Here is a 50,546-nt window from a genome sequence, read left to right as displayed (position 1 = left end):
CTTCGGTGACACCTTAGTCATTATCAGTGAAACTCCTTCTAGATCAGAGCCTCACACACAAAAACCCTGACACCCTCGATTTACTCCAAGCTGCTGGCCTTGCCAGGTCAACGTTTTACTATCACCAAGCCCGCCTTGATGCTCCTGATAAGCACGCTGGGCTCAAACGTGAGATCAAGACCGTGTTTGACCAATCCCACGCACGCTATGGTCACCGTCGCGTCAGGCTAGCTTTGAAACGTCAAGGCATTTGCGTATCTAGAAAACTGGTAGCCAAACTAATGAAACAAGAACACCTAGTGTGCCAGGCGCGTAAGAAAAAGCGTTACAACTCTTACAGATCCAACCAATCCAACGCGGCTGGCAACGTTCTTAATCGTGATTTCACAGCTACCAAGCCGAACCAGAAATGGGTCTCAGACGTCACTGAGTTCAGAGTAGGAAACCAAAAACTGTACCTGTCACCAATCATTGACCTGTACGACCACAGCGTCATCTCCTACTCGATTAGCGCCTCACCAAACCTAGAACTCACCAACTCTAGCCTGCGCAAAGCCTTACACCAGGCGCAGCCAGGACCGGGCATGATCATGCATACGGATCAAGGATTCCAATACCAACACCACAGTTGGAAAGCCCTACTAGCCAACTACAACGCTACTCAATCCATGTCCAGAAAAGGTAACTGCCATGACAACGCCATAGCAGAAAACTTCTTCGCCCACCTCAAAGCAGAACTGTTCTACCAACAAGCATTCACCAACACCGAAGACCTAGCCAATCAAATACAGGACTACATCCACTGGTACAACAACCAACGCATCCAACAACGACTCGAGGGCATGACCCCGAACGAATATCGGAATCATGCCCTCGTAGCCTAAGAACCCCTACTATTAAACTGTCTAACTTTCAGGGGACAGTTCATCTGTAGGGAGGCCACACCTATTTGAACGCGAAGTCAGTTCTTTGCCATGATCTGGTTGATGATCGTTGGATCGCCCCAAACGCCGGGAGAGTCATAGGGACGATCGGGGAAGGCGCCGTACTCGAGTGTCAAAGAAAGATTGTTTTCCTTGATGTATGCCTCAACGCGGTCAGCCAATGACATCGGTTGACCCGAGCAGGCGTTAATGATGCCCGTGTGCTCGGTCTGCGTCACGATCGCGGCAATCTGTTGCGCTAGACCATCAACGGAAATGAAATCGTACAGATTCTTTCCCATGGTGAAGGGGAAAGATGTCTTGCCTTCTTCATCAGCCTGAAGAAGCTTGCCGAAAATGGAATTACCGAATTTGTCATCGCCGACGATGTAGTAGCCACGGATCCATTGCATCAACGAGCCAGTTTGAGAAGCGCGAATAGCGGTGAGATCACGCAGAGCATTCTTTGCTACTCCATAGAGGGATGCGGGGTGGCAGGGGGTGTCAGCATTAATAGCGCCTTCCCAATATCCGACCTCATGCATTGAGCCCATAACTGCAATCTGAGGCAACCCGCCTTCAAGAAGATGTGAGATGAAGTGGTAGTGGGAAGCCAAATCGTCCACATGCGCCTGAGAATTGTGCTTGAAACCGTCCCTCCAGGCCATGTGAAGCACAACATCGGGCTTGCCTAGCTGCTCGTAGATGTCAGCGTCGCCTGAAAAAATATTGACGTTCAGACGTTTGGCGCGTTCATTGATTCCGTCAAACTTCAAATCCACGACAGAAACATTGACGTCATGCTTCAGTAGAGCGTCGACGACATGGCGACCAATATAGCCACCGGCACCAGTAACGAGAACAGTCTTTCGCATAGTTGTGATGGTATCAGTTGGTTTTGCCATTACCTCGTATAAAACGAGCTAAATCAGACACCGTAAGCTGAAAAACATAGGTGAGGGTTCGTGCACTATCTTGGCGTTCCCTGTAGGTTCTGCCGAGATAATAATCGAGCAACTAAGATGGAGTCATCTGAAAGGTAGAAGCCAGATCCGTTGGCTCCCTTCCTCCGAAGAATCTGAGAGATTGAGCTATGCATACCCTCGACATTATGTTGCCGTTTTGGGGAGAACCGTCGTACCTCTTTGAAACAGTAGAGGCCGTTCGTCACCAAAGCGTGGATGGATGGAAGTTGACGGTTGTTGACGACTGCTACCCAGATCCGCAGGTGGGCGAGTACTTCTCGCGCCTTGATGACGAGCGCGTGACTTATATTCGCAACGAAAACAATCTGGGCATCACCCAGAACTATGAGCGCTGCGTTGAACTTGCTTCGGCGGAGCTCGTTATGTTGCTCGGATGCGATGATGTTCCAGAACGCGACTTCGTCGAACGAATCTTGAAGCTTCACTCTGAATTTCCCTCTGCCTCCATTATCCAGCCGGGAGTTCGAATCATTGATGAGAACAGCTCTGCGGTCACTCCTGTTGTCGACCGGGTTAAGTCCCTACTGCGACCTGATGCGCAGCGTCCTCGTCTGTTGTCCGGTGAGGCTCTTGCCGTATCGCTGTTGCGAGCCGATTGGTTGTATTGGCCTTCTCTCGTCTTCAAGCGTGAGGTTTTTGAAACAACGCAGTTCCGTCCGGGTTTCCCGATTATTCAGGATCTTGCGCTTGTCATGGATGTCATCGTAGCTGGAGGCTCTCTGCTCTTCGATCCCTATGTGTGTTTTGCATACCGTCGTCACGCTGAATCTGCATCATCGACTGCACTTTTTGACGGACGTCGTTTCCAAGGAGAACGCGATTACTTTGCGATTGCCGAGAAGCTTGTATTGAAGAATGGCTGGAGGCGCGCTGCACGTGCTGCGCGTATTCATTCAACGTCGAGAGCACATGCTCTGACTTTGCTTCCCCAAGCCTTGAAACAGAAGGATAACGCGGCAGTCTCGCAACTTCTGAAGCATGTGATTTCGTAGCCTGTCAGAGCAAACTGAAAAGGCTGGTGGGTGCTTCTGAGAAGCACCCACCAGCCTTTTTCAGTGAATGGCTATCACTTCGTTGGAAGGCAATGAGGGAAGTGAGTTCTTAGTAGCGAAAAGCCTTGTTTGCTGAGGCTTACTAACGAGCAGCTAAGGAGAGCTCTCCCCAGGGGGATTTTCCACGAACCCAACGCATCGTTGCGCGTTCGACACCCAACCAGCTCGCCGTCGCCAAGATGCCAGTGATGAGCGTGGAAACCATTAAAAGGAACCAGAACCCCATCGTGTGAACGCCGAACAGGATGAGAAGCTGAAGGACGGGGAAGTGGAAAATATACACGCCGTACGAGATGTCATGAACCTGAATGAGTTTCGGAGAGGGGAGAACAGCTCCCAGCCAGAGGATCAAGTAAGCCATAAATGGTGATGCTGCCTGCTTACCGAAACCGTCCGAACCGTAGATACACACAAGCGCAAGGATGAGGGAAACAAAAGCGTACTCCCATCTCATTGGCAACCTATCGCGTAGCTGGAAGATAATCGCGCCCCCAAGGAAGTAGGGGAGCATAAAGATGAGTAGCTGAAAATCACCACTATTGCCAACGTATGGAAGAAACCAACCGATTTTTGCGTGAATTGCAACCGACACGAGGAATAGCAGGATCGTTGGCCACACGTGGTTCTTTGTGAACGTCCATGACAGGAAGACACCGATGATGATGTAACACCAGAACTCGTAGTACAAACTCCAAAGGGAACCATTCCAAGCCGACGGATAAGGCACTGATGCAAGAGTGCCCGAGACATCGTAGTGATTAATTAAAAGGAAGATATTCGAGTAAATGTAGTGGAGTGGCGTAGTCGGAGTTCCGAAGAACCCGTCGAACGAGTGCCTTTCAACGTAATAGGCAATTGGTGCGAAGATGAAAGCAACCGCGACTAGGGACAGCAAGAATCCGGGATAGATGCGAGTAATGCGATTCATCAAATACTGTGCGCCATTACTTCGGGTTCGTGCACCCGTGATAAGAAAACCGGAAATACCGAAGAAACCAACGACTGCCCAACTACCCAGGTGCTGTCCCTGCCAGACAACACCATCTCCAACACCTGCCAGAATCTGGGCGTGAGAAAACACGACCAGAAACGCAAGGGCTAATCGCAAGAGGTTGAGGGCGTTATCGCGAGAGCTAAGATCTCGAGTATATGGTTGCGGCAGATGCATGGTCACTCAGTGTAATGGACGCATATCTGGCTCCCCTTTGATCGACTCTTGTTTCTCGTGTGCAACCTATGACAGTGGTGAGTAGCGTGGATGTGCATGTGAATTCTTGTGGCGTAACGAGTCTGGGATCATTGTTGAAGCACGATGTGTTTCTCGGCTGAAATACTCTCCTGTGCGATAATCGGGTAACGATCAAATTGGAATGATGCTCGAGTTTAAGGACAACGTATGGCAACGCCTGATGCATTTTCAGATCCGGAGCAGCTTGCGAAGATTCAGGCAGTTCTCCTGAAGATTTTGAAGGATTTTGATCACGCCTGCCGCGAGCTTGGAGTCGAGTACACGGTTTACGGTGGAACATCTATTGGGGCTGTGCGCCACCACGGGTTCATCCCGTGGGACGATGATGTTGACGTGCTTATGACTCGTGCCGATTACGAGCGTTTCCTTGCCGAGGCGCCGAAGATTATGTCGAAAGACTATCGTTTCGACAATACGCGTACGGTGCCAGAATATCCTTTCATGTTTACCAAACTTGGGCTGGATGGAACTGTTTTCATTCCTGAGTTTGGCAAGGACTCGAAGTACCGGATGCGCTTAGCAATCGATCTACTCCCTCTCGATAATGTTCCGGGCGATGATCCTGCAGCGGTTAAAGCAATGAGTCGCAGAACATGGGTGTGGGGACGTCTGCTCTACGTACAGGGAACCCCGACTCCCTACTTGATCGACACACACGGCTTCAAGCGTTTTGCGATCCACAGCGCAACCTCGCTCGCTCATTGGGCTATGCGTTTATTCCGTGTAACCCCACAAATGTTGCAGAACAAGTGGGATAAGGCTGCTCGTCGTTTCGAATCGGTTGATACAGGGATCTACGCTGACTTTTCGATGCGTGATCCGTGGAACTGGACAGTGACTCGCGAGGAGCTTTTCCCAGCTCGGGATGTTCCATTTGAAGACATTACGGTCAAACTCCAGCGCGAGTACGACGCGGTTCTGACACGTTCGTACGGCGACTACATGCAGATGCCACCGGAAGAGAAGCGCCGTAACCATAAGCCGGTAGAAATCGATTTCGGTCCCTACGAGAGCCTCGCCTGAGAGAAGGACTAGTCCATGTCGGACACCAGTGCCAGTAGTTCTCTCAAACGTGACTACTTTTGGAATACTGCATATTCTCTGATGCAGTCTGTGGCGACGGTAGTCATGTTGATCGTTGTCACTCGTGTTCTCGGTATTGAGATTGCCGGCTTATATTCGTTAGCAATTGCGGTCGGTCAACAATTCCAGACGCTGGGAATGTTTGAAGTACGCACGTACCATGTGACAGATGCGTCGGGGAAGTTCACTTTCGGCACCTATCATGCAGCGAGGATCTTGACCGTCGTTGCAATGATTATTGGCATTGCAGGATACGCGGTTGTGAGTGGCGATGGGCTTTGTGCTGTGATGCTCATGATCCTGGTTGCCTCGATCCGCGTCTTTGATGCGGTTGAAGATGTCTATTACTGCGAGCTTCAGCGTAGTGGCCATCTTGATATTGCTGGCAGAGCAGGGTTCTGGCGTACTTTTGTCACCACAGCTGTATTTAGCGCTGGGCTTGTCGTTACGCAGAACCTGTGGATAACAGTAATTGCAACTTTGGTTGCGTCGCTCGTAGCGATGATCGTTCTGTTTATTCCTCAGAGCGTGCGTCTTTTTGCTTTCAAACCGCTATGGACAAAACGCGAGATTCGCGCTCTTCTCATTGATTGTCTACCGCTTGCTCTTGCATCGTTTATTTCCATGTATCTTGCGAATGCTCCACGTTTCGGCATTGACCGTTACTTGGGCCTGACAGAACAGGGTATTTTCGCAATTCTTTACATGCCTGCGGTAGCGATCAATTTGCTGGCATTGGTTGTTTTTAGACCGCTCCTGACACAGATGGCTCATCATTGGGTTCGGCACAACTGGTCAGGATTTGTTGGGATCGTGCGTCGCGGGCTTACCGCTACAGCGGGCGCATTTGTCGCGGTTGCGATTGTGACCTACTTTATTGGTGTTCCAATTCTCAATCTTGTTTTCGGTAAAGATATTGCTCCATATCGAACGGAGCTGATCGTTCTTGTCTTTGGCGGAGCTATGAACTCTGCCAGTGTGATTCTGTATTACGCGATTACGACGATGCGCCAGCAGAAGCTGGTCTTTGTAGGGTACGCCGTGTCAGCGTTGACGATTGCAGCTCTTGTTCCCATTCTGATCCCGCGTTATCAGATTATGGGTGCTTCGATTGCCTATGGAATAGCGATGACCGTGCTATCCATGATCTTCGGATTCGTACTGGTGGCGAACAGGGATAAGAAAGCCGTCGAACAGTAGTCGTATGTGAGAGCCGAAAGACTTCAATTCCAACTGGGACACTTCTGTCCACTTTTTAGCTGAAAGACCGCTTCATCAGGGCAACGATGTGGAACCCGTAGTTTTTGCCGGTCGCCCACCCGCGGTGTTGGGGGTTTTCTTGAATGCCGAGGTATTCAACGATGGGCGCGCTTCCCTTTACAACGTAATCGAACCGTTGATCTACCAGGGGGTAGGTAAGACTCGATACAGTTGCATGTGGGTCAGCGTATACGCGTAGGTGCTGGACTTGTGCCCGCAGACCGGTGCGCACATCGGGGAAGCCGTTGCCTTGTGCTCCGTTACCTGTCGCGGCAAGTCCTGCGAAGTTGAACTGTTGGATCTTGACATCGCCACCGAATGAGAGCCATGCGGTTTCTAGCATGGACTGGGCAAAGACAACTTCCGGGTTGATGCCTTCGGCTGTTGCCTCGTCGTAGAGGATCGAGAAGAAGTCTAAAGCGGTGGGAGCGCCCCCAATGCTGAGTGCACCCGAGGGATAGGAGTGACCCGATTGGGCGTATGCGTTCAGCATTGCTTGGATCGTTGTGGCACGGTTTTTCTGAGGTGCTCCCATGATCGGCGTAGGCGTAAACCACGTTCCGTCGGAGGCAAAGTAGTAGGTGGCCGAATTAATGTCCTGCTGGCCTGTGACCATTGCTCCTGATGGGGCGAGGTAGTACCAGGTGCCGTTGTTTTCCAGCCAACCGGTTTTCATGGCGCCTGATGTTTTAAAGTAATACCAGGTTCCGTTCACTGATCGCCAACCGGTTGCCATTGCTCCGGAAGAGTCGAGGTAGTACCACGTGCCGCCGTTATCGACCCAGCCGGTTTTCATTTCGCCGCTCTGGGTGAGGTAGTACCAGGTGTTGTTGACGAGGTTCCAGCCGGTGGCCATTGCTCCGGAAGAGTCGAGGTAGTACCACGTGTTTCCATTGTGGAGCCACCCAGTGTGCATGGCGCCACTGGTGGTGAAGTAATACCATTTGCCGCCGATGGACTGCCAGCCAGTAACCATCGCGTTCGAGGAATTGAAGTAATACCACGAAGAATTGATGTGCTTCCATCCAAGGACGGCTCGACCTTCTGAGTCAGCCCAATACCAAGAACTGCGATCTTGGAACCAGCCCTGCAGAATGTGTCCCGAACGGGTGAACACCCAGCTATTGTCCTGGAGCGACCATCCGTCTTGGGAAGCTGGAGTTGGCTCAGCGCTGGAAGAAATTGCCACTGAAGGTAGCAGTGTCAGCGCGAAGCACAGTGATGCAACAGAGCGAATGCGATGAGATCCCATAAGGCGAGTCTAATGATCTGAGTACCTTTTTGGAATCTCAGCTGTGGTTTCGAGCTAGATTCCCGGTGAGGGAAAGCAGAGCCTAACGTACAACAGACCTGTCTTCGCTTGTGTGTTCACTCGCTGGTACCGGAGAAACAGAAGAAGTCTTCTTTAAGTCACCCCACGGTGATTTTCCACGTGCCCACCGCATCGCAGCACGTTCGACTCCAAACCAGCTGAGAGTAGCCAGCGCCATCGTGATAAGTGCAGCGACAATCAAGAATGGAACGAATCCGAGTTTGTCTAGGTGAAGAGTGATGAGGAACTGAATGATGGGGAAGTGGAATACGTAGATCCCGTACGAAATATCATGTGTTTTCACCCAATGCGGTGATGGCATGATCGTACCTAGGTAGAGAACGAAGTATGCCATGAGCGGAGAGGCGAGTTGCTTACCGAAGTCTGGCAGGGCGTAGATGATACCAACTGAAGCGATAGCAGCGATCAGCGCGTAGCGGCCACGCATTGGAAGCGTGTCCTTCAGCTGGAAAATCAGCGCACCACCCAAGAAATAGGGAAGCATGAAAATGAGCAGTCCCAAATCGTAGTTGCTATCGATGTAGGGATTAAGGCGTTCAATACCAGCGTGGGCCAACACTGAAAATGCGAATAGAACGGCAGTTGGCCAGACATGCTTGCGCATAAATGCCCAGGACATGAATACGCCGATGATGATGTAGCACCAGAATTCATAGGAGAGCGACCATAGCGACCCATTCCAGGCAGTCAGTGGGTGGTCTGCCAGGGTTGTACCGATGTGGTAGTAGCTGACCTTCAGCAGGATATTGCTATAGACGTAGTCAAGTGGGGTAGGGGAAGTGCCAAAATATCCGTCAATAGTGCCCTTTTCAATCACGTGGGTAATAGGAGCGAGCACGAAAGCGACGAATGTGAGTGCTACGAGGAATGCAGGATAAATGCGGGCGACGCGGTTAATCAGATATTTTCCCGCATCGCTTCGGACTCGGGCTCCGGTAATGAGGTAACCCGAAATACCAAAGAATCCAACAACGGCCCAGCTTCCTAGGTGTTGTCCTAGAACAACGACACCATCACCTGTAGCGGTGAGAATCTGCGCGTGGGAGAAGACAACGAGTAGAGCGAAGAACAGACGTAGAAAATTCAGCGAGTTATCTCGAGAACTGAGGTCTTTTTGGACGAAGGTCTTTCGTAGCTTATCAAGCATGGATTCCTCAAGAGCTAAAGACAAGACTGAGTCAGTTGTCGAGGGTGATGAGCTTGACGCGATCCGATAGACCACAGTAGTCAATCTGTTCGCGCGTAGTTTTGTAGCCCTCAGTGGACGTAATAACAGTCGCTTCTTTATCCCAAGCGCGTAGGAGCGGGCAGAGCATTCCGTAGTAGTCGCCGTGCCATTCGCGGTATGCGTGAATACGCACATCGTAACTTGTAGGCGCTGAGAATTGAATAAGGTACCGATTTCGATCGCCATCGAATGCGAGGTTGGACGCGTGACGAATGAACACGACAGGAGCGCCCTGGTTTTCGTCAAAAACTTCAACCAATTGGTCGTACAGTTTCTTTTCCTCAGGGGTCGGCATTTTGTGGTCTTTATCGGTGGGCATTGTTGCGTAGCGAGGCAGCATGGGGAAGAGAGTCCCACCGCGACCGAAATGTTCAAATGGGAGAAGAGAGCCTACGCCCATGATGACTACCGACAGGGCAAAGAAGGCGGCTTGAACACAACGCCCTCGCCACCATGCGTAGGAGCGTCGGTCAGATGCTGACCGAGGGGTAAACGCTTGGCGGAGCGCTTCAATCGTCATGATGGTTGCAAATGTGATCGTTGAGATCCACATCATCTTCAGGGGATAGTAGCCCCAGCGAGAATCGCCAGATTCTCGCAGTAAGAGGAGGAAGAAGATCGCGAGCCAACTGCCAACTGCAAAGGCGCTAAGTCCCATTGCCTCGGGCGAGCGATGCCGGGGAAGGGCAGCGGCGAAAACGAAGAGCATTAGAAGCAAAAGAATGCTGGCAATTGTAAGGTGGTCGCTTATCTCACCAGCAAAATAGCCGGGACCAGCAGAGAGGTAATCACCGTCGACGCGGAGTGCTGGGAGTGACCAAGCGAAGAAGAATACTGCAACGCAGAGCCAAGTCAGTGCGATCCAAATCAACTCTCGTGACGTTGGGCGATGTGCGGGAAGATTATGAAGACAACGTACAAGTGCCATTAATAGCAACAGGCCGGGCATCAGGGAAGCCGGAGACCACGTAGCAAGTGTGGCGACCAGTAGCACAGGAAGCCAGATGAGTGCTTGGGCAGGACGGAGGGTCCGATAGGTAATCCACGAAAGGATCAAGATCAAATAGATAACTGGGATGTTGAGGTAGCCATCAAATTCAACCGCGCCAAAAACATTACGAGTGAAGGGGACCCACCCGGTAACAAACACGGCAGCTGTGCGTAGGGGCCATGGAGCGTTTGGTAACAACGCCCACGTCAGCCAGCCGGTAAAGATACTGGCGAGACAACATACAACGAGACCCGCAACGATGTTGCCATACAACATCGTCAGAAGTGGGCTGAAGGAAGTTCCTGGCCCATAGAAAATTGAGGTGATAACCGCAGTAAGGAAGACAGGTTTGACCTCATCGCCGGAACCTAGTCCGCCGTTCTGGTGGATTGTCAGCGCTTCGATGGTATTCATCACCATATCGTTACGCGTGAACTGAACCGGAACGCCACCGTCATAGTACGAGAGCAAATAGACGACTGAAGCGATACCGACAAGAGAGGGAAGAAGAATTGCGAGTGCAGTGAAGAAAGACCGAGGCGTCAGTGTCTGGTAGTTCCGATAGATGACGACGCCAAAAAGGGCAAGCGCAACGATGACGGCTGTCCAGAATACCAAGGCGATGCCGGTCTTGACGACCATTCCGAACAGAGCAACTGCGATCAGAGAAAACAGAAAAAGTGCCGTGGCGCGCACGGAGTCTCTTAGGAACTGCAAATTCATGTTGTGAGCCTACCTGACTGATCTCAAGATCTTCTTAGCGAAAAGATTGGTGCTCGTCACGTTGCCAGCGAGGTCTTAGCTCTCCGAGATAACACGTTGAGTGGCTTTAGTGATCTGATTGTTTTCCAGCTTGCTGGGATTTAAGGAGGCCGAGCTCGTAGTTGAGGATTGCGATTTCTTCAGTGAGCTTTCGTCGCTCTTCGCTGGCATGAGACAGATCAACGCTCATTCGAAGTGTAAGAAGCATGAAAACAACTGCTCCAGTCACTAGAGCAAGGTTGAGAGGAACCTGCACACCCAAGAGATGAGCAACAAAGCTCAGTGCCTTCGGGAACAAGGAAACGATCAACACCCCGATTGCAATGACGAACCACCACGTCGCGTAGCGTTCCTTCATCCCAGCATTGCGCATCTTGATGAAGATTGCGTAAAAGATAACGAGCGCGAAAAGGATAGCGAGACAGTACGTTGATGTCATTTCTGATCTCCAGTTTCTCTCACTCGTCAGCCAACAGAGGGGCGTGTCAACGCAACGGACAACGCAATGAATGCACGAATCAGGAATCGAGCAGCTTTAAGAGGATTATGTGAGGGTTCTCCTCCAGCGCGGGGACGCATTTCTACGGGAACCTGCCGAATCGTTAAACCGTGACGTTTTGCGATGACAAGTGCTTCGATTGTGTCACCCAGGTACTCAGCCGGATAGTTCCGTGCAAACAAAGCGATAGCTTTTCGGTTGCTGAGTTTGAAGCCCGACGTTGTGTCAGTCAATTTCGTTTCGCATACTCTCGAAAGGATTGTGGAGAGAACTTTCATTGCCCAATGACGGGGGCCTCGAACGGTGTAGTCGCCTTTTCCTGCGAAGCGCGCGCCGATCACAACATCGGCGGCCGTTTCTTTCGCGGATGCCAAGAGATTCGAGATCTCCTTGGGGTCGTGTTGACCGTCTGCATCAAGCTGAACAGCATAGTCGTAGTTGTTGCGGTGAGCATAGGAATAACCTGTCCTCATCGCTCCTCCGACACCGAGGTTGATAGGCAGATCAAGAACTATCGCTCCGTGTTCTTTGGCAATTGCTGCTGTGCGATCGCCGGAGCCGTCAGAGACAACAGCTATATCAGCCATCGAGCCGACTTCGCTACGAAGCTCTTCAAGCACAGGTCCGATGACTGCTTCTTCGTTCCAAGCTGGAACGATGACCAAGATTCGTGATTTTGCTTCAGCCATTATCTGTTACTTTCTGTTCATCGGTGTCGAGTACATAGTGGATGTATCGACCTAGACAATACTGTTTGCAATCAGAGCAAACGCGAGTGCAAACACGGCGAATACTGCCACTAGAACCGAAGAAGTCTTGGACTTTACTGTCACGGGTAGACCTATCGCAAGAGCCGGTAGAAGAGCGGCACCATATCGCGGAGCAAGGTCAAACCCAACACCCATTGTGAGGTTCAGGTAGATGTAGAACGCGGGGGCTACGAAGATTGAGGCCAACAATAGGGCAAGCGCGAATGATTGGTGAAGTACTTCAGTGTTAACAGCGAAGAGAGCTGCTCCAACGAGACCTGAAACTAGAAGCAAGGAAGATAACGTTGTGAATGCATAAGGGAGCCCGACTGTGCCGAGTAAGCCTCCATTGAGTGATACGGGGCCCATATAAAGGTAGGTAAGGAAATTATCTAGTTGCTCGACCGCAAAAGTCGGTGAGAAGGGAACATGCGCATCGATTGAATAATCTTTGGCGATGTGGATTGCAGTGAGGTTCCTGTAATGCTGGTAAGCAAATTGAGCGACAAGGCCCAAAAGTAGCGCCAAGAATGCAAGAAGAATTGGTCGCTTGAGTGAAGAGCGTTCCTCTTTAATGCGTATGAAATAGATGAGGATAAACAGCAGTGCTGCCCCGGTTGCAAAGAGCATCTGGAACTTAATCAGACCAAAGAAAACCGAGGCAACGATGAGGGGAATCGAAGTCCATTCTTTGCGGACCATTTTGAGCGCAGACAAGAAGATGAATGAACCTGCGAGCAAGCTGAACGAGTCAGGGGTGATATAGAAGTTCGCCCACCTGATTGCGGGACTTGCAAGCATAAGGGCGGTCACTGATGCTGTGATAAGGCGTGAACCGCCGAGGTATCGCGCAAGGCGCCATGTCGCAGTTAATCCCAGCCCGAGCCATAGAGTACCGGTGAACTTGGCTAACAAATACATCTGCTTGCCGGGGGCGAGGAAGAGAAGGATCTTCGTCAAGAAAGCAGTGATAAAGAAATAGAGAGGTGAGTGAACTGAAGCGGTTGAATAGCCTTTAAAGGGATAATCTTCAGAGGGCGCATTGGTGTCACCACAGGCGGGGCCTTGCGGGCCGTAAATCTCGATGCCTACGCATGTAATGAGCGAACGCGCGTATTCGTCCGTTTCAGAGTATTGACGAGTAACTTCGCCGTGCATTGCTTTATCAACAGCGTCGATATATACGTACTCGTCTTGTGGGGAGATCGCACTATGCTCCGAAATATAGCGATAACCGACGAGCGCTGAGAGCGCCGTGAAGATAAGAGCCAAAAGAACAGTTCGTACCCAGAGCGGAGCCTCAGAAGCATTCCGATACAGTTTCGTGTTCATGATGGTGCGAGTGCCTTCACTTGGTTTGGTGTCCAGGGCGGTCATAACGCGTGAGTTGCTCTCAGCTGAGAGTCTGAGTAAGAACCTGCATCGAGTTTTGTGGTGTGAAGCCTGTCTGTTCAAGCTTCGTCAAATCAAGCGTCGAGTTGAGAGGACGGGGAGCAATCTGTTCTTTTCCTGCGTAATACTCAACGGTTGTTACGGGGGTAACGTCGTTTGGCGAACGACCGACTAATTCGAAAACTCTTTTCGCGATGTCACACCACGAGACAACGGGACCTTCGCCAGAAAGATTGTATGTTCCGTATTCGGCGTTAGTGGACAGAAGGTGAATGATGCCACCTGCTAGGTCGGTAGTAAAAGTAAGACGCCCTTTTTGGTCGTTGACAACGGTGGGATTAACACCTTCATCAGCAAGACCCTTCATCGTCTTAATGAAGTTCTTTCCATCGCCAACAACCCAGCTGGTCCGAACCAAGTAGTGCTGGTCAGTGGTGACAATTGCTGCATCGCCACCAGCTTTCGACTGACCATACACGCCGAGAGGGCTTGGATTCTCGGTCTCCGTGTAAAACTCCGCCGAACCATCGAAGATGTATTCGGAAGAAATATGCACCACCGTCAAGTGGTGTTTGCTTGCGATTCGAGAGAGATTCGCAGGCCCATGGGCATTAGCCCGCCAAGCAAGCGGGCGCCCTTCAGGTGTTTCTGCTCCGTCGACGTTTGTCCAAGCTGCTGCATTGATAATGATGTCGTATTGCGACCAGTCGACCGCGTCCATGGCGACATCGTCAGCAATATCAAATTCTGGAAGATCGACACCCGTCACGCTGTAGCCAGCTTCGGGGAGTTGCTTGAGAAGTTCGCGTCCAAGCTGACCATTTGCTCCGGTTACCAAAACACGTCGCGTATCCGGAGAAGGGAAAGGAATAACATCTGCGAGTTTGGGATGAGCTTTGTCCTTATCGGACAGAATCGCGTCCTCCAACGGAATTGGCCAATCAATTGCGACAGTTTCATCGTCGAGGTTCAAGAAGGTGTATTTTGCGTCGGCAGACCAGTGGTCATTCACCAGATAGGTGTATGCAGTATTTGGTTCTAAAGTCTGGTATGAATTGCCCACGCCACGAGGAACGAAGACTGCAACCGAGGGGTCAATTTCAGTCGTGTAAACCGTTCCGAACGAAGGACCTTCGCGCAGATCTACCCACGCGCCGAAGACTCGGCCGGTTGCGACCGAAACAAACTTGTCCCACGGCTCAGCGTGAATACCGCGTGTTACGCCAACTTCATCGTTGAAAGAAATGTTGTTCTGCACGGGGCCAAAGTCGGGTAACCCAAGAGCGAGCATCTTCTCTCGTTGCCAGTTTTCTTTAAACCAGCCACGGTTGTCTCCATGCACGGTGAGATCAATGCGCAGGAAGCCAGGAATAGGGGTTTCCTCAATGCCAAGAGCTTTTCTGGTCGCTGTCGTCATCGTGAATCGTGCTCCTACATCCATGGCTGGCGCTGAGTGGAAACTAGTACTGGAACGAGTTTAGGTGATAGGGGGCCGTTTATCGGTGAAGCAGACGGTGATATTCCTCAGTTGCACTCTGGTACATGTGTGAGTGTGATGCGCAACATTAGAAAAAGTCTTGGCATAATGTGCGTCAAGGTGCACAAGTAAGTCGACCAGTGCGCGCACTCAACCTGCGGAGGAACGATGAAGGGCATTATCCTTGCCGGCGGATCAGGAACCCGACTGAATCCAATTACATTGGGAACGTCAAAACAACTTGTCCCGGTGTATGACAAACCGATGATCTACTATCCCTTGTCAACGCTGATGCTTGCAGGTATCCAAGACGTCCTTGTTATTACGACACCACATGATGCCGAAGCTTTCCACCGCCTGCTGGGCGACGGCTCACAGCTTGGTGTCAATATCTCGTATGCCGTTCAAGAAGTGCCGAACGGACTTGCCCAGGCATTTGTCCTTGGGGCTGATCATGTTGGAACTGACTCCGCGGCTCTCGTTCTTGGCGACAACATCTTCTACGGTCCCGGTATGGGCACGAAGCTTCGCCGTCATGTGGATCCTGATGGCGGTGCAGTGTTCGCCTACCATGTGGCAGATCCAACCGCGTACGGTGTCGTTGAATTCGATGATAACTACACCGCAATTTCTATTGAAGAAAAGCCTGCTCATCCGAAGTCGAACTATGCGGTTCCCGGTCTGTACTTCTACGACAATAACGTCGTAGAGATCGCGAAGAATCTCAAGCCTTCCGCACGCGGTGAATACGAAATCACGGATGTGAACAAGGTTTACCTTGAAGCAGGAAAGCTTCAAGTTGAGGTTCTCCCTCGAGGTACTGCTTGGCTCGATACTGGAACATTTGATTCCCTTGCTGATGCAACGAACTTTGTTCGTACAGTGGAAGCACGCCAGGGGATGAAGGTTGGAGCTCCTGAAGAAGTGGCTTGGCGTATGGGCTTCATTGATGATGAAGGACTGCGTCAGCGCGCTGAACCGCTGGTGAAGTCCGGTTACGGGCAGTACCTGCTGGACCTGTTGAAGTGATCTGATCTGTCAGTTTCCCGTCAACGTCGTGTGATGGGGAACTGGCAGACCTGTGTATGTACTGCCCTGTATCAAGGCCTCGGACATATACACTGACGCGTATGAATGGAATGAAGAAGCTCGCGAACTATTCAAAGCTGGGCGCCTCGTATTACAAACGTAACGGCGCACGACTGACAGTAGGGCGCCTCTTCCTCGGAGTGGGCACTCACTTATCCTCTCCCAAAAATGCGGGTGGGCTCAGAGGACGAAGAAATGCTTCGTTGGTGAAGTTCGAGGATGCAGCGGTTGCTGACTGGACAGTAGATCCGCAGTGGAAACAAGAGCCTCGATCGGTCGGAGACGGCCCATTTACGACTGCCTGGATTATGTCTCCCCCCGGAGAGCATTCAGGTGGACACCAGAATATATTCCGTTTCCTTTCTTTCTTGGAACAAGCCGGACATACGGTCAAGATCTTTCTCTATTCCTCTAACCCCCTGCCGATCAACATCAAAGGCATCCAAAAGATACTTCGTGACTCGGTTGCTTATCCTCAGTTGAATGCTTCAATCGAGGTGTATTCGCCATCGGCTGGAGTCGGCGAAGAAGTCGACGCGATCTTCTCCACCGGTTGGGAGACGGCATACCCCTCGTACCTCGACCGTTCGAATGCGCGCAGATACTACTTTGTGCAGGACTTCGAGCCGTCGTTCTACTCTGTTGGCTCCGAATCCGTGCTTGCCGAAAATACGTATCGCTTCGGCTTTGAAGCTTTTACTGCTGGACGCTGGCTTGCAAAGAAGCTTTCCACTGACTACGGAATGAAAACGCATCCCTTCGATTTTGCGGCGGATTTTTCGCTGTATAAGCGAACGAATGAACAGCGCCGATCAGATGTGTTCTTCTATGCGCGACCAGTGACGGCTCGTCGAGGGTTTGAGCTGGGTGTCATGACTCTTGCTGAAGTGAAACGGCTACGTCCTCAGACAACGATTCACATGGCAGGATGGCGTCTCGGTGGTTGGGATGTGCCATTCGACTTTATCGATCATGGTGCGATGAGTATCAGTGATTTGAGTCCTCTCTACAACAAATGTGCGGCCGCTCTGGTCATGTCACTGACGAACATGTCGTTGCTCCCACTTGAATTGCTTTCGTGTGGAACGATCCCGGTCGTCAATGACGCAGAGAATAACCGTCTGGTTTCAGATAATCCACATATCGCATACACGCCACTGTCGCCAAAGGCGTTGGCGCACAAGATCGTTGAAATTCTCGATGATTCTCAGCAGATTGAAAAATCTTGCGAGGCAGCCTCGTCCGTTTCGGATTTTTCGTGGGACGATGCGGGGGCTCAATTTGTCACCGCCTTCGAGGAGGCAATGCGTGGCTGACATTCTCGTCATTGGCGGAAACGGTTTTCTTGGATCCCACCTCGTGGATGCTCTCGTAGTACGGGAGCATTGTGTCACCGTATTCGACATGTTTTCGGGGACTAGCCATTGGGCCTCGGAAGGCGTTGATATCGTTGACGGAAACTTTCTGAACATAGCTGATCTTCGTCGCGCCGTTCATGGCAAGCAGATTGTCGTTCACATGCTGTCGACGACGGATCCTGCAACAGCAGAAAATGACCCGATCGTGGATATTCGCACGAACATTCTTGGCTCGGTTGAGTTGTTCCAGATCTGTGCTGACGAGGGAGTCGAGCATGTCTACTTTGCTTCTTCAGGTGGCACGATCTACGGAGATCGCGATCAAGAAAAGTTCTCTGAAGACGACTTGACGCTACCAGTTTCTCCCTACGGCATTGGAAAACTTGCCATCGAGAACTATATGCGTTTCTTTGAACGGAAATACGGTTTGCGTTCAACGAGTTTCCGTATTTCGAACCCGTATGGGACTCGTCAAAACCCGCATAAGCGCCAGGGAATTATTCCGATTTTCTTGAGGAATATTCTGAACAATATGCCTCTGACAGTGATGGGAGACGGAACGATGTTCCGTGACTACATCTATGTCAAAGATTTCGCGAATATCGTCGCTACGATGATTTCGACGGGGCCAAGCCAGCCGGTATACAACGTTGGTTCGGGACGTGGTACTACGGTGAACGAACTTGTCGACGCGATGGTCAACGTGACGGGTAGGCATCCTGTTATCGAATACCGTGACGTTCCCAGCACCTATGTCCACGGTAGCGTTCTTGACACGACACGCATCCAAAACGAGTTCGGACCGTTCGAAATGACTGAACTTGAGGTCGGTATTCAACGTACGTGGCAGGAGATTTGTGAACATGGCTTCTGAAAAAGAATATGAATTCGACGCAACAGTCGTCATTCTGACCTATAACGGTGAGCAACACCTTGAGGAAATTCTTAATGCGGTTCATGCTCAGCGCTATGGTGGCACGTTTGAAACGCTCGTCATTGATTCGGGATCCACAGACTCGACGCTCGACATCATCGCGAAGAATCCGTGGGTCAGGCTTCATCAGATCCCGAATAGCGAGTTTGGTCATGGAAAAACACGCAACCTTGGTGCCCACTTGGCTAAGGGGCGCTATGTTGTCTACCTGACTCACGATGCGACTCCAGCATCTGATCGCTGGCTCCATGAGATTACCGCTCCCTTTGATATTAGCGAGCGCATTGTTGCAGTCATGGGTTCTCAAGCGCCTCGTGCAGATGCGTTCCCATTGCTGCGCTACGACGTGAAAAACACCTTTGCCAGTTTTGGGCCGATGCACGGTACAACCTTGTTCTACGACGATGATTTCATTCAGGACGAGGGCGTGCGTAATGCGGTGACCTTCTATTCCGACGTGAATTCGGCAGCTCGTCGTTCAGTGCTCACAGGCGAGATCCCTTACCGTGATGTTTCGTATGCCGAGGATCAGTTGCTTGGCCGAGATGTCATTGATGCTGGCTATATCAAGGCGTATGCTCCGCGAGCTGTCGTTTGGCACTCTAACGAGATGACGATCTTAGAATACGATGATCGCATGTTCGAAGAAACGCAGGGCCTTCGCGAAGTCGGGATTGATGTAGCCCTTCCGTCGATTCCTACAGTCATAAAGCTTGTTGTTGGTGGAGTTCTTCGGGATGCGGTTCGTTTAGTTCGTGATCGCGAGGTTACGACCAAACGAAAGCTTCACGGGTTGCTTGTGAACCCGGCCTATCATGTCCAGCGCTGGCGAGGCGTACGTCGAGGAGTGCGTTCAGCCTTGAAGCGCTATGGCGAATGAGGGGGAGACTGAAGTGACTACAAGAGCGAACTCAGAGTTTCATAGCCCCTCTGAATCAGGAGCCGAATTATCAGGGATGACACCAGAAACACTCGACAAGATCGTTGCTGATCGGGAAGCACGCCTGGTTCAAGAACCTCTTAAAGAGCTCGGGGACAAGACGGGAATTATCAAAGGTACGCGGACGGCTGTCCGAGATCTGTGGCGACGTCGAGAACTGTTCGGCTACCTTGTCAGACGAGAGCTTAAAGCAAAATACAAGGACTCATCTTTCGGTTTTGCCTGGTCGCTAGTGAAGCCACTGGCACAATTGCTGATCTACTTCATCGTTATTGGCCATTTTCTTGGAGCAGCGCGAGGTATCCCGCAGTTTGCTATCTTCGTCTTCTCCGGATTGACAGCATGGACGCTATTCGCTGACATCATTAATGGAGGAACCGGATCAATTGTCGCAAATTCCGGGCTTGTAAAGAAGGTTTACCTTCCACGTGAGGTATTCCCACTATCTGTTGCAGGAAATGCCCTTGTTAACTTCTTAACTCAGTTCATCATCCTCCTGATTGCTGTCGTATGTACTTTTCAATTCCCGCATCTGCATTTACTCGTATTCTTTCCGCTAGCCCTTCTTCTCCTTATCGTTTACGGCTTGGCTGGAGGCTTATTTCTCTCAGCAATAAATGTTTACTTGCGTGATGTTCAACATCTGATTGAAGTGATTACATTTCTAGGATTCTGGGCTTCCCCTATTGTCTATTCCTATTCCTTCGTAGCAAACGCGGTTTCCGGATGGATTCTTGAACTGTACCTGACTAATCCAATTACCCTAGCAATTCTTGGGTTCCAAAGGACAATGTGGGCGGCAGGAGTCGATGCTCCCTATCCCACTCATATGATTCTCCGCATGACAATTGCTTTGATTGTCGGAATTCTTCTTCTTTTCGGAGCGCACCGCGTGTTTGTGCGTCTCGAAGGTAACTTCGCACAGGAGCTGTGATAATGGCTAAGACTTATCCAGATGTTATCCGTGTAGATAATGTGTCAAAATCTTTTAAGATCCATCGAGATATGTCGATAAAGGATCGAGTCGTCCATTCTTCAAAAGCTCATATCGAAGAGTTTAATGCGTTGGAAGACGTTTCTTTGTCGATCCCAATGAATCAAACAGTCGGTCTGATGGGACACAACGGTTCTGGTAAATCTACACTGCTTAAAATCATGGGCTCGATCATTCGTCCGACGACAGGAACGGTGACTACACGTGGGCGCATGGCGGCTTTACTTGAGCTTGGAGCTGGCTTCCATCAGGATTTAACTGGTAGAGAGAACGTCTTTCTCAATGCATCAGTTCTTGGCATGACTCGCGTGGAGACTGAACGACAGTTCGATGAGATCGTTGCCTTTTCTGGAATCGAACGCTTCATCGACACTCAGGTGAAGTTCTATTCCTCCGGAATGTATGTGCGCCTAGCCTTTGCAGTTGCGGTTCACTCGGATCCGGACATTCTTCTTGTTGATGAAGTCCTTGCGGTTGGTGATGAGCCATTCCAACGAAAGTGCATGGATAAGATTTCCGAATTTCAACGTGAAGGACGAACGATTCTTCTTGTCTCGCACTCAGCAGATCAAGTGAATGCGGTCTGTGACCGCGGTGTTGTTCTCGATCATGGACACGTTGTTTTTGACGGTAATACGCAAGAAGCAGTTCATGTTCTTCGTGAAGCATTTGAGCTTGCCGATAGGGAACAGAAGGAAAGCGATCCTTCAAATTACTTGTTTGGCAAAGTCCGTCTCGATGATGTTTATATTGAGGACGCACACGGCAATCGTGTTCATCGCCTGAATACTGGAGATGATATGAAAGTCCAGATGGTTTTCACCACTGAAGAGAAAATGGATGACTGGCTGGTTGGTATTACATTCGAAACCAATCTTGGTCAGCACTTGTTTACATTTGATACCAATGCCTCAAAATCGGTAATGCCTTCAGTTACAGGTCAGAATCGAGTCACATTCTCGATTCCTAATCTTCCTCTTGGGGATGGAATGTATCGCCTTCATGCGGGGATTGCAGATGGACTTGGGAGGACCATCAATCATCGCCACAACGCGTGGGACTTGATCGTTGCTGGGCCTTATGCAGGTACGGGGCCGATTGCGATGATGCCAACAATTACTTTCAATGATTGATTCTCCGCGCATCAGTGTCGCCCTGTGTACGTATAACGGCGAACGATTTATCGCTCAGCAGATTGAGTCGATTCTGGCTCAATCCATGCCGGTGGATGAAATTGTTCTGGGCGATGACGCTTCTAGTGACAACACAGTTCAGATTGTTGAAGAGCTTGTTGCTGGAACAAACATCGACCTCATGGTCCGGCGTCATAATCCCGGCCTTGGCGTCAGGAGTAACTTTGCTGATGCAATCAGCGCGACGACCGGTGACGTCATTATTTTGTGCGATCAGGATGATGTCTGGCATCAGAACAAAGTTGAGAAACTCGTTGAAGCTCTTGACGACAAAGAGCTCGTTCATTCCGATGCCCGCCTTGTCGACGCTGAGGGGAATCCAAAGGGATCGGCGCTTCTTGAAGAGCTCAACGTCAGCGCGTGGGAGAAACGGAACCTCGTCGATGGCGATGCGCTCGCGGTACTACTCAAGCGGAACCTTGTTACGGGCGCAACGGCTGCGGTGAAGGGGGAATTCGCGCGCAGTATTATGCCGGTTCCTGACGGCTGGATCCACGACGAGTGGCTTGCGTTCATTGCCGCTTTCGATTGTCAGCTGGTTCTTCTTCCAGAAGCCCTGACGGACTATCGCCAGCATGAGAACAACCAAATTGGCGCGAAAAAAGAACCGTTATCTGTTCAGATCAAACGCAAGATTTCAGCAGACTCTGATGATGATGCGCGACGCTTGACGCGAGCCCTCAGCGCATCCCACTTCGTCAATACAACACAGCGGGGCACAGCCGAACAACGACACCGCCTTGAAGAAGCTGTGAAGCATCAGCAAGCTCGTTCACTCATGCCCAAAGGACATTTTTCTCGGATCCCATCGCTTATGGGGGAGGCGTCTAAAGGCAACTACTCGAAGTATTCGCGGGGTATCTGGGCGTTCGGTCGTGATCTGCTACGGAGCTTTGATTCCTGAGACGTACATCTTGCTGATGGGGATCAGGGGAGTGCCTGTTTCTCCCCGCGGGGCCGGGGCTTCTTTTACTCGCAGGCACGGCATCAAGAAATGTGCCTCCCTCGGCTTGTCTTTCTGGTTGATGGTGCGTCTGAGGCTCATTCACTGTCCTCGTACGGCATAATTGCCTATAACTGTTCATTCGTTAGGAGTTCATCGTGCGAATCGTCGTTACTGGTGGTGCTGGTTTCATCGGAGCCAACTTCGTCCATACTCTTCTTGAAGACCATCCGGATGTGGATGTTGTTGTTCTTGATGCGTTCACCTACGCAGGCAACCGTGGCTCGTTGACCGACGTGTCCGAGGACATGGCGAAGCGACTGAGTGTCATTGAAGGCGACATTGCGGATGCTGATCTTGTCGATTCACTCGTTGCGAAGGCTGATGCTGTCGTGCACTTTGCTGCCGAGTCGCACAATGACAACTCTCTGAACGATCCGTCGCCGTTCATTCAGACGAACCTGGTTGGTACGTTCACCCTGCTTGAAGCAGTCCGACGCCACAAGGTCCGTTTCCACCACATTTCAACCGACGAGGTCTACGGCGATCTGGAACTGGACGATCCCGCTAAGTTCACGCCGACCACCCCCTACAACCCCTCGTCGCCCTACTCGGCATCGAAGGCCGGCTCGGACCTTCTGGTTCGCGCGTGGGTGCGTTCGTTCGGTGTGGAAGCAACGATTTCAAACTGCTCGAACAACTACGGTCCCTACCAGCACATCGAGAAGTTCATTCCTCGCATGATCACGAACCGTCTGCGCGGTGTCCGTCCGCGCCTGTACGGCGATGGTCTGAACGTCCGCGACTGGATCCATGTTCGTGACCACAACACGGCGGTCTGGGACATTCTGATGAAGGGTCGTATCGGCGAAACATACCTGATTGGCGCTGACGGTGAAACGAACAACCACGATGTTGTCACGATCCTGAACGAACTAATGGGCTACCCGGCAGATGATTTCGATCATGTCGCCGATCGCCCTGGCCACGACCTGCGTTACGCGATCGATAACACGAAGCTGCGCGAAGAACTTGGGTGGGAGCCTCACTTCACGGACTTCCGCTCGGGTCTTGCTGACACGATCAAGTGGTACACCGATAACGAAGCATGGTGGGCGCCGCTGAAGGAAGCCGTCGAAGCGAAGTACGCGGCTGAAGGTCACTGATTCGTGGATAGCCAAGCACGTGGCGCGTTGGGTGAAAACCCGCGCGTCACGGTCTTAATGGCGACCTACAACGGTCGGACATGGATTGACGAGCAAATCGATTCAATCCTCGATCAGAGGGGCGTCGACGTAACGTTGCTCGTTTCTGATGACGGGTCAACAGATGGCACTGTTGAACACGTTGCAAAGCGCGCTGGTCAGGATCGACGTATTCAGCTTCTTCCGCCTCGCGACGGTACGCCGGGTGTGACGGGGAATTTCCTTCATCTGTTCATGACGCATCGTCCGGATGGTTCGTATGTTGCGTTTACGGACCAAGATGATGTGTGGCATCTGGATAAGTTGTCCAGCCAGATTGCGATTCTTGAAGCTGAACATGCGGATGTGACATCCTCGAATGTCACGAGCTTCGATCAGTCGGGGAAGAAGACTCTGATTGATAAAGCGGGTGCCATGCAACGATGGGACCATATTTTTGAGGCTGGAGGACCGGGGTCGACGTATGTTTTTACGCCGGAATTCCATGAAAAACTTCGTGATGCTCTGGAGCTTTTGGACTACTCTGCTATCGGTGTCCACGATTGGTACGTCTATGCGATTTCGCGTGCGATTGGTGCCAAGTGGATTGTGAGTGCGACGCCAACCCTGGATTATCGTCAGCATGAAGCGAATGTGCAGGGCGCGAATAGGGGATTGGGAGCGTATGCCGACCGTTTTGCGCGTCTGCGTAGCGGTTTCTATCGTGGTCAGTTCTTGGCGGTCGCGCGTGCCGTGCGTCAGGTGGCAATATACGACGATCAAGTGATGGCGGATCTGAGTACGTTGATCGGCGAGCTTGAGGACACGTCTGTTTCTGGTCGCCTGAAGTTCGCGCGTCGTTGGCGTCAGATTCGACGCAAGCCTCGTGAAGGTTTCCAGCTGGCGCTCGCACACGTTTTGGGCGTGTGGTAGTTGCCGGTTGTTCGGTCGCGTTCAGTGCGCGCCGTCGTGAAGGAGCGATGCGCCTTCTGATTCAGCGATTCGTTGTGCCTCTTGCTCGGAATACAGTTTCGGATCAATAAGTACGAGGCTGCGCCCACTTAACCAGTGCGTGACTGCGATGGGGGCGCAATGATCCAGCTGATAAAGGGCAATGCGTTGCGATTCAGAAGACGCGGTGTCTGCTGGAAGCAGATGGGTGATGCCGCACGCTTCTTCAACGGATGCGGGGGCCAGCTGTGGAATGGGTACTTCGAGTGCGTCGCTTTGAGCGCCGACCTCTGAGAGCGCATCGAGCACTCCATCAGGCAGGGGTTCTCCATTCCACGAGAATGCGAGGTAGTTGCTTGGTTGGGCTAACACCCACGCGCCGCGCTTCAGCGCGTCGCGTGAGGCCTCGTCGACCGAATCTGTCACGAGGATGTCGGAAACACCTAGCGTTGCTGGATCACTGCAGAGGTTCAATCCCATAGCAAGCGCGGGAACGCTCCACACGAGCTTCTGCCATGGGCCTACGGCGAGGCACAGTGCTTGGCGCGTCTCATCGTTGGAGTTAGAAGGGACGGCCGAAGGAGTTTCGAAGCCAAAGGGGTCGTCAAACAGGTTTGGAGCAAGGTCGCTTCCCAGAAGATTGGCGACCTTCGCGAACCAGCGGGCAATGACCGGCCCGTTGAGCTCAACGCGTTCTTGCGAATAGATCGTCATCTGCGGGGATGGGCGTGTTGCCAGAAGCGAAATGAGCTGCGGGAAAGTGGTCATAAGTGGAATCGTAGTGGACAGATGTTCTCCAAGCTCATCAAATAACAATGCCGGATTCCTGCCGAAAACCCGCGTGAGGCGCACAAATACTGGCTAACCACAAAAGTTCACTCCTCGCAACTGGCAGGCAAGGATTTCTCAATTACTCCCTCGGGCTTGACTTATGAAGATGACACGCGTGTAATTCTTATATTGATGTAAAACTGCAAGGAGATATTCACGTGTGGAACATTCTCGGTGACGGACCGATTTCTTGGTCTGAAGCACTCGATGCTGACTTCTACGCGTCGATTGACGGCCCTCTTGCATGGCAGGAGCACGCACTCTGCGCGCAGACTGACCCGGAAGCATTCTTCCCCGAAAAGGGCGGGTCAACACGCGAAGCAAAAGCTGTCTGCCAGTCCTGCGAAGTTCGTGAAGAATGCTTGCAGTACGCTCTCGAACACGACGAGCGATTCGGTATTTGGGGCGGGCTGTCAGAGCGTGAACGCCGTCGTATGCGTCGCCTCGCTATCTGAAAGATGACTCTCCAGTGAGCTCCTCTCTCGTAGCTCTCGTTGTTGCTCACGAGGCCACGGAAACCCTCAGCGACGTCCTCGTTGCCGTTCAAGCCCAGACAATGAAGCCTGGTGCAACCTATGTCATCGACTGTTCTCCAGCGTCAGACACTGAAATTGCTGGGCTCATTGGTCGCATCGCTCCCAAGGCTCACAGAATCAGCGCGCCCCGCGCTAAGAACATTTCGCAGGCCCTCAACCAGGCGTTCGCCGATAAAGACGCTGCTCTGAACACCTATGCGTGGGCGTGGGTCCTTCACTCCGATTCCATTCCTGAACCAGACTGCTTGAATGCCCTCTGGGCAAATGCAGACCGCTCACGCACCATCGGTGCCGTCGGTCCAAAACAAATGTGCTCCGACGGGTCCCACATCATTGAATGCGGTATTCAGGCAACGTCCACCGCGCGTCGAGCTGATGGAATTCTCCGTGGCGAAATCGACCAAGGACAATACGACTCAACCTCTGATGTCCTAGGCATCGGCACCGCTGGAATGCTCGTCTCCACCGTTGCTTGGAACGCAGTGGGAGGACTTGACACTGCTCTTGGTCCGTTCGGAGAAGGCCTCGATTTCTCCCGCCGGTTGCACCTTGCCGGCTATCGCGTTGTTGTAGCGCCCAAAGCGAAGGTTCGCCACCTTCGTACCTCGTACATTCCTCCAGCACTGCTGGCGCTCAGCGAAAACACTGAAGAGTCGTTAGACGACCAGCCTGCAACGGCGAGTGACGATGCCAGCGTTCTCGACCTGTTCAACCAGCCTGCCTCCATTCCCACCCGCGTCCCTCACGATATGAGTTTTGTTCAGCGTCGCTTTGCTCAGCTTTATAACTGGGCAAAGGGCGTGCGAGCCTTCACTTTGCCGTTCTTGGCGCTCTGGCTTGCCTTCTGGTCGCCCGCACGTGCTTTTGGGCGCTTAGTTACTGGTCGCAGTGAACTGTTCTGGCCTGAATTGCGGGCATGGTTGCGTCTGATTGCGATAACCCCGCACCTGCTCTTAGCGCGTCACCGTGCAGCACGTAGCCGTATCGTTCCCGTCAAGGTGCTTCGCGAGCTGTACGCAAGCAGTCGGCAGGTGCGTGACAGTGCGCGCAGACGACGCCAGGCAATCGGTCAAGACAAAGACGAAGACCAGCTGGTTACCACATCGCGCGCTCAGTATCGTTCGCGCTCACGCGCAGCTTTCGCCACCATCATGTTCGTCGCGATCGCTCTCAGCGTGGCCTTCTGGTGGGGACGCACCTCGTCAGTGAGCGGTGGCGCGTGGCGTACTCTCCCTTCGTCGTGGAGCGATCTTTGGGACGCAGCATGGGCTTCGTGGATCCCCGGTGGTGATGGTATGGCCGGCCCTAACGATCCGCTGTTGATTCCCTTCGCACTTATTACGTGGCCTTTCTCTTTTGCCGGCATCGAACCGACTACCGTTATCGGCATCATTGCGATGTTCACCGGGCCACTTGCCTGCCTGAGCGCATGGCGTCTGACCGGTCGTCTGACTCAGTCCATCGCAGTGCGTGCCCTGGGATCGCTCGCATGGGCATTCCTTCCGTCCCTCAGCCTTGCCGCCTCGCAGGGGCGTATCGGACCGGCACTCTTCCACGTCCTACTTCCCCTTGCCGTTGACCAATGGTTCCGCGTTGTCATTGCGCCAGAGCCTCTGCGAATTGCCGGTGCGCAAGGAATCGTGGAACTGGCTAGGTCGGAACGAACCGGCGCGTTAGCGCGCTTTGCGTTGACCTCGGCTTTCCTTGTTGCAGCGCTTCCTTCCGTGCTTCTTGCAGTGCTCTTCGCACTGATTGTGGCTACCGCAACCCGACGCCTACCGTGGGTTCGCGCTCTGCTCGCTCTTCTTCCTTCTCTTGCCCTTGTCGCTCCGCTCTACGCTTTCGCCTTGACCAGTCCCGGAGGCTGGCGAGCCCTGCTGGACGCCTCGGGCGGAACCTTTGCTTCCACGAGTGCGCCCTCGTGGTTCACGATGCTCGGATTGGGAAGCGTGGCCTCGTCGATTCTTGAAATGAGCATCTGGGTCACGCCGTCGGCATTCTTAATCATCGGGGGAGTGGCATGCTCCTTCGCAGTCATGACCACGTCGAAGCTTGGCGCGCACCGTCGCAACCGCGTCGTCCCACTGATCGTGTTCACCAGTGCACTGATTCTTGCGTCGACACCCTTCGCCTCCAGACTCGATGCAGGTCTGAGCGGAGCAACCACGACAACTATCTGGACCGGCACCTACTTCTCGCTTGGCGCGGTCGGCATGCTTGTTGCCATTGCACTTTCGTCCTCTCACGCCAAGACATGGGACGCCAAAGCACCGTTCTGGCTGAAACTCGTCGCTTTCATCGGCACAATCGGAATCGTCGCCGGTGGGGTGCTTCCTGCTTTCACTCACATTCGTGCGCTTGGCGCTGACGGCGACTTGACGCAAACTCAACGCTTGACTTCAGACCACGTCGTCGCCAACCCGAATGCGATCGCGGCAGTATCCAAGCAGGCGCAAATGTCCGAAACTGCAGGACGCGTCCTTGTCCTGGACGCAGACGCAACATTCTTCGTCATTGACGCCAACGTATGGCGCGCAAACGGGCCGTCATTCACCGACTCAACAGCGCTTACCCGCGCGATCGCCTACCACGAGGCCACCGCGGGTGTGCCATCTGACGCGGCAACAGCAGACCTTCAAACGCTGGTGCTCACGCTCGTTTCCTATCCTGACGCCTCTACAGTCCAGGCAATCGGTGAACACGGAATCGATTCGATTCTGGTGCGCTCTGACTGCGTACAAGTCCAGCAGTTCGTGCAAGCACTGGCATCTGCCCCCGACATTGAACGCGTTGGCGAAACCGATGCGGGATACCTGTGGCGTATCCGCCCGCAAGGCCGTACCCCTGCTCGGGTGACACTGAATGCGAACGGCACTGTCGCCAGCCTCGACTCCGGCTTGCTTGATGCGCGTGGAACGGTTGAAAACACCGGAACGAATGCGACAGTGCAACTGGCAGAGCGCGCGCATTCGGGCTGGAAAGCAACAGTGAACGGAACCGAGCTCACCCCGCAGCTGGCTTCCAACGGCTGGGCGCAAGCATTTAGTGGGGTTACCGACGGAGAGCTTCACGTGTGGCATCAAAGCTGGTGGCAACTCCCGTGGATGATCGCATCACTGGTGGCTCTAGGATTCGCGTTCTTGGCTGGTATACCGTGGAGGAAGCGTCGCTCATGACTAAACGCATGAACAAACCGGTCGCACTGCTCGCTTCCCTTGGTGCGCTTGCACTCTTGGGGGGTGCGGGTAGCGCTACAACGTTCCTGTCCGGTGAAGAACCCACGACGATCGAAACACCCGTCATCACGGCAGCCCCGTCCTCGGTGACGCTTGCATGTCCACCGGGAATCATTGACCCATTCGCGTCGACTCCTGCCACCACGACTACAGGACACATCTGGTCGACTCTTGCCCCTACAAACGGTGATGAACTGGCCCGATCGATCACTACCTCAGGGGCGCCAAATGAAGAACTCAGCGTTCCTACAGGTGTTGTCATCACTGGCCAAGGCGGCGGAGAACTACTGGGATTATCAGCCACGGGCTGCTCACTTCCCAGCGGTGATCAATGGATTCTTACCGGCTCGACGTATGCGGGTAATGACGTTGTTCTTGCTCTGGCCAACCCCAGCGCAACCCCAGCAACCGTTTCCGTGACCGGCTACGGGCCAATCGGATTGTTGGACGATGCTCCGCACACGCTCACCGTGCCCGCTGGGAAAACGATCACCGTCGTGCCCTCGGGCTGGTACCCCGACGAAGAGAGAATCGCCCTGCATATTGAGTCCGATTCGGCGGGCGTCTCCGCGTGGGCTCAAACTTCCCGATTGGACGGCGAAATTCCCGCTGGTGCCACATGGAGTGCGTCCACGAAACCTGCGACACAAGCAGTGTTCTCGGGTCTTGGTGGAGAAACAGCATCAACTCTCCGCATCGGTGTCCCCGGGGAAGACCCCGCGTCGATTCAGGTCACCTTGATCGGCGAGGACGGATCAAAGGTTGTCGAAGGAACAGAACTGGAAATTGATGCCCAAACCGTTTTGGATATTCCACTGACGGGTATCGCATCAACCGCCAGTGGCATTATGGTCACTTCCAATGCGCCGGTCGTCAGTGCCCTTGAACAATCGTGGGATGGCGGAAAGTGGGCGCAGACGGATCAGACGTGGACGATCCTGTCGAATATCGCCACTGCGAACGCTATCTCGAAGGCAGATGTTCCAGGGCTAACAACCCTGAGTGATCTGGTAACAAAGGAACTGAGTGCCACGCCTCTGCGCGCAACGTCTCTGGAAAGTAACTCCGGTGTGAGCGACGTGATTGCGCAGATGGTACTGGTGAATCCTCTCACGGATGCGTCCTCAGACGCTACGGTCAGCGTTGCTGGTCAAGAAGTCCAAGTTCCTGCGGGCACATCCACCGTCGTTGATCTTCCTAGAGATAACGGCAAGGTTACGTCTGATCAGCCGATTTACGCCTCCATCGTTGTCAGCGCAACAACTCCGAATGGTGTTGTGCACGCAACGTGGAATGTCGGCACCGGAGGGTTGGCAACGCAACAAGCGAGGGTCCACGTCGGCCCCTGACGACGTCCCGGCTGGCAGTGTGTTTTCAACTAGGTAAGGCACGCATATTAGCCGACGCGCTGACAACGTGTTCGGCTGGCAGTGTGTCTTCAACTGGTCAACGCAGGTATTCGTCTAATTCATCCGGCGGAATCGCCAAGATGTGCGAGATCCTGTCGACCAGAATCTGACGCGTAATCTTCACGACGTCCTGATCGCCAGTGCGAAGAACGATCGGAAGCCGATAGATGACAATTCTGTCTCGAAGACCTCGCCTGCGATCAGCGTGGAAAATGCGCGCAAGTACTTCCGCGTGAGATTCCCACGGAGCTGGATTTGACGGAGGAACATCCTCGGTAGCGAATTCGATTGTTGCTACTTCGGGCCAGCGTCGAGTGAGTTCTACGATGTGCGCGCCGATCATTTCATCGAAGGCTTCGCGCCTGGTTCGCCATGCGGGTGTTCCCGGGAAAAAGACGGGACCTCTGCCACCACGACCATGAGGATCGCGACGAGGATGACGAATTCGACTACGCACCCCACAACATTAACGTGCTTCGCCTTAGCCAGAGTGCCAACGCCCCGAATGGGTAATCCTGGCGTAGTCTATGGGGGTGATTTCGGCTCGTCTTTGTTCTAAGCCAGGATGCTCGCGTCCGGCAGTTGCCACGTTGACCTATGACTATGCGGACGCTACGGCTGTCCTCGGCCCACTGTCAACGTATGCGCAACCCAACGCGTATGACATGTGCGAAGACCACGCGAACCGCTTTAATCCGCCTCAGGACTGGCAGCTCATCCGACTTGTCACCCACTTTGATCCGGTTCCGCCTTCGGGCGACGATCTGCTTGCCCTTGTGGACGCGGTTCGCCAGGCTGCCAAGACGCCTACCCCGTCATCCGAAGCATCGCAAGCTGGAGGTCCTTTGCGTTCGTCCGCCTCTCAGACAACGGATTCGCCATCGCGCAGTTCCAGGCCGCGAACCTACGAGGCCCGCGAACGAGGTCCGTTTACGTCCCAAGATCCTGATACTTCAAGCCCTCTTGACCCGCAGTCTCCGTATGCGAAACGCAGGGCTCAGTTCACGGTTATTTCTGATTCTGACGCTCCGCACTCACACTAAACGGATGCGCTCAGCAGGATCAGTGACGAATCTGCTCCATCAACGTGTAGGCGAAGTTTTCTTTTCGGATACGTTCGTCGACGTACATCAACGCGATGTATACCTGCGAAAGAGGCATGACAAGCATCTGCACGATTGTGGATGCTACTGTCGCCAACGGAATTGTGGTCAGATACATCTGCGGATCGGCACTGATGGTGAACGAATTGAATTCGGTACTGATGTTGAACGCAGTGAATGTGGAGAGAACTCCGGAGAAAACACCTCCGACCGCGCCCATCACCATTGCAATCAGGATGGTGCGTCCAAGAGTCTTGAACGCTACGCCTTGTGTGAGCGTCCACGAGCGCTTCAACGCTTTAAACGGGGAGAGGTTTTCTACCGCGCACACCGTTTGGGCAAAAGTGAACCGAACCTGGAAGAATAAGCACACAAGGAATGTCGTGATCGCTCCGACTGAGCCGAAGAGCAAGAAAACCGCCATCACCTGAGTGTGGCTACGGTAGGTGACATAGTCTGCCACGCCTAGGCCGACCAGCAAGAATATGCCGAACGTAACGCTGGCGATCAGGGTGAATAGGAATGCCCAGAGAATGCTTAAACCGATCATGGCAAGCAGTCTGGACTTAAAGCGGTTGAAGGCGTCTTTCGCGGATAGCTTCTTACCGATGATCGCGTCAGCCGTACCGTGTGGAACCACGATTGCTGGGAACAAACCAGCTAGACCCAGCAGAATCAGAACGAAGGGAGTAGTGCGGAGCGCTATCGTCATCCCGATTGTCGACAGGTCATCGGTCGATATGGGAGCGTCTAAATCAACAAGCGACGTGAAATCCGGTAACGCGAAATAGATCGTGACGAGCGTAAGGATCCCAGCAACAATCGTGACGATTCCGGGAAGAATGAACAAGACGAACGGGTTTTTTGAAAGAGCTTCGAACGTTCCAGAAAACAGATCACCCACGCCCAGTGGGCGCAGGGGGACAATTCCGGGCTGAACTGGGGAGTGAGAACCGGGCGACACTGGCGTGGAGTTCATTGCCTGAATGGGAGGCTGATTGAAGCCCTGAGTGGACGAAGGATCCTGAGAGGCAAACACAGTGGCATTGTCTTGCGGTTGGGACTGTGGAGTGTTCGGAGAATCCGGTTCTCCCCATGAACCCACTTGGGGGTGGCGGAAGTCGTTTGAATCAGTCATGACAGTTCCTTGGAGGTCACTTTAATCAATGAAGATGAAAAAAGTATGGCATGAGACGATAAAAAGATAAGGAAAAGGGTAGTGAAAAGGGATAACGTTGAACCATTTGGCGAGTCGAGTCACAAAAACCGTTCGATCGTGACACGATCATGATATGACTTCGCGAATCCTAGTAGTTGACGATGACGTCGCCCTTGCAGAGATGATTGGCATCGTATTAGAAGCCGAAGGATTTGCTATCGCCACCTGCCCAGATGGAAGCGGAGCGCTCGCAGCTTTCCACGCGTCGAATCCTGATTTGATCCTCTTGGATCTCATGTTGCCCGGTATCGACGGAATTGAAGTCTGTCGACAGATTCGTCTGGAGTCGGATGTTCCGATTGTCATGCTGACCGCTCGCACGGATACGTCAGATGTTGTGGCTGGTCTTGAAGCAGGTGCGGACGACTATGTGGCAAAGCCGTTTAAGCCGAAGGAGCTTGTTGCTCGAATTCGTGCACGTTTGCGTGGGCATGACGACTCAGGTGATGAAAAGCTGTCGATTAATGATGTTGACATTGATGTTCCTGGGCACGAAGTCACGCGTGGGGGCGAAGTAGTTTCGCTGACCCCGCTTGAATTTGATCTTCTTGTCGCGCTGGCGCGAGCTCCGTGGAAGGTGTTTAGTCGAGAAGAACTTCTTGAGCAGGTGTGGGGGTACCGCCATGCAGCGGACACGCGTCTTGTGAATGTTCATATCCAGCGTCTGCGTTCGAAGATCGAACGCGATCCGGAAAAGCCTGAAGTTGTTATCACGGTGAGGGGAGTCGGATACCGTGCCGGCGCAGGCGCCTGACCGCAGCCCGGCAAGCGACACTGACTCGGAGCTCGTTCAAGACGACGCGGTGGCTTCAACCAGCGATGTCGCCAGCTCGCCTGACACGCCTGGCCAAAAGTATCCGCGGCTGAAGAAGTGGGTTCAGAACCTTCGTTCACGTGTGCGTAAGTGGACGAACTCGCGCGTCTACACAGCCGTCTATCGCTCTGGGCCTGCTCGCGCGGTCCGCGCCTCGCTATCGCTTCGTTCGGCTTTAGCGATCACGGTTGCAGCCCTCGGAGTGATCACTGTTTTCGGACTGCTCGTGTCTGCTGAGTTGAAAGATACCGCATTTGAGTCGCGTCGAACTCAGATCCTCGAAGACGCAGCCCTGCGTTTTACCAGCGCCCAGGTTGTTTTCGACCAGTCGACGGCTTCAACTCCCGATCAGGTTCAGGAAGCTGCCCGTCAGGTTGTTCAGAACATTCGGGCATCTGCCGGTGGTGCGGGTGCTGTTTCTGTTGTTCTCTTGCGTTCTCAGACCTCGACATCGACGTTTCGTATCAACCAGATCGTGGACACGGATGTTGATGCGTTGATCGATACTGAAATGCGCGATGCCGTGCGAAACGGGGGGCAGGCTCAATGGAAGTCTGTTGCCATCCCAGCCAACGGCGATGACGTGGATCCGGGAATTCTTGTCGGAACGACGGTGCGTCTTCCTCGAGCAGGAACGCATGAACTGTACATCGTCTATTCTCTTGCCTCCGATCAGCGCCAAGTGAATATGGTGATGCGTGTCCTTTTGGTCGCCGCCATTCCCTTGATGATTGCTCTGCCAGTTGGCGCGTTTTGGATGCTATTCCAGTTGCTCCGTCCCGTTCGTAAAACGGCAGATGCGGCGAAGAAACTTGCTGCCGGTGATCTGGACGTTCGTCTTGACGTGAAGGGCAGTGACGAAATGGCTCAGCTGTCGGGGGCCTTCAACCTGATGGCTGAATCCTTGCAATTAAAGATCGAAGAATACGACGAGCTCTCACAGCTTCAGCAACGCTTCGTTTCCGATGTGTCCCATGAACTTCGAACGCCTTTGACGACAATCAAGATGGCGGATTCAGTCATCTGGGATAACCGGGATGCCCTGCCCGCTCTGGCGAAACGATCAGCTGAACTTCTTCACGATCAGACAGATCGAATGGATTCACTGTTTACCGATCTGCTTGAGATCTCACGCTACGATGCTCGCTCAGCCGATCTTGAAGCTGAAATGACGGACCTGAAGACGGTTGTTGCCAGGGTTATTGAAGCTAATACTGAGCTGGCATATCGGCTGGGTGTGCCCGTTGCACTTCACGCGGGTGAAGAACGGTGCGCGGCCCCGATTGATGTGCGTCGCATCGAGCGCGTTCTACGCAATCTTCTCGTGAATGCTCTTGAATTCGCTGAAGGAACTCCGGTTGATATTACGGTCGCTCAGAGTCAAACAGACGTTGCTGTCAGAGTGCGCGACCATGGCACCGGTATGAGTGAGGAAACAGCCTCCCACGTTTTTGACCGCTTCTTCCGCGCGGATTCTTCGCGTAAACGCACAACGGGTGGTACCGGGTTGGGCCTGTCCATTTCTGCAGAGGACGTGGCGCTTCACGGGGGCACTTTGGCTGCGACAGGAAAGATTGGCGAAGGAGCCTCGTTCGTGATGACCCTGCCGAAGGCGGCGGGTGGGACCGTAGTGTCGACTCCTCTTGAATTGTGGGAGGAAGCCATATGATGAGGTTTGCCCTCAAGCGACGAGGTGCGTCCGGATTATTGTCCGGAATTCTGATGTTTGGCCTTGCCGGCTGCATTGCTTTGCCTCTGGCATCGGATCCAGCGCCCTTTGAGGTGTCTGTTCCTGACGTTGATCCCGTTGAGTTTGCTGCTGATGGGCCTTTGAAGAATTCTGATCCGCAGACGTTGATTTCTGATTTTCTTCTTGCAAGCGCTGCGGGAACGAATGATGATTTTGCGACTGCGCGCTTGTTTTTAACGGCTGCTTCTCAGCAGACGTGGGCGCCAGATGATGAGGCTCTGGTCTATGACACTGCTTCGTCGCCGTCGATTTCAGTTAAAGGTGATGAGGGATCGGGGACGTTAACAGCAACGGTGACTGTTCCCGCTGTCGCGTCAGTGAACAGTGAAGGCGTGATGACGCGGAGCGAAGACTCCATGATCTCGTCGACGTTCAACCTGGTTCAAGAGGGCGGGCAGTGGCGCATCGATTCCCCCGAAGATGCGTTCATCGTTTCTCAAACGGCGTTCAGTGCTGCCTATGAACAAGCGAACCTCTATTTCCCGGCGACGACCGGGGATGCCTTGGTTGCTGATCCTCGTTGGTATCCTTCGCGTCGCCTTGCCTCGCATCTACTCTCGGGTCTGATCGCTGGGCCGAGCCAAACGATCGAAGCAGCGGTCACGAATGCGATTCCCGGTGGAACGACGTTCCCGGCTCAGGGTGTTGAAATCAGTGATCAGATCGCGAAAGTGGATCTGAGCGCCCCCACGGTTGGCGAGGGAACCCCGCGTCAGCTTCTTGCGTGGGAGGTGACGGAAACCCTCCTTCAGGATTCGCAGGTTTCCGCAGTGGATCTGAGTCTTTCCGGGGCTTCTCTTGAAGGGATCGAGATTCCATCGTTGCCTACCTATTCGTTGGATACGCGAATTGCTCTGCAGGCAGGTCGCATTGGATCGCTGGCGGGCTCCACTCTGACACCGTTCGACTTGCCGATTTCTCCTGCGTCTTCCGCGTCGTATCCGGCGATGTCGCCGATTAACCGCGATGTTGTGGCATGGCGCGAAGGGAATTCACTGGTCGTGTCCGCCTCGGGTGCTCAAGGCGCGCATTCGTCGGTGGACGTGGGGTCGGGGAACGAGGCCGGGGCTCCCTCGATTGACCGCTTCGGCTGGGTCTGGTCGCCCGCTTCAACAAGCGGACCGATCATTGCAACGACTCCCGACGGCCAGGTTGGAAGTGTTCCCATAAATGAAACAGGTGTTGTGAGCGTGTTCCGCGTTGCCATTTCCCCCGATGGCGCGCGAGCTCTTGTTTTGTCTGGAACTCCGTCGAACGCGACCGCTTGGATGTTCGCGGTTGCGCGAGATAGTAGCGGTGTGCCGCTAGGCCTTGAAGACGGTCAGGCGATTCTCGGTATTCACGGGCAGATTACTGATCTTTCGTGGGCTGGTTCGTCGTCCTATGTGGTTGTTCGTTCAGCTGAATCATCGGCTGATAGTGGCGACATGGAACTCGATGAAGTTGCGATTGGTGGCTTTGTTTCCCAGTCCGAGGTTCCAGATCAGCCCTTAGCAGTTAGTGCTGGTCAGACGACGACGAATGTGTGTGTGAAGGCCCGTTCGGGTAGCGTCACGTGTCGAACGGGTGCTTTATGGCAGGCTATGCCCGCAGCTTTCGCCGACGTGCGATTCCCCGGCTAGAGTGCCTATCTGATTCATTTTCAGTTTCGTTTCCACGTCAAAGTGAAGAATTGTTCAACACCGTAGCAAATTGAGGCGGGTTATCCACAGAATGCAGATTCCCCGTTCGCCCTCCTTGACCCAGAGGCGCACGATGGAGAAATGGAGTTACTTCAGCGTTTACGCATCGCGGTTGTGTCCCTGCTGTCAATACTGATGCCTACTCAATGTGCGGGTTGTATGATCTGGGATCACGTCGTGTGTCCGCGTTGTCGTAGTATCGCGCTTCGATCCGCTCGATTAGAGCGGATCGGCCTCGTGACTTTAGGGGAGAGCGAAACGGGAATGCCATGCGCACCCTGTGATAATGACGGAAGTGGCGCCACCGTGCCGATGGCGTTTATCGGAAGGTATGACGGCGAGTTGAGGAACATCATCATCGCCTCTAAACATTCGCCGACCTTTCGTGGCGACGACTTCTTATATGACGCGGGCGCAAGTGTGGGGCGTCGTCTTGCCACTGCGCTTCCAGGCAAAGACCCTTGGTGGGTGATTCCTGCGCCGTCGAGCTGGAAACGAGTGCTTCACGGTAAGAATGTGACCGGCGCTTTTGCCCGGGGTGTTGCGTTGGGGCTTGCGCAGGTCAGTGGACGACCAGCGCGGGTGGTTGGTGCTGTTCGTTTGCGGTTTGGCGTGCGCTCTCAAGCGGGTCGTGGGAGACGAGGTCGCCGTCTCGATCGAGTCGGATCCATGCGCCGGCGGCTTCATATTCCCGCCAATGTGGCGGTAGTGATTGTTGATGATGTGTTGACAACAGGAGCGACATGCCGTGAGGTGGCGCGCACTGTTGGACGGGTTGACGCGGTCGGCGTGTGTGCCCGAGTTTAACCTTTCTATGACGCAAGTCACGTAAAAGAGGTATGATGGGCACATAACCGATAGAGCAAAGATGACCCGAAGAATGGCGTCTTTGCCCAGCGACTGGGGGTGATAGCTACGACCACCGTCCGATGCGATGAGGCAATCGGACATTCAACCCCGCGAGCAACGAAGCTCGCCAACTTCCCATGGAGGAAAAATGGACATCACTGTCGTCGCACGCAATGCGGAAATCCACCCGAACTTCCGTGAGTACGTCGAAGAGAAAGTCTCGAAGATTACCCTGTTCTACCCGCGCGCTCAGCGCGTCGACGTGGAACTGACACACGAACGTAATCCTCGCCAAGCAGATACCGCCGAGCGAATTGAGCTCACGGTCTATGGCAAGGGCCCAATCATTCGAGCAGAAGCAGAATCCGGCGACCGCTACGCAGCTGTAGATATTGCGGCCGGTAAACTCTTCGAACGTCTCCGTCGCTTGCGTGACCGCGCCAAGGATCATCGTCGTCGCTACTCTCACGAGATGGATGAGGTTGAGTTCCTCGAAGAACCCGCCCCGGTTGAAGACACCATCGAAGAGGCCGCTCCGCTCAAGCTTCGCTCTGCGGAAGACCTCAAGGTTGGTGAAGCGCGCGAAGAGCAGCTTGGCGATACTCCGATCCTGGTTCGTCAAAAGGTTCACGAAGCCGAACCGATGACGGTTGATGAAGCACTCAACCAGATGGAAATGGTTGGCCACCCGTTCTTCCTGTTCATCGACAAGGAAACGAAGCAACCGTGCGTCGTCTACCACCGACACGGTTGGACCTACGGTGTCCTGCGTCTGAACACGACAATGGACTGCTGACGACTCAATAGTCAAAAGTGTGAGCCCCAAGAGTTTTCTTGGGACTCACACTTTTATGCGTTGGAGGTTAAAGGCGGAAGAGGAGGTTAGAGCTCGCCGTCTTCGACACTACGCAGGAAGTCAGACAGGCGGTTTGCCGCTGCGACGACGGACGGGCCGTGCTGACGGCCGGGCTGGCGACCCATGCGCTCAATCGGACCGGAAATTGACAGGGCGGCGAGGACTCGACCCGAGGGGCCTCGTACCGGAGCGGAAACTGACGCGACTCCCGGCTCGCGTTCGCCGACAGACTGTGCCCACCCGCGACGACGAACCTGAGAGAGCATCGTCGCGTTGAAGGAGGCTCCGTAAAGACCACGGTGCAGGCGGTCGGGTTCTTCCCATGCAAGCAGAACCTGTGCTGCGCTACCGGCGGACATTGACAGAGTTGCGCCAACCGGGATGGAGTCGCGCAGACCCATCTCACGTTCGGATGCGGCAACGCAGACACGGTAGTCGCCTTGGCGACGGAAGATCTGTGAGGATTCCTTCGTATGATCACGAAGAGCCTTCAGGACGGGCATAGACGCTGCAAGAAGACGGTCTTCGCCTGCAGACGAAGCGAGTTCTTGGAGGCGGGGACCGAGAACAAAACGTCCCTGCATGTCGCGAGCAACCATGCGGTGGTACTCAAGGGCAACCGCCAGACGGTGCGCGGTGGGTCGGGCCAAACCTGTCGCGGAGACGAGTTGAGCCAAGGTAGCCGGTCCGGCTTCAAGTGCGCCGAGAACGAGTGCTGCCTTGTCAAGAACTCCGACTCCACTAGTCGTTGAATCCTCCATATTCAAAAGTTTGCCATCTCAACCAATGAGACTGCAACTCTTCGCATACTGAAACGGCAGACGATGAACAAGGAAACAGCAAGCGAATAAGCCACTCGGTGACCGTTTGCCTGTAAGTAAGCGCTGTTCAGGACTATTTTGAACGCACACAAGGGGGAAACATGACCGGCACAATGGCCGAAAAGGTCTGGCAAGACCATATTGTGAAAAAGGGCGAAGGTGGCGCCCCTGACCTTCTTTACATTGACCTCCACCTTGTTCACGAAGTGACCAGTCCCCAGGCTTTCGAAGGGCTGCGCTTGGCAGGGCGAAAGGTTCGTCGTCCCGATCAGACGATCGCCACCGAGGATCACAACACCCCGACCCTCGATATCGACCTGCCGATCGCTGACGAGACCAGTCGTACTCAGATTCACACTCTGCGTTCGAACGCTGAAGAGTTCGGTATTCGTCTGCACTCGCTGGGTGATGCCGATCAGGGCATCGTTCATGTTGTCGGCCCGCAGCTGGGTATCACTCAGCCAGGTATGACGATTGTCTGCGGTGACTCGCACACCTCGACGCACGGTGCATTCGGCGCACTCGCATTCGGTATCGGTACCAGCCAGGTTGAACACGTTTTGGCAACCCAGACCCTGCCACTGGCTCCGTTCAAGACCATGGCAATCACCGTCAACGGTTCCTTGCCTGCAGGGTCGACTGCGAAGGATATCATCCTCGCTGTCATCGCAAAGATCGGCACAGGCGGTGGCCAGGGCTACGTTCTGGAATATCGAGGCCAAGCAATCCGCGAGCTGTCGATGGAAGGCCGCATGACGATCTGCAACATGTCGATTGAAGCGGGCGCCCGCGCCGGCATGGTTGCTCCCGACGAAACTACCTTCGAATACATCAAGGGACGTCCGCACGCTCCCGAAGGGGAAGAGTGGGACCGCGCAGTCGAATACTGGAAGACTCTGCGTTCCGACGATGATGCCGTCTTCGATAACGAGGTCATCCTCGAAGCAGCCGACATTGAACCATTCGTCACCTGGGGCACAAACCCCGGTCAGGGCGTCCCGCTCTCAGCCACCGTCCCGAATCCGGATGACTTCACCGATGAGACTGGCAAAATGGCAGCCCAGCGTGCGCTTGAATACATGGGACTTGAGGCGGGCACTCCGATGCGTGAAATCCCGATTGATACCGTCTTCCTCGGCTCGTGCACGAACGGTCGTATCGAGGACCTGCGTGCAGCGGCAGCCGTCATCAAGGGCCGTAAGAAGGCAGACAGCCTGCGCATGCTGGTCGTGCCCGGCTCTGCTCGCGTTCGCCTGCAGGCTGAAGCTGAAGGACTGGACAAGATCTTCACTGACTTCGGCGCCGAATGGCGTAATGCTGGTTGCTCGATGTGCCTGGCAATGAACCCCGACAAGCTGAAAGAAGGGGAGCGTTCAGCATCCACCTCGAACCGTAACTTCGAAGGTCGCCAGGGTAAGGGTGGTCGCACCCACCTGGTTTCCCCGCTGGTTGCCGCTGCAACCGCGGTTCGAGGCGCCCTGTCCAGCCCTGCTGATCTGTAAGAAACGAAGAAGGAGATAACACTCATGGAGAAGTTCACGACCCATACCGGTGTTGGTGTTCCGCTTCGTCGCTCGAACGTCGATACTGACCAGATCATTCCCGCCGTCTACTTGAAGCGCATTACTCGCACCGGCTTCGAAGACGCTCTCTTCGCTGCTTGGCGTAACGATCCCGAGTTCATTTTGAATCAGGATGCGTACCGCTCTGGCTCCGTTCTGATTGCCGGCTCCGACTTCGGTACCGGTTCGTCGCGTGAACACGCGGTGTGGGCGCTGAAGGACTACGGTTTTCGTGTCATCCTGTCCACCAAATTTGCCGATATTTTCCGAGGTAACGCGGGCAAGCAGGGTCTTGTTGCTGGCGTGATCTCTCAAGAAGACTGCGAGTCCCTGTGGAAGGTCCTCGAAAATGAGCCGGGCATCGAAGTCACTGTCTCGCTTGAAAATAAGACTGTGACCGCCGGTCCGGTCACCGCGTCCTTCCAGATTGATGACTACGTGCGCTGGTGCCTGATGGAGGGTCTCGACGATATTGCTTTGACTCTCCGCGACGAAGACGCAATCGACGCCTACGAAGCCAACCGTCCTTCTTTCAAGCCGAAGACGCTTCCCGCGAAGTATCTTCCGAAGGAAGATGTCATTCCTGCTCGTCCTGTTGGGCTGGGAATGCCGTCCGTTCGCTGAACTAGTTCGGATCACTAAATAATTCGAAACTAGGTTTCATCTGCTGTTTGTCGTGCCGTGAGTGAATCTGTGGGAGATGTGACTTTCCTTTGCAGACGCTCATGGCACGTCGTGCTTTAAAGTTGAGACGGACTATTCATCTTTTTGAGGAGCCTGATTCATGCCCTCCGTGCTTCGCGTTGAAGGCGGTCACCCGCTAACCGGTGAAATCACTGTTCGTGGTGCCAAGAACTTCGTTCCCAAAGCGATGGTTGCGTCGCTTCTTGGTGATTCTTCATCACAGCTGTCGAACGTGCCGTTGATTCGCGACGTTGATGTTGTGTCGGACCTGTTGCGCCTTCACGGCGTGACCGTTGATTTTGACCAAACAACCGGTGTGATGACGCTGGACCCGACGAACGTTCAGGTTGCGTCGCGCTCTGACATCGATTCCCTCGGCGGGGCTTCGCGCATCCCGATTCTGTTCTGCGGTCCGTTGTTGCACCAGCTCGGTGAAGCCTTCATCCCGGAACTGGGTGGGTGCAACATCGGTGGTCGCCCCATTGACTTCCACCTTGAAGGCCTGCGCAAGTTTGGCGCGAACGTCGATAAGCGTGTTGACGGCGTTCACATCACAAAGCCGGCAGAGGGCTTGCACGGTGCGGTTATTGAGCTTCCATTCCCTTCAGTCGGTGCCACCGAGCAGACCCTTTTAACCGCTGTTCGTGCTGAAGGTATTACCACCTTGAAGGGGGCGGCGATCGAGCCTGAGATCATGGATCTCATTAACGTCCTGCAGAAGATGGGTGCCATCATCTCGGTCGATACGGACCGCACGATCCGCATCGAAGGCGTGCCCACGCTGAAGGGCTACCGCCATACCGCACTTCCTGATCGTATTGAGGCTGCATCATGGGGCGCCGCTGCGCTGGCAACCCGCGGTGATATTTATGTCCGTGGCGCACACCAGCCCGACATGACGACCTTCCTTAACACTTTCCGCAAGGTTGGTGGAGCGTTCAACATCGACTCTGACGGCATCCGCTTCTATCATCCCGGTGGTGAACTGAAGTCGATTGCCCTTGAAACGGCCGTACACCCGGGCTTTATGACCGACTGGCAACAGCCTCTTGTCGTTGCTTTGACTCAGGCTGAAGGCCTGTCCATCGTTCACGAAACCGTCTATGAGAACCGATTTGGGTTCACGAAGGCCCTGCGTAAGATGGGCGCAAATATTCAGGTCTACCGCGAGTGCTTAGGCGGAACACCGTGCCGTTTCGGCCAACGTAACTTCTTCCACTCCGCTGTTATTTCCGGCCCCACTCCGCTGCATAGTGCGGACATCGAGGTTCCTGATCTGCGCGGTGGCTTCTCGCATCTGATTGCTGCGCTTGCCGCTCAGGGAACGTCTACGGTTGCTGGTATTGACGTGATTGCTCGAGGCTATGAGCACTTTACGACGAAGCTGCACCAGCTGGATGCTCGCGTCGACTACGTGAAGTAAGCGAATCAATGACTGCGCACACTACGGCGAAGAGGCGAACAATCCATCTGCTGATTTCTTCTATGTCAGCCGGTGGTCGTTCAGTGAACGTCGGTCCCGAAGTTGTCCGCATTTTGCGTGGCGGTGGTTGGGCGGTCCGAGTCAGCGTCACCAGAGCGTCGGATGATCCTTGTCAGATTGCGTCTGCAACAACCGAGGATGTGATTGGTGCCCTGGGTGGTGACGGTTTCATTTCGGCGATCGCACGAGGCGCCCACGAAGCTGGCACGTTGTTCGCGCCGATTCCTGGCGGACGCGGCAATGATCTTTGTCGAGCTCTTGGGATCAGCCCCGATGCGTCAGCTCGCGCGAAACAGTTGGCAGAACTGGGTTTTGTAAATGAAGAAAGCGATGAGCTATTTGCTTCGCGAATCCGCCCGATGGATGGAATGTGGGTGACCACCCCAGACGGAACCGTTCATTCCCTGGTTTTGGGCCTAGTCTCTTTGGGCTTGGATGCGACTGCGAATCTTTTGGCGAACGAGTCAATGTTTACGTCCGGTCCTATCGCATACGGCTATGGAGCGTTCGCTGCTCTTACAACCCATCGTCCTTCCCCCATTACGCTGAAGATTGATGGGCAAGAGCGCGAGCTTACTGGGTGGATCACGTCCGTTTCTAACTCTGGACGATTCGGTGGTGGCATTCGCCTTGTTCCTCAGTCCGATATGACGGACGGGGTCATGGAACTGTGCCATGTTGAAGATATCCCGTTGTTGAAGGCTCTTCCGATTGTGGCGAAGGTTGTGGGTGGCCGCTCGCAAGGGCATGAGGTCATTCATGTGGAGCCGGCCTCGTCGATTGAAATTACCCAGCCCGTTGGCATGGTTGCCATGGCGGACGGCGACAAGGTGGCTGAGATTCCCTTCACCGTGACTTCGGCACCGCACATCGTCGACGTTCTGGTCTGAGGAGGGTAGTCGGCGTAAGGTGTGGCGGATCTCCTGGCCGCATTCGCCGACCTGAGACGCAAAGGTGCAGGTGGACAACACCCTGACATTCCGCGGTGAGTGCCTGTTTTAACGTTAGACTTCAATCCATGAGCACGAAGATCACTGGCTTCTATCGCTTCGCCCAAAACGTCCTGCGTCCGATTATGACACCGTGGGTGAAGATTGATACGCAGGGGACCGAAAACATCCCGGAAAACGGCCCGTATTTGCTGGTTGTGAACCATTTGTCAGCCGTTGATCCGCTGAGCCTCTGCTGGTTCTACATGAAGCGCAAGACGAAGATTCGTTTTCTGGCGAAGAAGTCGATGTTCTCTGTGCCGGTGATGGGAACGATTTTTGCGGGTATGGGGCTGATCCCCGTTGACCGCGAAGTGAATCCCGCTCAGTCTTTGGAAGCTGCCACTAAGGCTCTGAAAGACGGCGATATTGTCGCTATCTGGCCGGAAGGCACATTCACTCAAGACCCCGATCAATGGCCGATGTCGTTCAAGACGGGTGCTGCGCGCCTGGCGTTGGACACCGGTGTGCCGGTGATTCCGATTGCCCAGTGGGGGGCTCAATTCGTCAAGGGCCCGTACTCGTCGAAGATTGATTTTCGCCCTGGGCGCAAGATTCGCTACCAGATCATGCCTCCCGTTGACCTGTCGGATCTGATGAGCGAACAGGGGTCAGATAATCACGAGGCAGTCAAAGAAGCGACTTCGCGCATGCACACTGCACTGACCAAGGGAGTGGCACAACTGCGCGGTCTTGAACCTCCGACTCGTATGTGGCAGGCGAAGACAAAGGCCGGCCCGTGGTGGGAAAAAGAAGGTAAGAAGCTCGAAGAGAAGAAGGCGAAGAAGGCAGGCAAATAGGCTGGGGGAGACAGGCTCTCCCGAGGCTCTCGCTCTGCTTGCTTTTTCTGGATTAGCTCTGCTTGCTATTTCTGGATGTCGATTACTGCTCGAAGCGGATTTGTCAGGAAGCCGAGCTGGAAATTCCTAGCGTGATCCATACCGATCACGATGTGGGTCGAATCTTCAAAGGTTCCGTCTTCGCGTACGTCCAAGGGGCCAACCTGCAGGTTTCGTGGCCCCTGATAGTACTGCTCGAGTTGCCCGTCCATGATCGGCATTGATGTTCCGGTCAGGACGAAATCAAGATAGGCGACGCCCTCCACGTCCAATTCCTGTCCGCGTCCCTGTTCGACCGGCTTGTCGGCCCACGATTGGTAGTAGCCCAGGGTGGCCTCGCCGGTAAATTCAACGACAACGCGATAGAAAGTGTCGTGTTCGCCAACACGCATATCGTGGAAGATTGCGGGGGTTTTTCCGGGTTTAGATGGGGTGTGTTCCAACTCGTTGACCCAAGCGTCGCCATTAATTGGCTGCGGGCCGCGTTCTTGCTCGTCGGGGGCAGATTCTGGGGCGGCATTACCCGACTGGCCTGACTGGCCAGATTGTGAGGGCATCGGTTGTGGTGTCGATTCATCACTCATAGTGTTGTCGGCTTGAGGTGCGCATGCGCCCAGGATCACACCGCAGGATGCCAACATGGCAACGCCAATCACACGCTTACGAGACATCATTGAATCTTCACCGCCATAATTGTTGAGGTGCTAGTAGGGTCTCACATATGAGTAAGGAACGTGTGTTTACGCGCGCAGCGGTTTTAGGTACCGGCGCTTGGGGCACTACTTTTGCGCAGATTCTTGCGGATGCTGGGCTAAAAGTAACAATGTGGGGTCGTAAAGCTACCACGGTTGACTTCATCAACTCGGGTGAGAACGCGACCTATCTTCCCGGTATTGAACTGTCGGATCAGATCAGTGCGTCGACGTCTATCGAAGAGGTTGTGACCGGCGCTCAACTGATCGTTGTCGCTGTGCCGGTTGCCGGTGTGCGTTCGACTCTGGAGGCTGCGCGCCCATGCTTGAGTGATGATGTTGCGATCGTGTCTCTTGCGAAGGGCTTGGAGCTTGTTAGTCATCTGCGCGTCGACGAGATCATCGAACAAGCCTCGGGACTAGGCCAAGATCGTATTGCTGTCGTTTCCGGGCCGAACCTGTCGCGCGAAATCGCCGAGCATCAGCCGACGGCCACAGTCGTTGCCTCAACGAACCGGCACTTGGCTATCGATATTGCGAAGGCGTGTCACACCTCGTACTTTAGGCCGTATGTCTCGACGGACGTTATTGGCTGTGAAATCGCGGGCGCGACGAAGAACGTCATTGCCGTGGCTATTGGCGCTGCAGAGGGGATGGGGCTTGGGCTCAATACCCGCGCGACTCTCATTACACGAGGTCTTGCTGAGATGACTCGCCTGGGTCAAGCCCTTGGAGGAGACCCCGCAACCTTTGCTGGACTCACCGGTATTGGTGATCTGATGGCAACCTGTTCGTCGCGCCTGTCACGAAACTTCTCGTTGGGCCATCGCATGGGTACGGGATTGAGTTTGGACGAGGCCCTCGCGTTGTCACCTGGCGTTGTTGAAGGCGTGCGTTCTGCCGAGCCGATCCTTGCCGTCGCTGATTCGCTGGGCATCGATATGCCGATCAGCGCAGCCGTTTGGGCTGTTGTCAGCGGTGACGCCACGATCGAACAGATGGGGCAGATGCTCCTCTCACGCCCCCAAAAGATGGATGGCTGGGAGATCTCACTGCTCTGAGATTCCTATTCGCGCCCTTGTTCGGGCGGCGTTCACGCGCAGCGTGAAAATATGTCGAGCGTGGCCGTGGCAATGCGAGTAAACGGGCACACCGCCACCGCGTAGTCGAACGTGCGCGCGGTGGCGATACTCTTAACGCATGACTGAAACTGGAAAGCGTCGCGTCCTCATCGTTTTTGGAGGACGCTCAGGTGAGCACGAGGTTTCGTGCGCAACAGCGGCCGGAATTCTGCGCGCAATTGATCGCGAGAAGTGGGATGTTCTGCCCGTCGGTATTACTCACGATGGGGAATGGGTGCGCGTAGCCGATGACCCTTCGGCGTTGGAATTCAAAGACGGACACGGCCAGAGCGTGACAGCCGGTGCCTCGCGCGTTGTCCTTGCTCCCGGTTCTGGGTCGCTACTTGACGTCACCTACGAAGGCGATCCCTCGGCTTTAGACTCCCACGTTACCGGCGTTGAAGACCTCGGACACGTTGACGTTGTCCTGCCTCTGTTGCATGGCCCCTACGGCGAAGACGGCACCATCCAGGGCCTCTTCGAGATGGCGAACGTCCGCTACGTCGGATGCGGCGTCACCTCCAGCGCAATCTCTATGGATAAGCACCTGACGAAGACCGTGCTTGCCGCAGCCGGAATCGACGTGGGGCAGTGGGAACTCATCACCGCTCTTCAATGGGCAGAAGACCCCAAGGCATGCACCGACCGCGTGAACTCACTCGGATACCCTGTGTTCGTGAAGCCCTGTCGCGCAGGCTCCTCCATCGGTATCACCAAAGTCGATTCCGCGGGCGAGCTTGCAGTCGCCATCAAGGAAGCGCAAAACGCTGACCCGCGCGTCATCGTCGAAGCCGGAATCGTTGGACGCGAAATCGAATGCGGCGTCCTCGGATCCGCCACGGGACACCCGCGCACCGCGCCCCTCGGTGAAATCGAGGTCCCCGAAGGCGAGTTCTACGACTACGAACTCAAATACGTCGACACCGAAGCCATCGGCCTAGTATGCCCGGCAAACGTGGCGCCCGAATTCGAAAAGAAGATCCGCGACACGGCTGCCCGCGCGTTCGACGCTTTGGAATGCGAAGGTCTGGCACGCGTCGACTTCTTCCACAATGAAGAAACCGGGTCCGTCATCATCAACGAAGTGAATACCATGCCCGGATTCACGCCGATCTCCATGTTCCCGCAAATGTGGGCAAAAGGAGGACTCGACTACACCAGCTTGATCGACACGCTTCTTGAAGAAGCGCTCGATCGGGAACTCGGATTGCGATAAGTACCGAGCCGATGATGACAACGGGAAGGGGCGTACCCAAATTGGCTACGCCCCTGCCTGATCTTAGGCGGTGTGCCCCGCCCCTGTAGTAGTCAGACGGTTTCCACGTGGAGGCGGCCTCGTCGATGAGCGAACAAACAACCACTGTGGCGTGCGCCGGCTCTCAGGACTTAACTCCCACAAGCGCGCGCCGATTCGGTATCTTTGAAACTATGACGACGAAGCCCAAAGTCACACTGGTGACATCATCAGCAATGCCGAACCTCTACCACGGTGAGGAAGGGCTGCTGGACGCGCTCGCGGAACGCGGATGCGACCCCCAAATTAAAGTCTGGAACGACCCGGACGTGGACTGGAACGAAGCCGGAATGGTCATCGTTCGCTCGGTCAGCGACTACCCGCTGCAACGCGACACCTTCCTCGAATGGACCAAGAAGGTTCCGCGAATCCTGAATCACCCCGACATCCTCGAATGGAACACGCACAAGACCTATCTGCGCTCGCTGGCGAAGCGCGGTCTGCCCACCATTCCCACCACTTGGCTGGAACCTGAGCAGAACCTGTCGAAGCACCAGATCCACACACGATTCCCGGCCTCTGGTGAGTTCATTGTCAAGCCCGCCGTTTCGTCCGGCGTGCGTGATATCGGCCGATACACCACTCTTTCTACCCCGCAGCGTCAAGCCGCCATCGCGCAGGTCCAGCAGTTGCTGGGCGAAGGACGTGCGGTCATGGTTCAGCGCTACCTCGAAGAAATCGACACCAACGGTGAGATCTCGCTGGTGTTCTTCAACGGTCTGGTCTCGCACGCTGTTGTGAAGCGCGCGCAGCTGCACCCCGCATCTGTCACCGACCCGAGCATGCACGAAGCAGTCGTCACCGCTCAGGCAGCCGACTCTGTCGCATGGCAGTGGGGCCAAGAAATCCGTCGTAACCTGCACGCATACGTGAAGGAACGCATCGGACGCGACGAACAGTTCCTGTTCAACCGCGTGGACCTGGTGCCGGACGGTAAGGGCTCGTTCCTAGTCATGGAAGTGTCCTTGGTCGACGCTGACCTGTACCTGGGCGCAACGCCAGATGCCCTCGGAAACTTTGCTGACGCAATCTCGGTGCGTGCGCACTGGTGAGCATCTCGCTTGAGTGAGGACGCCCCGAAGGCCTGGACGGTCTTCGGGGCGTTTTCTTTGGGCGCGCAGGGGGCAGGCATCGAAGAGGAGGAGAGAGGCACGTGGCGCCATGCTTGGTGTGGCTTTGCGGTTGATTGGCGCGACGTGGCGAATGACACGCGCTAGTGCCCAGTACAATTTTCATTTGAGGTGACTTATTTGCTAGAGTTTTCTCCGTTGCGCTAAGCGCTTCAATGGTGGCTGTAGTTCAGTTGGTAGAGCACCTGGTTGTGGTCCAGGACGTCGCGGGTTCGAGTCCCGTCAGCCACCCAGATGAATCCCGGAACCGTGCGGTTCCGGGATTTTGTTTTCGCAAGGAGTTTCCTGCACTGACGAGGGCATAATGGGAGTTAATGGCCAAAATGTGTGTATGGTCTCGGCGTGTCGTGGCTGGTTTATCGTCCTGCCCAGCCTTTGCGGATGTGTAGGGAGCCGTCTTGGTAGGCGGGGTTGTAGTCGATGGCGGTGTCGTAGCCGGTCGGGCCGATTGGGTCGGTGGTGGCTGGGTGTGGGGGTTGTTGGCTGGTGTTGTGGCGGTGATGTGTCAGCCAGGTGATAGGGTCTGCCGGGTCGATAGATTTTTGGTTTAACAGCCATTCGACCGCTGTTTTCATGTGGGGTTCGGATAGGCCGCGGTGGGTGTTTAGTAGGCGTCGGATTGCGGCGTTGATGTCGCCTTCAAGGCGGCTGGTAGTGCGTTGAATATCAAGACCGGTGAATTTCGGGTCGAGCCAGGTAAATAAGTAACCGGACTGGGCTAGGCGTTCAAGACGTTTATAGGCTTTTCGGGCCCGCTTGTGTGTCCACCACCATTTCCTTGATCCTGGCTCGGTAGCGTAGGTTTTCTCGTTAATGTAATCGCGATATACCTGATACCAGTGTTGTAACAGGCTAAGCCACTTTCTGGCGTCTTCGGGGGTTTAACGCCCATCAGCTGGTTTGCTAGTCCCAGTAGTGTCTTACCAGCCGGGCTTTGTGGGTTATGGGTTAGATCAGTGATGGTGTTAGCCCGAATATGGAAAAGACAGCGCTGGATGTGGCTTTGTGGCCAGGTCAAACGTAGTGCTTTGGCGATGCCTGCCCCGCCGTCAGTAAGTACTACCGTCGGGGCGGGT

The 50,546-nt window shown here is 54.1% G+C and carries 45 protein-coding genes and 1 tRNA gene; 30 read left to right on the top strand and 16 right to left on the bottom strand.

Going from position 1 to position 50,546, the window contains the following annotated elements:
• The first annotated feature begins 26 nt into the window (after window positions 1-26).
• On the top strand, window positions 27-884 hold the full coding sequence (locus QP109_RS07370) for an IS3 family transposase (RefSeq protein WP_285024162.1): 858 nt from the start codon (window positions 27-29) through the stop codon (window positions 882-884).
• Window positions 885-961: 77 nt separating this feature from the next.
• Here QP109_RS07370 and QP109_RS07365 read toward each other — a convergent pair whose 3' ends face one another.
• On the bottom strand, window positions 962-1,798 hold the full coding sequence (locus tag QP109_RS07365) for an NAD-dependent epimerase/dehydratase family protein (RefSeq protein WP_285024161.1): 837 nt from the start codon (window positions 1,796-1,798) through the stop codon (window positions 962-964).
• 218 nt (window positions 1,799-2,016) lie between these two features.
• Here QP109_RS07365 and QP109_RS07360 point away from each other — a divergent pair, with 218 nt between their 5' ends.
• Complete coding sequence (locus QP109_RS07360; RefSeq protein ID WP_285024160.1) at window positions 2,017-2,901, top strand: glycosyltransferase family 2 protein; 885 nt, start codon at window positions 2,017-2,019, stop codon at window positions 2,899-2,901.
• Window positions 2,902-3,043: 142 nt separating this feature from the next.
• Here the strand turns inward: QP109_RS07360 and QP109_RS07355 are convergent, their stop codons facing one another.
• On the bottom strand, window positions 3,044-4,129 hold the full coding sequence (locus QP109_RS07355) for an acyltransferase family protein (protein WP_285024159.1): 1,086 nt from the start codon (window positions 4,127-4,129) through the stop codon (window positions 3,044-3,046).
• A 228-nt stretch (window positions 4,130-4,357) separates the two neighbouring features.
• Between QP109_RS07355 and QP109_RS07350 the strand changes: the two genes are divergently transcribed.
• Both QP109_RS07350 and QP109_RS07345 read left to right on the top strand, forming a co-directional pair.
• Window positions 4,358-5,233 (top strand): LicD family protein, encoded by an 876-nt coding sequence (locus QP109_RS07350; protein WP_195224760.1) that lies wholly within the window; start codon window positions 4,358-4,360, stop codon window positions 5,231-5,233.
• Window positions 5,234-5,248: 15 nt separating this feature from the next.
• The gene (locus QP109_RS07345; RefSeq protein ID WP_270771991.1) at window positions 5,249-6,493 is read left to right on the top strand and encodes a lipopolysaccharide biosynthesis protein; all 1,245 of its coding nucleotides are present in this window, start codon (window positions 5,249-5,251) and stop codon (window positions 6,491-6,493) included.
• Window positions 6,494-6,548: 55 nt separating this feature from the next.
• On the opposite strand, the gene QP109_RS07340 is transcribed toward QP109_RS07345, so the two are convergent.
• From QP109_RS07340 to QP109_RS07310, 7 genes are all read right to left on the bottom strand, one after another.
• Entirely contained in the window at window positions 6,549-7,805 is a 1,257-nt protein-coding gene (locus QP109_RS07340) for a glucosaminidase domain-containing protein (protein WP_285024158.1), read from the bottom strand.
• 82 nt (window positions 7,806-7,887) lie between these two features.
• The gene (locus QP109_RS07335) at window positions 7,888-9,033 is read right to left on the bottom strand and encodes an acyltransferase family protein (RefSeq protein ID WP_285024157.1); all 1,146 of its coding nucleotides are present in this window, start codon (window positions 9,031-9,033) and stop codon (window positions 7,888-7,890) included.
• Between the two features lie 31 nt (window positions 9,034-9,064).
• Entirely contained in the window at window positions 9,065-10,828 is a 1,764-nt protein-coding gene (locus QP109_RS07330) for a hypothetical protein (RefSeq protein WP_285024156.1), read from the bottom strand.
• 106 nt (window positions 10,829-10,934) lie between these two features.
• Complete coding sequence (locus QP109_RS07325; protein ID WP_101627524.1) at window positions 10,935-11,306, bottom strand: DUF2304 domain-containing protein; 372 nt, start codon at window positions 11,304-11,306, stop codon at window positions 10,935-10,937.
• A 26-nt stretch (window positions 11,307-11,332) separates the two neighbouring features.
• Window positions 11,333-12,055 carry a glycosyltransferase family 2 protein gene (locus QP109_RS07320; protein WP_195224755.1) on the bottom strand — a complete coding sequence of 241 codons (723 nt, stop codon included), beginning with the start codon at window positions 12,053-12,055 and terminating at the stop codon, window positions 11,333-11,335.
• A gap of 51 nt (window positions 12,056-12,106) precedes the next feature.
• Entirely contained in the window at window positions 12,107-13,447 is a 1,341-nt protein-coding gene (locus tag QP109_RS07315) for a hypothetical protein (protein ID WP_195224754.1), read from the bottom strand.
• A 61-nt stretch (window positions 13,448-13,508) separates the two neighbouring features.
• Entirely contained in the window at window positions 13,509-14,924 is a 1,416-nt protein-coding gene (locus tag QP109_RS07310) for a sugar nucleotide-binding protein (RefSeq protein WP_285024155.1), read from the bottom strand.
• A gap of 228 nt (window positions 14,925-15,152) precedes the next feature.
• On the opposite strand from QP109_RS07310, the gene rfbA reads away from it, so the two are divergent.
• The 9 genes from rfbA (at window position 15,153) to QP109_RS07265 (ending at window position 24,552) form a co-directional block, all read left to right on the top strand.
• Window positions 15,153-16,013, top strand: coding sequence for a glucose-1-phosphate thymidylyltransferase RfbA (rfbA, locus tag QP109_RS07305; protein WP_179369796.1), 861 nt, complete (start codon window positions 15,153-15,155; stop codon window positions 16,011-16,013).
• 101 nt (window positions 16,014-16,114) lie between these two features.
• Complete coding sequence (locus tag QP109_RS07300) at window positions 16,115-17,389, top strand: rhamnosyltransferase WsaF family glycosyltransferase (RefSeq protein ID WP_285024154.1); 1,275 nt, start codon at window positions 16,115-16,117, stop codon at window positions 17,387-17,389.
• A complete protein-coding gene (locus QP109_RS07295) occupies window positions 17,382-18,305 on the top strand; it encodes an NAD-dependent epimerase/dehydratase family protein (protein ID WP_101627518.1) in 924 nt (307 codons plus the stop codon). The genes QP109_RS07300 and QP109_RS07295 overlap by 8 nt, the downstream gene beginning before the upstream one ends.
• Window positions 18,295-19,245 (top strand): glycosyltransferase family 2 protein, encoded by a 951-nt coding sequence (locus QP109_RS07290; RefSeq protein ID WP_285024152.1) that lies wholly within the window; start codon window positions 18,295-18,297, stop codon window positions 19,243-19,245. The genes QP109_RS07295 and QP109_RS07290 overlap by 11 nt, the downstream gene beginning before the upstream one ends.
• A 13-nt stretch (window positions 19,246-19,258) precedes the next feature.
• Window positions 19,259-20,239 (top strand): ABC transporter permease, encoded by a 981-nt coding sequence (locus QP109_RS07285; RefSeq protein ID WP_285024151.1) that lies wholly within the window; start codon window positions 19,259-19,261, stop codon window positions 20,237-20,239.
• 2 nt (window positions 20,240-20,241) lie between these two features.
• A complete protein-coding gene (locus QP109_RS07280) occupies window positions 20,242-21,432 on the top strand; it encodes an ABC transporter ATP-binding protein (RefSeq protein ID WP_285024150.1) in 1,191 nt (396 codons plus the stop codon).
• On the top strand, window positions 21,425-22,396 hold the full coding sequence (locus QP109_RS07275; RefSeq protein ID WP_285024149.1) for a glycosyltransferase family 2 protein: 972 nt from the start codon (window positions 21,425-21,427) through the stop codon (window positions 22,394-22,396). The genes QP109_RS07280 and QP109_RS07275 overlap by 8 nt, the downstream gene beginning before the upstream one ends.
• Before the next feature lie 197 nt (window positions 22,397-22,593).
• Window positions 22,594-23,601: a dTDP-glucose 4,6-dehydratase gene (gene rfbB, locus QP109_RS07270; protein ID WP_285024148.1), complete on the top strand. Its 1,008-nt coding sequence runs from the start codon at window positions 22,594-22,596 to the stop codon at window positions 23,599-23,601.
• Window positions 23,602-23,604: 3 nt separating this feature from the next.
• On the top strand, window positions 23,605-24,552 hold the full coding sequence (locus QP109_RS07265) for a glycosyltransferase (RefSeq protein WP_285024147.1): 948 nt from the start codon (window positions 23,605-23,607) through the stop codon (window positions 24,550-24,552).
• Between the two features lie 21 nt (window positions 24,553-24,573).
• On the opposite strand, the gene QP109_RS07260 is transcribed toward QP109_RS07265, so the two are convergent.
• Window positions 24,574-25,338, bottom strand: coding sequence for a hypothetical protein (locus QP109_RS07260; protein ID WP_285024146.1), 765 nt, complete (start codon window positions 25,336-25,338; stop codon window positions 24,574-24,576).
• A gap of 221 nt (window positions 25,339-25,559) precedes the next feature.
• On the opposite strand from QP109_RS07260, the gene QP109_RS07255 reads away from it, so the two are divergent.
• Genes QP109_RS07255 through QP109_RS07245 form a run of 3 tightly spaced genes read left to right on the top strand, consistent with a single transcriptional unit; the run spans window position 25,560 to window position 30,522 of the window.
• Entirely contained in the window at window positions 25,560-25,856 is a 297-nt protein-coding gene (locus QP109_RS07255) for a WhiB family transcriptional regulator (protein WP_006681336.1), read from the top strand.
• 14 nt (window positions 25,857-25,870) lie between these two features.
• Window positions 25,871-29,113: a glycosyltransferase family 2 protein gene (locus QP109_RS07250; protein ID WP_285024145.1), complete on the top strand. Its 3,243-nt coding sequence runs from the start codon at window positions 25,871-25,873 to the stop codon at window positions 29,111-29,113.
• Window positions 29,110-30,522, top strand: coding sequence for a DUF5719 family protein (locus QP109_RS07245; protein ID WP_285024144.1), 1,413 nt, complete (start codon window positions 29,110-29,112; stop codon window positions 30,520-30,522). Before QP109_RS07250 ends, QP109_RS07245 begins: the two co-directional genes overlap by 4 nt.
• A 97-nt stretch (window positions 30,523-30,619) precedes the next feature.
• Here QP109_RS07245 and QP109_RS07240 read toward each other — a convergent pair whose 3' ends face one another.
• Window positions 30,620-31,039: a metallopeptidase family protein gene (locus QP109_RS07240; protein ID WP_243381071.1), complete on the bottom strand. Its 420-nt coding sequence runs from the start codon at window positions 31,037-31,039 to the stop codon at window positions 30,620-30,622.
• Between the two features lie 76 nt (window positions 31,040-31,115).
• Here QP109_RS07240 and QP109_RS07235 point away from each other — a divergent pair, with 76 nt between their 5' ends.
• Window positions 31,116-31,625: a DUF3499 domain-containing protein gene (locus tag QP109_RS07235; protein ID WP_285024143.1), complete on the top strand. Its 510-nt coding sequence runs from the start codon at window positions 31,116-31,118 to the stop codon at window positions 31,623-31,625.
• Window positions 31,626-31,644: 19 nt separating this feature from the next.
• On the opposite strand, the gene QP109_RS07230 is transcribed toward QP109_RS07235, so the two are convergent.
• A complete protein-coding gene (locus QP109_RS07230; protein ID WP_285024142.1) occupies window positions 31,645-32,823 on the bottom strand; it encodes a DUF7847 domain-containing protein in 1,179 nt (392 codons plus the stop codon).
• 154 nt (window positions 32,824-32,977) lie between these two features.
• Here QP109_RS07230 and mtrA point away from each other — a divergent pair, with 154 nt between their 5' ends.
• From mtrA to hpf, 4 genes are all read left to right on the top strand, one after another.
• Window positions 32,978-33,658, top strand: coding sequence for an MtrAB system response regulator MtrA (mtrA, locus tag QP109_RS07225; RefSeq protein ID WP_195224742.1), 681 nt, complete (start codon window positions 32,978-32,980; stop codon window positions 33,656-33,658).
• A complete protein-coding gene (gene mtrB / locus QP109_RS07220) occupies window positions 33,639-35,387 on the top strand; it encodes an MtrAB system histidine kinase MtrB (RefSeq protein ID WP_285024141.1) in 1,749 nt (582 codons plus the stop codon). The genes mtrA and mtrB overlap by 20 nt, the downstream gene beginning before the upstream one ends.
• Entirely contained in the window at window positions 35,384-37,090 is a 1,707-nt protein-coding gene (locus QP109_RS07215) for an LpqB family beta-propeller domain-containing protein (protein ID WP_285024140.1), read from the top strand. The genes mtrB and QP109_RS07215 overlap by 4 nt, the downstream gene beginning before the upstream one ends.
• Before the next feature lie 1,057 nt (window positions 37,091-38,147).
• The gene (hpf, locus tag QP109_RS07210; protein ID WP_101627504.1) at window positions 38,148-38,795 is read left to right on the top strand and encodes a ribosome hibernation-promoting factor, HPF/YfiA family; all 648 of its coding nucleotides are present in this window, start codon (window positions 38,148-38,150) and stop codon (window positions 38,793-38,795) included.
• 86 nt (window positions 38,796-38,881) lie between these two features.
• On the opposite strand, the gene QP109_RS07205 is transcribed toward hpf, so the two are convergent.
• A complete protein-coding gene (locus tag QP109_RS07205; RefSeq protein ID WP_101627503.1) occupies window positions 38,882-39,616 on the bottom strand; it encodes an IclR family transcriptional regulator in 735 nt (244 codons plus the stop codon).
• A gap of 161 nt (window positions 39,617-39,777) precedes the next feature.
• On the opposite strand from QP109_RS07205, the gene leuC reads away from it, so the two are divergent.
• From leuC to QP109_RS07180, 5 genes are all read left to right on the top strand, one after another.
• Window positions 39,778-41,178, top strand: a complete 1,401-nt coding sequence (gene leuC, locus QP109_RS07200) for a 3-isopropylmalate dehydratase large subunit (protein WP_285024139.1) — start codon at window positions 39,778-39,780, stop codon at window positions 41,176-41,178.
• A 24-nt stretch (window positions 41,179-41,202) separates the two neighbouring features.
• Window positions 41,203-41,862 (top strand): 3-isopropylmalate dehydratase small subunit, encoded by a 660-nt coding sequence (gene leuD / locus QP109_RS07195; RefSeq protein WP_285024138.1) that lies wholly within the window; start codon window positions 41,203-41,205, stop codon window positions 41,860-41,862.
• 160 nt (window positions 41,863-42,022) lie between these two features.
• Window positions 42,023-43,345, top strand: a complete 1,323-nt coding sequence (gene murA / locus QP109_RS07190; protein ID WP_285024137.1) for a UDP-N-acetylglucosamine 1-carboxyvinyltransferase — start codon at window positions 42,023-42,025, stop codon at window positions 43,343-43,345.
• Between the two features lie 8 nt (window positions 43,346-43,353).
• Entirely contained in the window at window positions 43,354-44,295 is a 942-nt protein-coding gene (locus tag QP109_RS07185) for a diacylglycerol/lipid kinase family protein (protein ID WP_285024136.1), read from the top strand.
• Window positions 44,296-44,423: 128 nt separating this feature from the next.
• Window positions 44,424-45,194 carry a lysophospholipid acyltransferase family protein gene (locus QP109_RS07180; RefSeq protein ID WP_285024135.1) on the top strand — a complete coding sequence of 257 codons (771 nt, stop codon included), beginning with the start codon at window positions 44,424-44,426 and terminating at the stop codon, window positions 45,192-45,194.
• A gap of 65 nt (window positions 45,195-45,259) precedes the next feature.
• Here QP109_RS07180 and QP109_RS07175 read toward each other — a convergent pair whose 3' ends face one another.
• Window positions 45,260-45,904: an AMIN-like domain-containing (lipo)protein gene (locus tag QP109_RS07175; RefSeq protein ID WP_285024133.1), complete on the bottom strand. Its 645-nt coding sequence runs from the start codon at window positions 45,902-45,904 to the stop codon at window positions 45,260-45,262.
• A gap of 50 nt (window positions 45,905-45,954) precedes the next feature.
• On the opposite strand from QP109_RS07175, the gene QP109_RS07170 reads away from it, so the two are divergent.
• The 4 genes from QP109_RS07170 (at window position 45,955) to QP109_RS07155 (ending at window position 49,701) form a co-directional block, all read left to right on the top strand.
• The gene (locus QP109_RS07170) at window positions 45,955-46,986 is read left to right on the top strand and encodes an NAD(P)H-dependent glycerol-3-phosphate dehydrogenase (RefSeq protein ID WP_285024132.1); all 1,032 of its coding nucleotides are present in this window, start codon (window positions 45,955-45,957) and stop codon (window positions 46,984-46,986) included.
• A gap of 139 nt (window positions 46,987-47,125) precedes the next feature.
• The gene (locus tag QP109_RS07165; protein ID WP_285024131.1) at window positions 47,126-48,262 is read left to right on the top strand and encodes a D-alanine--D-alanine ligase family protein; all 1,137 of its coding nucleotides are present in this window, start codon (window positions 47,126-47,128) and stop codon (window positions 48,260-48,262) included.
• 212 nt (window positions 48,263-48,474) lie between these two features.
• Window positions 48,475-49,392 (top strand): ATP-grasp domain-containing protein, encoded by a 918-nt coding sequence (locus QP109_RS07160; protein WP_285024163.1) that lies wholly within the window; start codon window positions 48,475-48,477, stop codon window positions 49,390-49,392.
• Between the two features lie 236 nt (window positions 49,393-49,628).
• Window positions 49,629-49,701 (top strand) — tRNA-His (locus QP109_RS07155).
• Window positions 49,702-49,826: 125 nt separating this feature from the next.
• Here the strand turns inward: QP109_RS07155 and QP109_RS07150 are convergent.
• Together QP109_RS07150 and QP109_RS09415 are read right to left on the bottom strand one after the other, a co-directional pair.
• Complete coding sequence (locus QP109_RS07150; RefSeq protein WP_285024130.1) at window positions 49,827-50,045, bottom strand: hypothetical protein; 219 nt, start codon at window positions 50,043-50,045, stop codon at window positions 49,827-49,829.
• Between the two features lie 143 nt (window positions 50,046-50,188).
• Window positions 50,189-50,546, bottom strand: a 358-nt coding sequence (locus QP109_RS09415) for a transposase (protein ID WP_502929287.1), incomplete at its 5' end; no start/stop codon positions are given.

This window comes from Pauljensenia sp. UMB9872 (genome assembly GCF_030212665.1).
GTDB classification, from domain to species: Bacteria; Actinomycetota; Actinomycetes; order Actinomycetales; family Actinomycetaceae; genus Pauljensenia; species Pauljensenia turicensis_B.
This window is presented reverse-complemented; position numbering and strand designations above follow the sequence as displayed.

What these genes read in the sequence shown, in the direction of transcription:
- QP109_RS07365 (WP_285024161.1), bottom strand. Translation starts at nt 1,798, where the DNA reads ATGCGAAAGACTGTTCTCGTTACTGGTGCCGGTGGCTATATTGGTCGC.
- QP109_RS07360 (WP_285024160.1), top strand. Translation starts at nt 2,017, where the DNA reads ATGCATACCCTCGACATTATGTTGCCGTTTTGGGGAGAACCGTCGTAC.
- QP109_RS07355 (WP_285024159.1), bottom strand. Translation starts at nt 4,129, where the DNA reads ATGCATCTGCCGCAACCATATACTCGAGATCTTAGCTCTCGCGATAAC.
- QP109_RS07350 (WP_195224760.1), top strand. Translation starts at nt 4,358, where the DNA reads ATGGCAACGCCTGATGCATTTTCAGATCCGGAGCAGCTTGCGAAGATT.
- QP109_RS07345 (WP_270771991.1), top strand. Translation starts at nt 5,249, where the DNA reads ATGTCGGACACCAGTGCCAGTAGTTCTCTCAAACGTGACTACTTTTGG.
- QP109_RS07340 (WP_285024158.1), bottom strand. Translation starts at nt 7,805, where the DNA reads ATGGGATCTCATCGCATTCGCTCTGTTGCATCACTGTGCTTCGCGCTG.
- QP109_RS07335 (WP_285024157.1), bottom strand. Translation starts at nt 9,033, where the DNA reads ATGCTTGATAAGCTACGAAAGACCTTCGTCCAAAAAGACCTCAGTTCT.
- QP109_RS07330 (WP_285024156.1), bottom strand. Translation starts at nt 10,828, where the DNA reads ATGAATTTGCAGTTCCTAAGAGACTCCGTGCGCGCCACGGCACTTTTT.
- QP109_RS07325 (WP_101627524.1), bottom strand. Translation starts at nt 11,306, where the DNA reads ATGACATCAACGTACTGTCTCGCTATCCTTTTCGCGCTCGTTATCTTT.
- QP109_RS07320 (WP_195224755.1), bottom strand. Translation starts at nt 12,055, where the DNA reads ATGGCTGAAGCAAAATCACGAATCTTGGTCATCGTTCCAGCTTGGAAC.
- QP109_RS07315 (WP_195224754.1), bottom strand. Translation starts at nt 13,447, where the DNA reads ATGAACACGAAACTGTATCGGAATGCTTCTGAGGCTCCGCTCTGGGTA.
- QP109_RS07310 (WP_285024155.1), bottom strand. Translation starts at nt 14,924, where the DNA reads ATGACGACAGCGACCAGAAAAGCTCTTGGCATTGAGGAAACCCCTATT.
- rfbA (WP_179369796.1), top strand. Translation starts at nt 15,153, where the DNA reads ATGAAGGGCATTATCCTTGCCGGCGGATCAGGAACCCGACTGAATCCA.
- QP109_RS07300 (WP_285024154.1), top strand. Translation starts at nt 16,115, where the DNA reads ATGAATGGAATGAAGAAGCTCGCGAACTATTCAAAGCTGGGCGCCTCG.
- QP109_RS07290 (WP_285024152.1), top strand. Translation starts at nt 18,295, where the DNA reads ATGGCTTCTGAAAAAGAATATGAATTCGACGCAACAGTCGTCATTCTG.
- QP109_RS07280 (WP_285024150.1), top strand. Translation starts at nt 20,242, where the DNA reads ATGGCTAAGACTTATCCAGATGTTATCCGTGTAGATAATGTGTCAAAA.
- QP109_RS07275 (WP_285024149.1), top strand. Translation starts at nt 21,425, where the DNA reads ATGATTGATTCTCCGCGCATCAGTGTCGCCCTGTGTACGTATAACGGC.
- QP109_RS07260 (WP_285024146.1), bottom strand. Translation starts at nt 25,338, where the DNA reads ATGACCACTTTCCCGCAGCTCATTTCGCTTCTGGCAACACGCCCATCC.
- QP109_RS07245 (WP_285024144.1), top strand. Translation starts at nt 29,110, where the DNA reads ATGACTAAACGCATGAACAAACCGGTCGCACTGCTCGCTTCCCTTGGT.
- QP109_RS07230 (WP_285024142.1), bottom strand. Translation starts at nt 32,823, where the DNA reads ATGACTGATTCAAACGACTTCCGCCACCCCCAAGTGGGTTCATGGGGA.
- mtrA (WP_195224742.1), top strand. Translation starts at nt 32,978, where the DNA reads ATGACTTCGCGAATCCTAGTAGTTGACGATGACGTCGCCCTTGCAGAG.
- QP109_RS07215 (WP_285024140.1), top strand. Translation starts at nt 35,384, where the DNA reads ATGATGAGGTTTGCCCTCAAGCGACGAGGTGCGTCCGGATTATTGTCC.
- hpf (WP_101627504.1), top strand. Translation starts at nt 38,148, where the DNA reads ATGGACATCACTGTCGTCGCACGCAATGCGGAAATCCACCCGAACTTC.
- QP109_RS07205 (WP_101627503.1), bottom strand. Translation starts at nt 39,616, where the DNA reads ATGGAGGATTCAACGACTAGTGGAGTCGGAGTTCTTGACAAGGCAGCA.
- leuC (WP_285024139.1), top strand. Translation starts at nt 39,778, where the DNA reads ATGACCGGCACAATGGCCGAAAAGGTCTGGCAAGACCATATTGTGAAA.
- leuD (WP_285024138.1), top strand. Translation starts at nt 41,203, where the DNA reads ATGGAGAAGTTCACGACCCATACCGGTGTTGGTGTTCCGCTTCGTCGC.
- murA (WP_285024137.1), top strand. Translation starts at nt 42,023, where the DNA reads ATGCCCTCCGTGCTTCGCGTTGAAGGCGGTCACCCGCTAACCGGTGAA.
- QP109_RS07185 (WP_285024136.1), top strand. Translation starts at nt 43,354, where the DNA reads ATGACTGCGCACACTACGGCGAAGAGGCGAACAATCCATCTGCTGATT.
- QP109_RS07180 (WP_285024135.1), top strand. Translation starts at nt 44,424, where the DNA reads ATGAGCACGAAGATCACTGGCTTCTATCGCTTCGCCCAAAACGTCCTG.
- QP109_RS07175 (WP_285024133.1), bottom strand. Translation starts at nt 45,904, where the DNA reads ATGTCTCGTAAGCGTGTGATTGGCGTTGCCATGTTGGCATCCTGCGGT.
- QP109_RS07170 (WP_285024132.1), top strand. Translation starts at nt 45,955, where the DNA reads ATGAGTAAGGAACGTGTGTTTACGCGCGCAGCGGTTTTAGGTACCGGC.
- QP109_RS07165 (WP_285024131.1), top strand. Translation starts at nt 47,126, where the DNA reads ATGACTGAAACTGGAAAGCGTCGCGTCCTCATCGTTTTTGGAGGACGC.
- QP109_RS07160 (WP_285024163.1), top strand. Translation starts at nt 48,475, where the DNA reads ATGACGACGAAGCCCAAAGTCACACTGGTGACATCATCAGCAATGCCG.
- QP109_RS07150 (WP_285024130.1), bottom strand. Translation starts at nt 50,045, where the DNA reads ATGAAAACAGCGGTCGAATGGCTGTTAAACCAAAAATCTATCGACCCG.